Raw genomic sequence first — 57671 nt, 5'->3', positions numbered from 1 at the left:
GCTGTGGCGTTGTCGTTCAGGAAGATCACCGCGAAGAACGGCAGCATGACGGCGAGCTGCACCGGCGTCGAGACGGCGGCGATGTCCTCCTGCCGGTTGGCCAGCGCGCCGGCCGCGGCCCACATGGCGGCGAGCAGCACGAAACCGATCAGGAAGAACGGTACGAACCAGCCGATCGCCGGAGCGAGCAGGCTGAGCAGACCTCCGCTGTCGCCGATCTGCAGCCCGAGCACCGCCACCACCGCGATCAGGGCGATCTGCGCGAACGCCAGGATGGCCCCGGCCACCACCTTCCCGGCCAGCAGGGCCCGGACCGGCACGGCGGCGACCAGGATCTCCACGATCCGGGTCTGCTTCTCCTCGATGACGCTCTGCGCGATCTGCACACCGAACGTCTGCGAGGTGATGAAGAAGACGAACGCGAAGACGAACGGCACCAGGAACGCCACCACCGGATCGACCGCGTCCGGATCGAGCAGGCGGACCGTCGGCTGGGTACTCAGGGCCCTCACCACGTCGTCGGGGGCGTCGTCCATGGCCAGAACGGCCGGTCCGGTGACCACCGCGGCGTCCACGTCGTCGTCGCGGACGGCCTGCTCGGCGGCTCGGTCATCGGGGACGACCCGGACTTCCAGCCCGGCGGCGCGCAGCGGCGCGGCCAGGCTCTCGGTCACGGCCACTGTGGACGGAGCGCCGGAGAACAGCGGCGGCAGGATGGTGCCGGCCGCGGCGATCAACAGGAAGAAGAGCGTGCCGAACAGGAAGGTGCGGTCGCGCAGCTTGACCCGGATCTCGCGTTCGGCGACCAGCCGGGTGGCCTGGGTGACGTTCACTGGGTGACCTCTCGGAAGATCTCGGTGAGCGAGGGGCTGATCGGGCGGAAGGCGCGGACCGGGCCGCGCGCGAGGGCGGCCCGCAGCACGGGCTGCTCGTCGGTGCCGGCCGGCAGGTCGAAGACCACCCGCTCGCCGTCCAACTCGACCACTGTCACCCCGGGGTGGTCGCGTACCCAGCCGGCGTCGTGCTCCACGACCAGCTCGAAGCGGGGCACCGTGTACGAGTCGCGCAGCTGCTGCCGGCTGCCGGCGGCCCGGATCACCCCGTCCCCGATGATCACCAGGTCGTCGCAGAGGCGCTCCACCACGTCGAGCTGGTGACTGGAGAAGAGCACCGGCGCGCCGGCCGAGGCCCGTTCCCGCAGCACGGCCACGACGGTCTCCACTGCCAGCGGGTCGAGGCCGGAGAACGGCTCGTCGAGGACCAGCACCTCGGGGTCGTGCACCAGCGCGGCGGCGATCTGGGCGCGCTGCTGGTTGCCCAGCGACAGCGTCTCCAGCAGGTCGTCGCCGCGCTCGCCGAGCCCGACCCGGTCCAGCAGCGCGTCGGTGGAACGTCGTGCCGCGGCGGCGTCCAGCCCGTGCAGCCGGCCCAGGTAGGCCACCTGCTCGCGGGTGGTCATCTTGGGGTAGAGGCCCCGCTCCTCCGGCATGTAGCCGAAGCGCCGGCGGTCCGGCCGGGTCAGCGCGGTGCCGCCCCAGCTCACCTCGCCGGCGTCGGGGGCGAGCACACCCAGGATGATCCGCATGGTGGTGGTCTTGCCGGCGCCGTTGGCGCCCACGAAACCGGTCATCCGGCCGGCGGACACCTCGAAGGACACGTTCCTGAGCACCTGACGGTCGCCGAAGCTGCGGTCGACGCCGTCGAGGCGAAGCGTTCTGGTCACGCACTCACGCTAGATCGATTACGCCGCTGCGCCGTCCGCCCGGCGGGTGAGCGGGCGGGTCCACCTCGCGGAGGACGCCGTCACCCGCCGGGGCGGACCACCCCGTTCTCGTACGCGAACACCACGGCCTGCACCCGGTCGCGCAGGCCGAGCTTGGCCAGTACCCGACTCACGTGCGTCTTCACCGTCGCCTCGCCCAGGTGGATGGCCACGGCGATCTCCGCGTTGCTCGACCCTGCGGCGAGCAGCATCAGCACCTCCCGTTCGCGCGGGGTCAGCTCGGCCAGCGCGGCATCGGCGTCCGGGCCCCGGTGGGCGGTGCCCGCCGGGTCGCCGGGTCGGGCGAAGGTGGAGATCACCCGGCGGGTGATCTCCGGGGCGAGCAGACCGTCGCCCCTGGCCAGCACCCGGATCGCCTCGACCAGTTCCTCCGGCGTGCCGTTCTTGAGCAGAAAGCCGCTGGCCCCGGCCCGCAGCGCGGCGAACAGGTAGTCGTCGCGGTCGAAAGTGGTGAGGATCAGCACCGCGGGCGCCCCGAAGCCGTCGGCGACGATCTGCCGGGTGGCCTCCAGGCCGTCCATCCCGGGCATCTCCACATCCATGAGTACGACGTCGGGGCGGGTGGCTCGGGTCATGGTGACGGCCCGTTCGCCGTCGGCGGCCTCACCGACCACCTCGATGTCGTCCTCCACCTCGAGGATGACCCGGAAGCCGGTACGGACGAGGTGCTGGTCGTCGGCGAGCAGCACTCGCACCGTCGGCCCGCTGTCGGGTGCCTGCTGGGCTGCCGCGCTCATGCCGTCGGCTCCGCGCCGGCTGCCGCCTGCTGCCTGTCGCTCGGCTCCCGCTGTGGGCCCACCGGCCGATCCGCCGACGCCGCCAGGGGGAAGCGGGCGCGTACCCGCCAGCCGCCGCCGGCCCGCGGCCCGGCCTCCAGGTCGCCGTCGTGGGCGGTGACCCGTTCGCGCATGCCGATCAGACCCAACCCGACGGTGTTCGCCCGGCCGCCGCCCCGCCCGTCGTCGGTCACGTCGACCTCCACCTCCCGGGCCAGGTAGCGGACCCGCACGTCGAGCAGGGCCGCCTCGGCGTGCTTCAGGGTGTTGGTCACCGCCTCCTGCGTCACCCGGTAGGCCGTCTGGGAGACCGATTCGGGCAACGCGACCGGGTCGCCGTACACCCCGAGGGTTGCCGTCAGCCCGGCGGCCCGAGCCCGCTCGACCAGCTCGTCGATCCGTTCGACGCCGCCGGCCGTCGGCGGCGCGGCGTCGGTGCCGGCGGAGGTCCGCAGCACGCCGAGCATCCGACGCAGCTCGTCGACGGCGGTGCGTGCGCTCTGCTCGATGGCGGTCAGCGCCGCGCGGGCCTTACCAGGGTCGCGGTCGAACACCCGGCGGCAGGCGGACGCCTGTACGCCCATCACCGACACGTGGTGAGCGACCACGTCGTGCAGCTCGCGGGCGATCCGGACCCGTTCGCCGAGCACTGCCCGTTCCCGGGCCTCGGCCTGCGACCGGCGCAGGTCCTCGGCCTGGGCGCGCAGCTCGTGCTCGCGGCGCGCGGCCACCCACGCGGTCTCGCCGAAGAAGTACGCGAAACCGAAGACCAGCACGTTGAGCAGGACACCGTTGACCATCGCGGCGAGTACCGGGGGCACCGGCCCGACCGCGTCGGCGAAGGTGTCCGCCGGGATGTGGTCGATCATCACCGCGTAGTAGATCCCGAGCCAGGCGAACATCGTGGCGATCACGCCGATCCGCAGCCGGCGGGAAAGCTGGCGGTCCTGCCCCCAGGCGCCGACGGTGTAGAGGGCGCAGAACAGGGCCCAGGAGGAGAACTGGCTCTCCGGGGCCGAGCGCGCCTGCGCGGCGATGAACGCCACCGCGACGACCAGCACTGTCGCGGTCGGCCAGCGTCGTCGCCAGATCAGCGGGAGGGTCACCGCGACGGTCCAGAACAGCTGCTCCGGCCCGGACGGCGGTGGGCCCAGCAGGAACGCGCCGGTGCTGCGGGCCAGGGTCAGACTGACCAACGCCAGCCCGGTCATCCCCAGGCCGATCCAGAGGTCGTTCCGGCGCTGCTCCGCCGTTGGACCCGGACGACGCCATTCCTCTCGCGGTGCCACGCTCATCCGGGAACGATGCCACGCCGCCCACCAGGCCCGCCGACCGGGCGGGCGGCGGCCCGGCGCGGGGTACGCGCCGGGCCGCCGTCTCTGGTGTCGCTCACGCGGTCGTTTGCTGGCGGGTCTTCCGGGCCGTGTCGATCAGGTCCCAGACCACGATCGCGGCCGCGCCCACAGCGATGGCAAGGCCGAGGCCGTCCCGGTTGTCGGCCTCCGCCACCCAGCTCAGGCGCTCGGCCAGGGCCGGGTTGAGCAGTTGGTCGGAGAGCGCGAGCCAGGCCAGCGGCACCGCGAACGCCAGGTCGAGCAGCGCCTTCGTGCCGAACAGGGCCCAGGTCCAGCGGTCGATCCGGTACTTCACGACCTCGAAGACGACACTGAGTGCCAGCACCCCGATCAGCGCCGGCAGCCAGAACGACCACAGAGCCGGGTCGAGGATCGGAATGTTCTCGCCGTCGGTGCCGCGCACCCAGGAGTGGTAGTGCTGAAGCGGCAGGTACGCGATGGTCAGCACCAGCATGATCACCGATGCGATGGTGTCGGCGAGGGGGATGCCTCGTCGCACCGGTGCGACGGGCAGCTGGTCGACCGTCCACTCCGGGAGGTCCACGGCCGTCTGGGTGCGCTCGATGATGGCGAAGGTCAGTGTGAGCCAGAAGGCGATCTGCACTGCCACCTGTATGGCCGCGACGATGCCGGGCCCGATGGCGCCGAAACCCTCTCCCTCGGCCGCCTCGACCACTGTGACGATCGTGCCGACGAGCGCCGGGACGAAGCTGAGCAGCAGCTTCAGCAGTCGCAGCCAGAGCAGGTAGTAGGTCGGGCCGATGAGCTGCAACCTGCGGTCGGCGTACCGGGCGGCCAGCACGTCCGGGTTGCCCAGCTCGGTGAGCACCTCCCGCTCGGCCACAGTCGGGTCCGTGCCGCCGTCGGTGCGGGCGTCGATCATGTCGTCGATGGAGGCCCGCAGCTCGGTGGCGATCTCGTCGCGGCGCTGGGTGGGCACCGATCGCAGGGTGGCGGCGAGGTAGCGGTCGGTCAGGGTGTTCATCGGTCCACTCCTTGGATCAGCCCGGTGATGGAGGTCTGCACGGCGGCGAGGTCGGCGAGGAGCCGGTTCAACATCGACTCGCCCTCGTCGCTGGTCCGGTAGAACTTGCGCGGTCGGCTCTCGTCGGTGTTCCACTCGCTGGTCAGCAGCCCCTGGTCCTCCAGGCGGCGCAGCAGCGGGTAGAGGGTGTTGGCGTCGACCGGGAAACCGTGGTCGCTGAGCCGTTGCAGCAGTGCGTAGCCGTAGTCCGGTCGGCGTAGCGCGACCAGGCTGGCCACCACGACGGTGCCTCGACGCAACTCCTGTAGGTGCGTCCGTAGAACGTCCTCGCTAACCATGTGTCACACCATACTGTGTGCCACACAGTGTTGTCCACCAGACATCATCGTGTCCGCCCAACCTCCGCTTCGAGCCGATACGACGTGCGGGGAGCCCGGTCGACACCGGACGCCCCGCACCTGGGAAAACTCAGCAGGACACACCCTGGCGGAAGTTCCGCTCGACGAAGCTGGCCGGGCCGACCTGGAAGTAGCCCACCCCCGGCCGGATCGGGTGGCCGGTGAACAGCTCCACCCGCGACCCCACCCGGACCAGGTACGCCTCGGCGTCTCCCGCGTCGTTGCGGATCAGCGAACCCCGCCAGCCGTAGATCGCCTCCAGCTCGTCGAAGGACATGCCGACAGTGGCGCCGGCGGGGGACCGCGGCGGCGCGGTGGCCGTACCGACCTCCACCAGTCGCCCGTCGCGGAAGGCCAGCAGGATCACGCCCGCCCAGGAACCGGTCGCGCCGGCGTGCACAACCCCGCCGCAGGTCGGCACGGTCCAGTCGAGGTGCCCGTTGGTGGTGAGCGACGCCAGGCTGGCGCCGATGCGGTACACGCCGACGCCACGAACGCTGAGCACCTGCGGGTGGCTGTGCCCGGGGGCGACGGCGAGCGGACCGCGGGCCGAGGCGGGCGCGGTGCCGCCGGCCTGGGGCGCTGCTGCCGCCGGGCCGGCCACGGTCGCCGGGACGAGCGTGCCGAGCGCCAATGCGGCGGTGGTGAGGAGGATCGCGGGACGGTTCATCGTGACTCCTTCGGTGATGGGTCTCCTGCCCTCTTAGTCACCGCGCCAGGGCCAACGGTTCGTCGGGATTCCGACGGGCCGGGTCTACTGTGCAGAGAAACGCCGACCGACCGTGCTGGCCGGGGGTGACATGGTGACGGCTCCACTGCGGATCGGGCCCTACGCCGTCGAGCGACTGCTCGGCGTCGGTTCGTTCGCGATGGTCTGGCTGGGCTACGACCGGGCGCTCGACGCGCACGTGGCGATCAAGGTGCTGGCCGAGAACTGGAGCCACGACCTACGGGTGCGGGAACGCTTCCTCGACGAGGCCCGGCTGCTCCGCCGGCTGGAGCACGAGCGGCTGATCCGGGTGCACGCCGTCGGTGAGCTGCCCGACGGCCGCCCGTACGCGGTCCTGGCCTGGGCGGACGGGGGCAGCCTGCGGGACCGGCTGGGCGCTGGTGAGATCCCCGCGCCGACGGCGTTGCGGCTGCTCGGCGAGGTCTGCGCCGGGGTCGCCGTGCTGCACCGCCACGGCGTCGTGCACCGTGATCTCACCCCGGGCAACATCCTGTTCCGCTCCGCCGGCCCCGGCGGCGGGGAACAGGTGCTGATCGCCGACCTCGGCCTCGCCAAGGCGCTCGCCGCCGCCTCCGGACTGACCGCCCGGGCCGGCACCCCGGGCTACATGGCCCCCGAGCAGGACGATCCGGGTGCGGTGGTCGACACCCGCGCGGACGTGTACGGGCTCGGCCGGCTCGGCATCCGGCTGCTGGCCGCCGAGCCGTCGGGCGCGAACCCGACCAGACCCGACCAGCCTCGGCGCGCCCCGGAGATTCGCCTACGGGACGACGTGCCTGCGGCGGTCGCGGCGGTGCTCGCCCGGGCCACCGCCCACCGTCCGGCCGATCGCTACCCGGACGCCGCTACCCTGCACGCCGCGCTGATCCGCGCGAGCGGCCCGGCGGGTCGGCCGATCGCGGCGACCGGTGGGACCGGCCCGGCGGGTCGGCCGATCGCGGCGACCCGCGCCAGCGGCACCGCTGCGGTGAGCGGTCCGGTGCGGCGACAGCCGCCACCACGGCCGGGAGCCCGCCGCCGGTACCGGTTGCGGTTTGCCGGGGCCGCGGTCGTGGCCATCGCCGCGGCCGGTGCGGTGGGTCCCGAGCCGGGTGGCTCCGGGTCGGGTCGGCCGGTCGGCGGCACGTACACGACAGGGCCGTTGACAGTGGCGTTGCCGCCCGCCTGGTCCGCCACTGGTGCCACCTGGGCCGGTCAGTACGGTGCCGACGGCGAACCCGAACCGGCGCTGGTGATGTCGCCGCAACCCCGCCGGTGGGCCGCCGACCCTCGCCTGCCCGGCGCGTTCGTGGGTCTCTCCGCCAGCACGGCGGCCCGTGCCACGCCCGCCGGGTTCCTGGCCGAGCGCACGCACGGCGCCTGCACGCCCGCGCCGGCCCGGGTCACCCGGCAGGCGGGCGTCGAGTGGACGGTGGTGGCGTACCGCTGCGACCGGGGTCGCCCGCAAATCATCGAGTCGGCCGCCCTGCACCCCGGCCGGCCCGCCCTGGTGTACGCGCAGATCGTCCCGCCAGCGGACAGCGGGCCCGCCTTCGTGGACACCCTGCTCGCCGGCGTACGCCTGCGGTAGGTGCGGCCCAACCCGCCCTAGCGGACCACAACGGTGATGGTGTGCTCCCGGCCATCCTTGGGGATCGTCACGGCGACGGTGCCGGGGCGGACGAAGCGGATGTCCACCACGCCCGCCTCGTACTGTTGAGAGACGAGCTCCGGGCGGTCCACGGTGACCAGCCCCGGCCCGATGCCCTGGATGCGCAGCACCGCACCGGTGGCGAAGCAGAGCGATTTGAGCAGCTCGATCTCGGTCTCGGCGAGCGGCAGGTCGTAGCGCACCGCGCCCTGACAGGCCGGCGTCGCGTCGGTCGCTGGGGGAGTCGTTCGGGGCGTACCCCTTGTTCTGGTGGGTGCGGGCGGTGGCGCGGCCGGGCGCGCGCTGGTCGGCGGCGGTCGGGACGGCGACCCGGTGGGCGTGGGAATCGTGGAGATCGTGGAGGGTGTCGGCGTCGCACCGGTCGGGCCGGGCGGTTGGACGGGCAGGGGCGAGACGGCGTCGGCGCCGCAGGCGGCGACCCCCACGGTGGCCGCGAGGACGACGACGACCCGGCGGATCGACCTGCGGCTCACTCGGCGCCGAGCCGTTGCCGGACCTGCCGCCGGGCCAGGTGCAACCGGGACTTCACAGTGCCCAACGGCACGTCGAGCAGGGCGGCGATCTCCGGGTAGCTCAGCCCCAGGACGTCGCGCAGGGCGACCACCTCGGCGAGGTCGGGGTGAACCGAGTCGAAGGCGTCGAGCAAATCGAGGCGGGTGCCCGCGACCACGCTGGTCCGTCGCGGGTCGGCCTGGTCGGGCAGCGGTACGCCCTCGGCCTCCAGCCGGCAGCGGCGGCGCAGCGTGCGGTACGTGGAGCGGGCCCGGTTGGCGGTCAACCGGTGCAGCCAGGTGCGGAACGAGGAGCGCCCCTCGAACCGGGTGATGCCGCCGGCCAGCGCCAGCAGGGTGTCCTGGCAGGCCTCTTCGGCGTCCTCCCGGCTCGGCAGGAAGCGGGCGCACAGCCGCAGCACCTCCGGGCGCACCGCGACCAGCAGGGCGTTCAGCGCGGCCGGGTCGCCGTGCGCGGCGGACCGGGCCAGGGCGTCGATGTCGTCCGCGTCGGGCATGCCGGATGTCCAATGCTCGCCGGTGCCGATCCCTGAGCGTACGACCGGTGCCGCCGCGATGGCCCGTAGCGTCCGGCACCCGACGCGAAACCGGGGCGCTACTCGAAGCGGGACACGTCTCCGGCGCCCCTGCGTAGGATCTCCGGCTCGGGCCCGGACAGGTCGATCACGGTCGTCGGCTCCTTGCCGCAGTCGCCGGCGTCGAGCACCGCGTCGAGCTGGTGGTCGAGCCGTTCCTTGATCTCCCAGCCCTGGGTCATCGGCTCCTCGTCGCCGGGCAGGACCAGCGTGCTGGAGACCAGCGGCTCGCCCAGCTCGGCCAGCAGCGCCTGGGTGACGGTGTGCCGGGGCACCCGCACGCCGACGGTCCGCTTCTTCGGGTGCAGCATCCGGCGGGGCACCTCCCGGGTGGCCGGCAGGATGAACGTGTAGCTGCCCGGGGTGGACGCCTTCACCAGGCGAAAGACCGAGTTGCTGATCTGCACGAACTGACCGAGCTGGGCGAAGTCGTGGCAGACCAGCGTGAAGTGGTGCCGATCATCGAGGTGTCGGATCTGCCGGATCCGGTCCAGCCCGTCCTGGTTGCCCAGTTGGGTGCCGAGCGCGTAGCAGGAGTCCGTCGGGTAGGCGACCAGCCCACCGCCGCGGATCAGGTCGGCGACCTGCCCGATGACCCGGGGCTGTGGGTTCTCCGGGTGTACGTCGTAGTACCTCGCCATCCTCCGAGACTAGGCGCACCCGGGGGCGATCAGGAGACGAGGGCCACCCTCGGCGCGGACGGTGGAGCCGCCGAGATCACCTCGGTAGGGTAGGTCCCGGTCGGCTCCGACCAACAAGATCCACACCGCCGGGGGGCGCCACGCATGGCTGATTCGTTCGCGCATCTGCACGTGCACACCGAGTACTCGATGCTCGACGGAGCGGCCCGACTGAAGGACCTGTTCGCCGAGGCCAAGCGGCTGGGCATGCCCGCTGTGGCGATCACCGACCACGGCAACATGCACGGCGCGAACGACTTCTACAACCAGGCGATGGCCGCCGGGATCACCCCGATCCTGGGCGTCGAGGCGTACGTGGCGCCGGAGTCGCGCTATCACAAGGCGCGGGTCAAGTGGGGTCGCCCGGAGCAGAAGAGCGACGACATCTCCGGTAACGGCGCGATCACCCACAAGACCATGTGGGCGAAGAACGCGCAGGGCCTGAAGAACCTGTTCACCCTCAACTCGCGCGCCTCCATGGAGGGGCACTACGTCAAGTGGCCCCGGATGGACATGGAGCTGATCGCCGAGCACGCCGAGGGGATCATGGCGACCACCGGCTGCCCGTCCGGCGCGGTGCAGACCCGGCTGCGGCTGGGCCAGTTCGACGAGGCCCTCAAGGTCGCCGCCAGCTACCAGGACATCTTCGGCAAGGACAACTACTTCCTGGAGATCATGGATCACGGCCTCTCCATCGAGAGCCGGGTCCGCGAGGGGCTCACCGAGATCGCCCGCAAGCTGGACATCCCGCCGGTGGTCACTAACGACTCCCACTACACCCACGAGGCGCAGGCCACCGCCCACGACGTGCTGCTCTGCGTGCAGACCGGCAGCAACATCGACGATCCCAACCGGTTCCGGTTCGAGGGCGGCGGCTACTTCATCAAGAGCGCCGACCAGATGCGCGCTGTGGACTCGTCCGAGCTGTGGCAGGAGGGCTGCCGCAACACCCTGCTGGTGGCCGAGAAGGTCGACCCGAAGGGCATGTTCGAGTTCCACAACCTGATGCCGCGCTTCCCGGTGCCCGCGGGGGAGACCGAGGAATCCTGGTTCCGCAAGGAGACCTTCGCCGGCCTGGCCCGCCGCTATCCGAACGGCATCCCCGAGGGGCACGTCGTCCAGGCCGAGTACGAGCTGGGCGTCATCAACCAGATGGGTTTCCCGTCCTACTTCCTCGTGGTGGCCGACTTCATCCAGTGGGCGAAGAACCAGGGCATCGCTGTGGGTCCGGGCCGTGGTTCGGCCGCCGGGTCGCTCGTCGCGTACGCGCTGGGCATCACCGACCTGGACCCGATCCAGCACGGGCTGATCTTCGAGCGGTTCCTCAACCCTGAGCGGGTCTCGATGCCGGATGTCGACATCGACTTCGACGAGCGCCGGCGCGGCGAGGTGATCAAGTACGTCACCGACAAGTGGGGCGACGACAAGGTCGCCCAGATCGCCACCTTCGGCACGATCAAGGCGAAGGCCGCGATCAAGGACTCGGCCCGGGTCCTCGGCTTCCCGTACGCTGTCGGCGACCGGATCACCAAGGCCATGCCACCGGCGGTGATGGGCAAGGACATCCCGCTCACCGGCATCTTCGACAACAAGCACCCCCGCTACGCCGAGGCGGGCGAGATCCGCGGCCTGTACGACTCCGACCCGGACGTCCGCAAGGTGATCGACACGGCCAAGGGCATCGAGGGGCTGATCCGGCAGACCGGTGTGCACGCCGCCGGCGTCATCATGTCCGCCGAGCCGATCATCGAGCACATCCCGTTGACGCGCCGTGACGCCGACGGGGCGATCATCACGCAGTTCGACTACCCGACCTGCGAGTCGCTCGGGCTGCTGAAGATGGACTTCCTCGGCCTGCGCAACCTGACGATCATCGACGACGCGGTCAAGAACATCGAGCTGAACCACGGCCTGAAGCTCGACCTGCTGGGCCTGCCGCTGGACGACAAGGCCGCGTACGAGCTGCTGGCCCGCGGTGACACCCTGGGCGTGTTCCAGCTCGACGGTGGGCCGATGCGGTCGCTGCTGCGGTTGATGAAGCCGGACAACTTCGAGGACATCTCCGCCGTCCTGGCCCTGTACCGACCCGGCCCGATGGGCGTCGACTCGCACACCAACTACGCGCTGCGCAAGAACGGCCTCCAGGAGATCACGCCGATCCACCCGGAGCTGGAGGAGCCGCTGCGGGAGATCCTGGCGCCCACCCACGGTCTGATCGTCTACCAGGAGCAGGTGCAGCGCGCCGCGCAGATCCTCGCCGGCTACACCCTCGGTCAGGCGGACCTGCTGCGCCGGGCCATGGGTAAGAAGAAGAAGGAGATCCTCGACAAGGAGTTCATCCCGTTCCGGGACGGCTGCCGCGAGCGCGGCTACTCCGACGAGGCGATCCAGGCGGTGTGGGACGTCCTGGTGCCGTTCGCCGGGTACGCCTTCAACAAGGCGCACTCTGCCGCGTACGGCCTGGTCTCCTACTGGACCGCGTACCTGAAGGCGCACTACCCGGCCGAGTACATGGCCGGGTTGCTGACCAGCGTCGGCGACGACAAGGACAAGATGGCGCTCTACCTGGCCGAGTGTCGCCGGATGCGCATCCAGGTGCTGCCGCCGGACGTGAACACCTCGGCCGGGCCGTTCACCCCGGTCGGCAAGGACATCCGCTTCGGCCTCGCCGCCGTCCGTAACGTCGGGGCGAACGTGGTCGCGTCGATCATGCGCTGCCGGGAGGAGAAGGGCGAGTACGCCGACTTCTACGACTTCCTGTCCAAGGTGGACGCTGTGGTCTGCAACAAGAAGACCATCGAATCGCTGATCAAGGCGGGCGCTTTCGACTCCCTCGACCACCCCCGCAAGGGCCTGCTCGCGGTGCACGCCGACGCGATCGACGCGTACGCCGACGTCAAGCGCAAGGAGGCCGTCGGCCAGTACGACCTGTTCGGCGCCGGCTTCGGTGACGCCGACACCGGCAGCACCACTGTGATGCCGACCATCGGCGACAGCGAGTGGGACAAGCGCGACAAGCTGGCCTTCGAGCGGGAGATGCTCGGTCTGTACGTCTCCGACCACCCGCTGTTCGGCCTGGAGCACATCCTCAACGCGGCAGCCGACACCACCATCGCCTCCCTGGCCGAGGAGGGCGCGGTGCCCGACGGGGCCGTCGTCACCCTCGCCGGCATCCTCTCCGGGGTGCAGCGCCGGGTCACCAAGCAGGGCCGGGCCTGGGCGTCGGCCACCCTGGAGGACCTGGCCGGTGGGGTGGAGACGCTGTTCTTCCCGAACACGTACGAGGTGATCGGGCAGTACATCGCCGAGGACGCCATCGTGGTGGTCAAGGGTCGGGTGGACCGCCGCGACGACACCCCACGGATCATGGCAATGGACATGTCCATGCCGGACGTCAGCACCAGCGCCACCAACAAGCCGGTCACCCTCACCATCCCTGTGCACCGCTGCACCCCACCGCTGGTGGAGAAACTCAAGGAGACCCTGGTGCTGCACCCCGGCGACACCGAGGTGCACGTCAAACTCCAGAACGGCGGGCGCACCACCACCCTGCGGCTGGGCCCGTTCCGGGTGGCGGCGACGACCGCGCTGATGGGTGACCTCAAGAGCGTCCTCGGCCCGGCCAACGTGAGCTGAGCCGGCCTCGGTCCGGCCGGCGTGCGCCGGCCGGACCGCCGGGCTCAGACCCGCTCGGGGGCGCTGATCTCGCGCAGTTGGCCGTCGGCCAACCGCAACCAACGCTGCACGCCGATCTCGGCGAGGAACCGTTCGTCGTGGCTGACCACCACGAACGCCCCCTGGTACGCCGACAGCGCGCTCTCCAACTGACCCACGCTGACCAGGTCCAGGTTGTTTGTCGGCTCGTCGAGCAGCAGCAGTTGCGGCGCCGGCTCGGCGCAGAGCACACAGGCGAGGGTGGCGCGCAACCGTTCACCGCCGGAGAGCACCCCGACCGGCAGGTTCACCCGGGCACCCCGGAACAGGAACCGGGCGAGCAGGTTCATCCGCTTGGCGTCCGGCAGGCTCGGCGCGTACGCGGCGAAGTTCTCCGCCACCGTACGGTCGAGGTCCAGCAGGTCCAGCCGCTGCGACAGGTACGCGATCCGCCCCTCGCCGCGCTTCAGCTCACCGCCGGACGGTTGCAGGTCACCGTTGACCAGGCGCAGCAGGGTCGACTTGCCGACGCCGTTCGCCCCGGTCAGGGCGATCCGTTCCGGTCCCCGGATCACCAGGTCGGCGCCGTCGCCGCCGAACAGCTCCCGGTCGTCGAAGTGGGCCCGCATCCCGTGGCCGGAGAAGACCGTGCGCCCGCCCGGGACGGTGGTGTCGGGCAGGTCCACGACGATCCGGTCCTCGTCGCGTACCGCCCGGCCGGCCTCGTCGAGTCGGGCCTTGGCCTGACCGAGCCGGGACGAGTGTGTTTCCTGCGCCTTGCCCGCCGACTCCTGCGCGCTGCGCTTGAGCCCACCGGCGACGATCCGGGCCAGGCCGGCGTTCTTCAGGTTCTTCGAGGCGTTGCTGGCCCGCCGGTCGGCCCGCTCCCGGGCCTGCTGCATCTCCCGCTTCTCCCGCTTGACCTCCTGCTCGGCGTTGCGCAGGTTGCTCTCGGCCACCTCCCGCGCCGCCTGCACCGCCTCGGTGTACGCGGTGAAGTTGCCCCCGTACCAGCGGATCTCGCCCTGGTCCAGTTCGGCGATGCGGTCCATCCGGTCCAGCAGTTCCCGGTCGTGGCTGACCAGCAGCAGGCACCCGGACCACTCGGTGAGGACGTCGTAGAGCTTGTGCCGGGCCTCCAGGTCCAGGTTGTTGGTCGGCTCGTCGAGCAGCAGCACGTCCGGGCGGCGCAGCAGTTGCGCCGCCAGGCCGAGGGAGACCACCTGGCCGCCGCTGAGGGTGTGCAGCCGGCGGTCGAGCGACAGCTCACCCAGGCCGAGCCGGTCCAGCTCCGAGCGGGTGCGCTCCTCGATGTCCCAGTCGTCGCCGATGGTGGCGAAGTGCTCCTCGCTGGCGTCGCCGGCCTCGATGGCGTGCAGCGCCGCGATCCGCTCGGCCACGCCCAGCACCTGCGCGACGCTCAGGTCGCCGACCAGCGGCAGTGTCTGCGGGAGGTAGCCGAGCACACCGTCGACGGTGACGCTGCCGCCGCTGGGTCGCAGCTCCCCGGCGATCAGCCGCAGCAGGGTGCTCTTGCCGGCGCCGTTGGGCGCGACCAGCCCGGTGCGACCGCCGGGAACGGTGAAGGACAGCTCGGAGAAGACCGGGGTGTCGTCCGGCCAGGAGAAGGACAGGTTCGAGCAGACGATGAACGCATCAGACATGCGAGTGACCTCAAGGGGTGGGGTGGGCGCGCCGAAGCCGCCCGACGACACGGGGACCGGTGGAACGACGGCATGGCCACGGCGGCTGCGCGGACGCGCGCCGAACCGGTGGCCGAACATGTCCGGTCTCACCCGGAGATGTCGTCGTCACCCGCCATGTCTGGTCTCCCTGGTCGTACCGCTAACCCAACGCGCCGAGTCTAACAACGGATCTCCGCCCCGCCACCGAGTTCCCGGCCTGCCACCGCTTCGCAGTACCGGGCAGCCACACTCGCCCCGCTCAGCGGGGCCGGTATTCGACCTCGGGGCGGCCGGGGGTGCCGTAGCGGGGGGTGCGGGCGGCCCTGTCGATGGTCACCAGATATTCCAGGTAGCGGCGGGCGGTCACCCGGGAGATGCCGGTCAGCGCGCTCACCTCGGTCGCGGACAGCCCGACCGCCGCGCGGGTGCCGTCGGTGAGCGCGGCGCGTACCCGATCGAGGGTCTGCGCGTCGAGCCCCTTGGGCAGGCTGTGCCCGGCGGTGCCGCGCAGGGTGGCGAACATCTGGTCCACCTCGTGCTGGGCGGCGACCTCGCCGTCGGCGAGCGCCTGCGCGCGGTAGTCGGCGTACCGCTCCAACTTGTCGCGGAACGCGGCGAACGTGAACGGCTTGAGCAGGTAGTGGGTCACCCCGAGGGACACCGCTGTGCGCACCACCGCCAGGTCCCGCGCGGACGTCACCGCGAGCACGTCGACGCTGCTGCCGGCCGCGCGCAGCGCCCGGCAGACGTCCAGGCCGTGCAGGTCGGGCAGCCGAAAATCAAGGAGTACGAGGTCCACGTCGCCGCCGCCGCCCGCGCGCAGGGCCGCCATCGCCGCCCGCGCGGTGTGCGCCACCCCGACCACCACGAAACCGGGAACCCGTTCGGTGTACGCGCTGTGCGCCTCGGCCAGCAGCGGCTCGTCCTCGACGACCAGCACCCGGATGGCGGTCATGACCGCTCGATCCTGCTCGGCAGCCGGACGGTGAACAGGCTGCCGCCGTCGTCGGAGCGACAGACCTCGGCGCTGCCGCCGTGCCGGCGCACCACCTGCCCGACCAGCGCCAGGCCGAGGCCCCGGCCGGTGCTCTTGGTGGACCAGCCGCGCCGGAACGCGTCGGCGACCCGCTCCGGTGCCAGACCGGGGCCGCTGTCGGCCACCCGGACCACCAGCTCGTCGTCAATCGCGCCGACGAAGACCCGCACCCGGCGCGGCGCGGGCGTACCGGCCACCGCCTCGAGGGCGTTGTCGACCAGGTTGCCGACGACTGTGAGCAGGTCACCGGTCGGCAGCGGACTGTCGTCGAGGCGGCAGTCCGGCTCGATGACCAGATCCACCCCGCGCTCGCCGGCCTGTGCGGACTTGCCGAGCAGCAGCGCGGCCAACGCCGGCTCGGTCACCGCGCCGACCACCCGGTCGGTCAGCTGTTGGGCGAGGGCCAGGTCCCGGGTGCCGAGCCGAACGGCCTCGTCGGCGCGGCCCAGCTCCACCAGGGTCAGTACGGTGTGCAGCCGGTTGGCCGACTCGTGGGTCTGCGCCTGCAACGCCTCGGTCAACGCGCGCACCGAATCCAGCTCGCTGGCCAGGGTGCGCAGCTCGGTCTGGTCGCGCAGGGTCAGCACGGTGCCGAGCACCGCGCCCTCGAAGCGGGTGGTCCGCTGGTTGGCGACGAGCACCCGGTCACCGGCGAGGATCGGCTCGTCGCGGGCGTCACGCCCGGAGTCGAGCAGCTCGGCCGCCGCGGGCGGCAGGTCGATCCCGGCCACCGGCTGGTCGATCACCGGCGCGTCCGCGTCGAGCCCCAACAGCCGGCGGCCCTCGTCGTTCACCAGCGCCACCCGACGATCGGTGGTCAGCACGACGAGACCTTCGCGCACCGAGTGCAGAACGGCGTCGTAGTACTCGTACATCCGGGTCATCTGGGCCGGCCCCAGACCGTGCGTCTGGCGACGGAGCCGGCGGCTGAGCAGCCAGGAGCCCGTCGCGGCGAGCGCCAGAGCCGGCGCGACCACACCGAACAGCACCGGCAACTGGCCGAGCAGCTTCTTGTCGATCTCGCGGGTGGTGATGCCCACCGAGACCAGACCGACGAGGCGCCGCTGCTCGTCGTACACCGGAACGACCGCACGCACCGACTCGCCGAGCGTCCCGACGTTGGTGGTGGTGAACGCGCGGCCCGCCAGAGCAGGCCCGATCTCACCGACGAACGGCTTGCCGATCCGGTCCTGCGTCGGGTGCGAGAAACGGGTGCGGTCGGGGGCCATCACCACCACGAAGTCGGTGCCCGTGGCCTTCCGGGTCGACTCGGCGTACGGCTGGAGGACCCTGGCGGGGTCTGCGGTCGTGAGGGCCGCCCGGACGTCGGGGGAGCCGGCCACGGTCTGCGCCACCGCCAGCACCTCCTCCTGCGCGGCCTGGCGGGAGTCGCTGCGGGCCAGCCAGACGGCGCCCGCCGCTCCGGCCAGCACGAGCAGCGTCACCACCATCGCCTGGAGGGCGAAGAGTTGCCCCGCGATGCTCCACTGGCGTCGGGCCACCTCCACCACCTCCCTCGTCGCGCCACCGTTTCTGCCATCGCGGTGAACAGAATGACCGCAAGGCTGTCAACTGGTGAGACGCGCTTCACATTGTCGACATGGACACCACCGCATCCGCCACCACCCCGGCGCCGGCGGTCCGCCGGGACCGTACCCGTTACCTGTATCTGGCCGTCATCGTGGCCGTGGTCGCCGGCATCGTGGTCGGCCTGGTCGCCCCCGATTTCGGCAAGGAACTCAAGCCGATCGGCACCGGCTTCGTCAACCTGATCAAGATGATGATCAGCCCGGTCATCTTCTGCACCATCGTGCTCGGCGTCGGCTCCGTCCGGCAGGCCGCGAAGGTCGGGAAGGTCGGCGGCCTGGCCCTCGGCTACTTCCTGACCATGTCGACCGTCGCGCTCGCCATCGGCCTGGTCGTCGGCAACCTCATCCACCCCGGCTCGGGCCTGAACCTCGGCCCGGACCTCGTCGGCTCCGGCAAGGCCGCCGCCGGTGACGAGGCCGCCGGTACGGCCGACTTCCTGCTCGGGATCATCCCGACGACGTTGCTCTCCTCGCTCACCGAGGGCAAGGTGCTCCAGACGCTGCTGGTCGCCCTGCTGGTCGGCTTCGCCGTTCAGGCCATGGGCCGGCGGGGTGAGCCGGTGCTCAGCGCCATCACCGTCATCCAGCGGGTCGTCTTCAAGGTCCTCGCCATGATCATGTGGCTGGCGCCGATCGGGGCGTTCGGCGCGATGGCCGCCGTGGTCGGCGCGACCGGCGTGGACGCACTCAAGAGCCTCGCCCAGATCATGGTGGGCTTCTACGCCACCTGTCTGATCTTCGTGCTGGTGTTCCTTGGCGCGCTGCTGTGGTTCGTGGCCCGGATCTCGATCTTCTCGTTGCTGCGTTACCTGGGCCGGGAGTTCCTGCTGATCCTGTCGACCTCGTCGTCGGAGTCGGCGCTGCCGCGGCTGATCGCCAAGATGGAGCACTTCGGTGTGAGCAAGCCGGTAGTCGGCATCACGGTGCCGACCGGCTACTCGTTCAACCTCGACGGTACGGCGATCTACCTGACCATGGCGTCGCTCTTCATCGCCGACGCGCTGGGCAAGCCGCTGGCCATCGGCGAGCAGATCTCGCTGCTGCTGTTCATGATCATCGCGTCGAAGGGTGCCGCCGGGGTCACCGGTGCCGGGCTGGCCACGCTGGCGGGCGGCCTCCAGTCGCACCGGCCGGACCTCGTCGACGGGGTCGGGCTGATCGTCGGCATCGACCGGTTCATGTCGGAGGCTCGGGCGCTGACCAACTTCGCCGGCAACGCGGTGGCGACCGTACTGGTGGGAACCTGGACCGGCGAGTTCGACCGGGAGCGGGCGGCCGGTGTGCTGAGCGGCAACGACCCGTTCGACGAGGCCACCATGGTCGACGAGCACGACGACGAGGCGACGTCCCGCCCCGCCGAGAAGGAGGCCACGCCGGCCGGAGCCCCGGCCGGAGCCCCGGCCTGAGTCACGGCGTGGACCCGGGGTCGCGGCGGCCGAGTGCCGCCGCGACCCCGGTCCGGCAGCGCCGCGCCGCCGCGACCCCCTCCGGCCGTGATCCACTCGGCTTGCTGAAATTCGGGGGATCCGAGCCGCCCGGACACCGCGATCTCCTGAAAGTCGAGTTGATCAGTGGGCGGACCCGTGCGGGCGGAGGGCTAGGGCGTGGTGGTCTTGTCGCAGGGGACGCCGATGCCGAGGTGGACGCGGTCGTTGTGGCCGTTCGACGTCACGATGAGCGGCACGCAGGCGGCCTGCGCGACCCAGGTGCCGCCGACGAAGACCATCCACTGAGCCTGCCCACCCTCCGGCGCGCAGGCGTGCACAGTGACGGTCGCCGCGGGCGTGCCGGTGCCGCCCCAGCCGAGCCGGGCCTTGTCCTGCCAGCCCTGTGCCACCCGCAAGTCGACGACCGTGCCGGCGCGGACGACGAGCCCCCACTTGGCGAACAGCCGTGCCGCCGGCTCGGCCTCCCCGGAATCTTCCGCCGACATCACGGGGGCGGTGGGCACAGCCACGTCTTCGCCCACCAACCGGTAGCCCGCCGGCGGTGCTGGCAGCGTGTCGACCGATGTCGTGCAGGGCGGCCCACCACCACTGGCGTCCGTCGACGGCGCCCCGCCGTTGGCCGGCGGGGTGGCGTGCTGGCGCGAGTCACCCGCCGGCGTGCAGGCGGCCAGAGCCACCGCCAGGCTCAGGAAGCCCCACCGGGTGATCGGCCTGGTCCGGCTGTCCGGCCCGGGATCCGGAAGGGCCGGGGCACGCGGGGGCCGGGTCCCACCGGCACGGGCACTCATCAGACATTCATAGCTGGTGGCCGGACCTTGCGCGTCCTGGCCGGTGGGGCTTGCCGCCAATCTGACCACCGCATCCGGGGTGTCAACTCGAAGTGGTGGGCCAACTCAGCGCTGACGGCGGGGGCTTCGATGGTTACGGTCGTGGATGCCGAGGTATCCCGACCGTCCGAGGAGTGATCGCATGCCCCCCTCTCCGTCCCGGCTCTTCGCCGAGATAGCGACGGCCGAACCACCCGCCGAGACCAGAGTGGTCATGCGACGGGCGGTGGTGCTCGGTGGCAGCATGGCTGGGTTGCTGGCGGCCCGGGTGTTGAGCGACCACGCCGAGGAAGTGCTGATCATCGAACGGGATCCGTCCGATGTCGACGCCGGCCCACGGCCGGGTGTGCCCCAGGGCAGTCAGGTGCACGCGCTGCTGCCCGCCGGTCAGGTCCAGTTGGAGCGCTGGTTTCCCGGCATCGCCGACGAGGCGCTCGCGCTCGGCGCCCCGCCGCCACCGCGCGACCCGGGCTCGGCGAAGGTCTTCGTGAACGGCATGTTGGGTCTGCCGCCCGCGGCGACCGGCACCGGGCCGGCGCTGATCACCACGCGTCCGTTCCTGGAGGCGCTGGTCCGCCGACGCACCCTCGCCATCGACAACATTCGCATGGTGTACGGCCGGGCGGAGGGTCTGCTCTTCGACGAGCGGCGGGTCACCGGCGCCCGGTACCTGCCCGAGGGTGGCACCGGGCCCATCGTCGAAGCGGCGGACCTGGTGGTCGACGCGATGGGGCGGTCCAGCCGGTTGAGCGACTGGCTGGCCGAGCACGGGTGGCCGCGCCCGCCGCTGCACCGCATGCCGATCAAGCTGAACTACGCCACGGCGCTCTTCAAGCGCGACGAGTTGGTCAGCGACGCCTGGGTGGCGGTCTTCCACACCATGGCGGGCAAGGGGCGTACCGCCCGGATCGGTGGAATCAACTCGGTCGAGGGGGACCGCTGGATCATGCTGGTGGCCGGCTACGACGGGGATCGGCCCAGCCGCGACGTCGCCGACTTCACGGCCCGTTGCCGGGAGCACTACCCGCAGATGTTCGGTGACATCGCCGAACACGGGGAGATGCTCGGCGGGGTGGTCACGTACCACCAGGCGGACAGCCGACGCCGCGACTTCCACAAGCTCGACCGGCTGCCCGCCGGGTTGGTCGCCGCCGGCGACGCGGTCGCGTCCTTCAACCCGGTGTACGGCCAGGGCATGACCTCCGCGACACTGCACGCCTCCTGTCTGTCGAAGTACCTGCGCTCCGGTCCGAAGCCGCACGACGAGCCCGCGCACGCGTACTTCGACCAGGTCCGCGTGGTGGTCGACGCCGCCTGGCAGATCTCCACCACCGCCGACATCGAGCTGCCGCACGTCGACGGGCCGTACCCACCCGGCTACAAGGTCACCAAGTGGTTCGGGGACCTGCTCTTCCGGGCGTCGCTGACCGACCCGGTGCTCAACGCCCGGCTGGGTCGGGTCACCACCATGCTCGACCACCCGGCCGCCCTGAGCCGCCCCGGCACCCTGTTCCGGGCCCTCCGGCTCGGCCTGCTCGGCGGCTCCCGGCGGTGATTCGTCGCCAAAGCCGCCGCCGGTCGCGGGGCGCGGTGGAGAATGGTGGGCCGGGGAGGGGTGCTGCGACGAACCGGGGGAGCGGTCGTGCTCGGAACCAGCCTCCTTGGCCGGCTTCGCCGCCGTGACCCAGGCGATGCCATCCTGCGACGCGCGGCCCGGCTGACGCTCGTCGCGTCCGTCGTCTTCTACGGCTGCCGGTACGGCGCGGGCAGCTCGACCCTCGCCACGTACGGGCTGTTCGGCACGATCGCCACCGGGTCGTTCGCGCAGCTACCTGGTCCGGCGTCGCAACGGGCGCGGATCCTCGTGCTGTCGCTCCCGGCGGTGTGGGCGCTGATCGCGGCGGGCTCGCTGCTGGCGTGGAGCACCTGGGCGGCCGCCGGTGGCATGCTGGTCGTCGGGTTCGTGGTGGCGTTCGCCGGGGTCGGCAACCCGCGCCTGGTGGGTTTGGCGAGCGCGTTCCAGCTCTTCTACATCCTGGCGTCGTTCCCGCCGTACCAGCCGGGCACCCTGCCGGTGCGACTCGGTGGGGTGACCCTCGCCGTCGTGCTGCTCGCCGTGGCCGAGGTGTTCCTCTGGCCCGACCCGGTGCCGGTCTCCTACCGGCAGCGCCTCGCCGAGGCGGCGGACGGCGTCGCCGCCTTCCTCGACGCCGCTGCCGAGAAGTTGACCGACCCGCACGCCGCTGCGGGCGACCCGGGCAGGCGGCGCGAGCGGGCGCACGACGCGGTGGCGGCGATCGAGCTGAACCGCAGCCCTCCGGCGTGGGCGCCCACCGCGGCGGGCGCTCAGGATCGGGCGTTGCGGATCTGCGCGGCCGCCTTGCGGAAGGTGCTCACCGAGGCGGACCGGTTGGCGGCGGACGCCCCGCCGGAACCGATCCCGGACCTGGCGGCGGCGCGCCTACTGCGCTCGTGCGCGGACACCACCCGCGCGGCCGGCCGGAGCCTGTCGCCGGGTGCCCCGGCGGTGACCCCGGCCGACCTGGATGTGGCGGTCGAACGAGCCGAGGCGGCGTACCCGGTGGGAGAAGGCCAGGTCCGCGACGCGCCGGACGTACCCCGGTTGTGCCGGGACGCGACAGCGCTGGCCCTCGCGGACCAGGTGCGGGTCTTCGTCGTCGGTTCCCGGGTGGCTACCGGGGCGCGGCTCGGCGGCGACGACGCCTCCTCGGCGCTGTTCGAGTACGCCCGACGCAGCCCGTGGACGCTGTACTGGTGGCAGTTCCGCTCCCACCTGGCGCCGCGCTCGGTCCACCTGCACAGCTCGCTGCGGCTGGCCGTGGCGCTCGCCATCGCCCGGGTGGCCGCCGGGGTGTTGCAGCTGACCCACGGCTTCTGGGTGCTGCTGGCCACCCTCACGGTCCTGCGCACGTCGGCGGCCGACACCCGCACCGCCCTGCGGCCGGCCGTGCTGGGCACGATCGTCGGTGCGGTCGTCAGCGGCGGGGTGATGCTCGTCGTCGACGAGCCGATCGTGTACGCCGTCGTCCTGCCGGTCACCCTGCTGCTGGCCTTCGGCGTCGGCCGCCTGCTCGGCCCGGTGTGGCAGCAGGCGCTGTTCACAGTGCTGCTGACTGTCGTCTTCGCCCAGCTCAGCCCGGAAGGGTGGCGGCTCGCCGAGGCGCGCCTCGTCGACGTGCTGCTCGGCGCGGTGATCGGTGTGCTCGCCGGGGTGGCGATCTGGCCGCGCGGCGCGGACCACGACCTGCGGCACAACGCCACCCGGTACCTGGCGGCCAGCGCGGACGCTGTCGAACAGACGGTCCAGTCGATTCTCGGCGATGCTCCGCCACCCGCGGGTGCCCTCGACCGGGTCCGTCGCCGGATGGTCCTGATCGACTCGTCGTACTGCCAGTACCACTCGGAGCGGCACGATCCGCACCGTCAACAGGCGAACTGGGACGCCGTGCTGAGCGCCGGGCGCCACGTCGTGCCCGGCGCGGAGTCGCTGCTGCGCCGCAACCCGCCCGGCTGCCTCGCCGGCTGGCCCGGGGCGGCGGCGCTGCTGCGGGACTCCGCCGCGCGCCTGCGGTCGGCGTACGACGCCCTCGCCGACGAGGTCGCCCACGGCCGGACGTCGGACCGGGCGCCGGTCTCGACCAGCTGCGTCGACCAGCTGGACCGGATCCGTCCGCTCCTCGGCGAGGCCGACCACCAGTCGGTCCGGCACCTGGTGGAGGTCGACCGGTGGCTCGCCGGCCTCGCCGACAGCCTCGCCCGGATCCCCCTGCCCGTTGTCGGCGGGCCGACCGGCCACCGCGACTAGCCCTGACGAGCAATCACCACGGCACCCCAAGCTCGCCTTCGCCGACGCGCTCAACCGCACCAGCGACAGCTTCCAGGCCTGCCGTCGGGCGATGACCGCGTCCTCGGGCTGACCATCGACGGACTGCGAGCTGCCTCTGCTCACTGAGCAACCGCATCCGGCCCGGCAGGGTGCTCGTGAGCGTGATGACTGTGAGTCATACCGATGCCTCACAGTCATCACGCTCTTCAGGGACTGATGCTCTGCTGACGCGGCCTCGGAGCCCTGGGAGCGCCACAGGTCACGGATTGGCCGTGCCCGTCGCGCGCCGCTCGGCCTAGCGTCGACGGCATGGAGATCGAGCAGGCGCAGAAGCTGTGGCAGCCGGAGCCCGGCTGGTTGAACACCGCCAGCTACGGGTTGCCGCCGGAGCCGGCGTGGGCGGCGTTGCAGGAGGCTCTCGCCCTCTGGCGGGTTGGTCGTACGTCGTGGGAGGGCTGGGGCGAGTCGACGCACCGGGCTCGCGTCACCTTCGCCGACCTCATCGGGGTGCCGGTCGGTGACGTGGCGGTCGGCGCGGCGGTGTCCCAGCTTTTCGCGCCGGTCGCGGCGGCGCTGCCGGCCGGTGCCACGGTGGTGGTCCCCGAGGTCGAGTTCACCTCGAATCTCTTCCCCTGGCTGGTTCAGGAGGAGCGTGGCGTCAGGGTCCGCACGGTGCCGCTGGAGTCCCTGGTCGACGCCATCGACGCCGACACCGACCTGGTGGCGTTCAGCCTGGTGCAGTCGGCTGACGGGGCGGTCGCGGCGTACGACGAGATCGTGGCCGCGGCCCGCGCCCACGACGCGCTGGTGGCGGTGGACGCGACCCAGGCGTGCGGCTGGCTGCCGTTCGACGGCAGTCGGGCCGACGCGGTGGCGGTGGGCGGCTACAAGTGGCTGATGAATCCGCGCGGGACCGCGTACGCCTATCTGGCCCCCGGGTTGCGTGAGCGGCTGCGCCCCGACGCAGCCGGCTGGTACGCGGGCCGCGACCCGCACGCCTCCTACTACGGTCCGCCGCTTCGACTGGCCGACGACGCCCGCCGGTTCGACATCTCACCGGCCTGGTTCAGCTGGGTCGGTGCGGCGCCCGCCCTGGAGGTGGTCGCCGAGATCGGCGTGTCGGCGATCGGGGCGCACAACGTGGCGCTGGCCAACCGGTTCCTGACCGGGCTGGGCCGGGCGCCGGGGGAGAGCGCCATCGTCAGCGTGGACGTGCCGGACGCGGAGCAGCGCCTCGCGGCGGCCGGCATCCGGGCGGCGGTGCGCGCCGGACGGGTCCGGGCCTCGTTCCACATCTACTCCACCGAGGCCGACGTGGACGCCGCGCTCACGGCGTTGACCGGCTGAACCTGGCGCCGAGGACGGCCGGGCGCGCAGCCGGCCGTCCTCAGCGGCATCGGACATCCGGCTCAGGCCAGGTGGCCACCGATCTTCGTGTAGCCGCGCAGCAGGTCCCGCGAGATGATCAGCCGCTGCATCTCGTCGGTGCCCTCGAAGATCCGGTAGAGCCGGACCTGCCGGTACCAGCGCTCGATCGGCAGCTCTCGGGTGTAGCCCATTCCGCCGTGGATCTGGAGCACCCGGTCGACCACCCGGTTGACCATGCCGGCGCCGTAGAGCTTGCCCATCGACGAGGCGTGCCGGGGGTCCAGGCCCGCGTCGACCGTCCACGCCGAGCGCAGCACCAGCCAGCGCGCCGCCTCCAGCTCCGTCTCGGAGTCGGCGATCATCCACTGGATGGCCTGGTTGGTGCCGATCTTCGTGCCGAAGGTCTCCCGGGTGTTGGCGTACTCGATGGCCATCTGCAACACCCGCTCGGCGATGCCGATGGCGTGCGACGGGATGGTGTAGCGCCCCTTGCCGATCCACTCCATGCCGAGCGTGAAGCCCTGCCCGATCTCACCGAGGATGTTGCGGTGCGGCACGCGTACGCCGTCGAAGATGAGCGACGCGGGCCCGCCCTCGCCCATCGTCTGGATGAACTCCGAGCGCCAGCCCATCGACCGGTCCACCAGGAACGCGGTGGCGCCGCCGTTGCGGGCGCCCTTATCCCGGTCGGTCACCGCGACCACGATGGCGAAGTCGGCGTCGTGACCGCCGGTGATGAAGGTCTTCTCGCCGTCGAGGATCCAGTCGTCGCCGTCACGGCGGGCGGACAGCCGGATGTTGGCCGCGTCGGACCCGGCGCCCGGCTCGGTGATCGCGAAGCAGGAGCGTCGCTCGCCCTCGATGGTCGGGATGAGGAACTCCCGCTTCTGCTCCTCGGTGGCGTGGAACAGGATGTTGTCCGCCTCGCCGCCGAAGCGGAACGGCACGAACGTGCGGCCCAGCTCGGTCCAGATCAATGACTGGAGTACGGCCGGCAGGTTCATCCCGCCGTACTCCTCCGGGGTGGCCAGGCCCCAGAAGCCGAACTTGCGCGCCTTGAGTTGCAGTTCGCGCACCTCGGAGTGGTCGAGGCCCGGCTGGTGCGCGCGTTCCCGGCGGAGCACCTCCGCTTCCAGGGGCATCACCTCGCGGGTGATGAACGCGCGCACGGTGTCCCGGACGGCGCGTTCCTCGTCGGACAGTGCGAAGTCCACGGTTCCCCCTCGGTCGGCGTGGTGGTGCGCCGCCACGGGCCGCAGCGGTCCCTCATAAACTAGCGGTGTAAGTTTTCATTCGTCCAGACCCCTTCTCCGGCCGACGTGGTGACGCCTGCCCGCAGGCGGTCCCCGATAGGGTGCGTGAACAGGTGGTTCCCACGGGGAGGGACACCGCAGACCGAGGAGTTCTGACGTGCCCCGACCTCGACGGCCTCTGCTCACCCGCGACCGGATCGTCGAGACGGCGCTCGCGCTGATCGACGCCGACGGGCTCGGCGCGCTCTCCACCCGCCGACTCGCCGCCGCGCTCGGCGTACAGGGCCCCTCGCTCTACAACCACTTCGCCACCAAGGACGAGATCCTCGACGCGGTCGCCGACACGGTCACCGGTGCCGTCGACACCAGCGGCTTCGCCAGCCGGGACTGGCTCGCGGCGCTGCGGGACTGGGCGTGGTCTTACCGGCGGGCGCTCACCGCGCACCCGAACATCGTGCCGTACCTGGCGCAGGGGCCGGGTCGCCGACCGGCCGCCCTCGCCATGGCCGACGCGGTCTACGGCGGGCTGGTCCGGGCCGGTTGGCCACCGGCCCGCGCCACCCACATCGGCGCGGCGCTGCGTTACTTCGTGGCCGGGTCCGCGCTCGGCTCGTTCGCCCGCGGTTTCGTCGAGGACCCGGAGCTGTACGCGGCGCACTACCCGCACCTGCGCCAGGCCCACCGGCTCGCCGAACACCAGCAGAGCGTGGACGAGGGCGCCTTCGCCCTCGGCCTGGACGCCCTGCTGCACGGTCTGGCCGCCGAGTACACCCGCACCGTCGACACGGTGGAGTCCGCCCGGCCCAGCGGGTAGCGTCCAAACTTCCAGCGCTAGTTTCATCGCCGGTCGCGACCCCCGTCGCCATCGCCCACCTCCGAAGGGACGACATGGACCTCGCCGCGCCGCCGTCGCTGTTACCCGACTCCCTGCGCCTCCGGCGCCACCTGCACGTCGGCGGGGAGTGGACGCCTCCCGCCGAGGCCGGTTTCATCGACGTGGAGAACCCGAGCACCGGAGAGCTGATCGGGCAGGTGCCGGCCGGCACCCCGGCCGACGTGGATCGCGCCGTGGCCGCGGCCCGGGCCGCGTTTCCCGGCTGGTCGGCCGCCACCCCCGCCGAGCGCTCCGCCCACCTCGACCGGCTGCACGCGGCGCTCACCGCCCGCGCCGACGACCTCGCCCGCACCATCGCCGTGGAGCTGGGTTCGCCGCTCAAGCTCGCCACCCGGGTGCAGGTCGGGCTCCCACTGACCGTGCTGCGCGACCACGTCGCGCTCGCCGCCCGCGCGCCGGTCGAGGAGAGCATCGGCAACTCCCTCGTCGTCCGCGAGCCGATCGGCGTGGTCGGCGCTATCACCCCGTGGAACTACCCACTGCACCAGGTGATGGCGAAGCTCGCACCCGCCCTGGCCGCCGGCTGCACTGTGGTGCTCAAACCCAGCGAGCTGACCCCGTTGACCGCGTACCTGCTCTTCGACGCGGTCACCGAAGCCGGCCTGCCGCCGGGCGTGCTCAACCTGGTCCCCGGCACCGGGCCGGTGGCCGGTGAGGCGCTCGCCCGGCATCCCGACGTCGACCTGGTCTCCTTCACCGGCTCCACCGCCACCGGCGCGCGAATCATGCGGCTCGCCGCCGACCGGATCGCCCGGGTCGCGCTGGAGCTGGGCGGCAAGTCCGCCAACGTGATCCTCCCCGACGCCGACCTGGCCACCGCCGTCAAGGTGGGCGTCGGCAACGCCCTGCTCAACTCCGGGCAGACCTGTACCGCCTGGACCCGGATGCTCGTGCACCGCGACCGGTACGACGAGGCCCTCCACCTGATCGCCACGGCGGTGGCCGGCTACTGCCTCGGCGACCCGTTCGACCCGGCGACCCGGCTCGGCCCGCTGGTCTCCGCCGCCCAGGCCGAGCGGGTGCGTGGCCACATCGACCGGGCCCTCGCCGACGGCGCCCGGCTGGTCGCCGGCGGGCCCGACGCCCCGGTGCCGGCCCGGGGGCACTTCGTCGCCCCGACCGTCTTCGCCGACGTGCACCCCGACAGCGCGCTCGCCCAGGAGGAGGTCTTCGGCCCGGTGCTCGCCGTCATCCCGTTCGCCGACACCGACGAGGCGGTCGCCATCGCCAACAACTCGAGGTACGGGCTGGCCGGCGCGGTCTGGTCCGCCGACACCGACGCGGCGCTCGCCGTCGCCCGGCGGCTGCGCACCGGCGCTGTCGACATCAACGGTGCGCCGTTCAACCCGCTCGCCCCGTTCGGCGGCTACAAGCAGTCCGGCCTGGGCCGGGAGTTGGGTGTGCACGGGCTGGCCGAGTTCTGCGAGCTGAAGGCGATCCAGCGATGACCGACTCCGAGCTGTCCCCGACTGCGGCCACAGGCGGCACCGGACTGTCCCCGGCCGTGCCGGGTGGCGGCACCGAGCCGGCGTCCGCGCCGGTCATTGTTCGCGCGCTGGTCGCGCGCGGGTCCGGCGCCGAGCTGCGGGTCGAGCGGGTACGCCTTCCCGCGCCCGGCCCCGGCGAGGTGCGGGTGACGATCAGGGCGGCCGGTGTCTGCCATTCCGACCTGTCCATGGTCAACGGCACCCTCGCCGCGAGGTTCCCGCTGGTGCTCGGGCACGAGGCGACCGGCGTGGTGGCCGAGGTCGGGCCGGGCAGTCAGCTGAGCGTCGGCACGCCGGTAGTGCTCAACTGGGCACCGGCCTGCCGGGCCTGCTGGTGGTGTCGGCGCGGCGAGCCGTGGCTCTGCGCCGACACCACGGCCCCGACCGTGGCGCGCGGCGAGACCGACGACGGGGTCCCGCTGCACCTGACCCTCGGTCTCGGCGCGCTCGCCGAGGCGGTCGTGGTACCGGAGCGTGCCGTCATCCCGATCCCCGCCGGGCTGCCACCCGAGCAGGCCGCACTGCTCGGCTGTGCGGTGCTCACCGGCGTCGGCGCGGTCCGGAACACCGCCCGGGTGACGCCCGGCGAGTCGGTCGCGGTCGTCGGGCTCGGTGGGGTCGGGCTCGCCGTGCTCAGCGCGGCCCGCCGGGCCGGTGCCACGACGATCCTGGCCATCGACGTCGCCGAGGCGAAGCGGGACCTGGCGCTCGCCGCCGGGGCGACCGACTTCCTGCTCTCCGACGACCGGCTCTCCAAGGAGGTACGGGCGCGCACCGAGAGCCGCGGCGTCGACCACGCCTTCGAGTGCGTCGGTCGGGCGGCCACCATCCGCGCCGCCTGGCGGCTGACCCGGCGTGGGGGAGCGGTGACAGTGGTCGGCATGGGCGCCAAGGACGACATGGTCAGCCTCGGTGCGCTGGACATCTTTCACTCCGCGCGCACGCTGCGCTCCTCGGTGTACGGCTCGTCCGATCCGGACCGGGAGGTGCCGGTGCTGGCCGCCGAACTAGCCGACGGCACACTGGATCTGGGGGTGCTGGTCAGCGGGACGGTTCCGTTGGACGAGGCGCCCGCGGCGTTCGACCGGCTGGCCCGGGGCGAGGGCGCCCGCTGGGTGGTCACCCTGGACTGACGCTGGTCACAGCCGGGAGCTCGGAGCGTGGTGCGGCTTCGCAGCGGTGGCGTGGTTGGCCAGGTGCCCTGGGTCGACCCGGGAAGGGCCAACCCTGGGCACCCGGGCAACGAGGCCGGGGCGACTGGTCAGAAGGGTGGGGCGTCCTCGCCCATCAGCGCCAGCACGACACCGCCTTTGCCGCTCTTGAGGCCCTGGACCACGACCTTGCCGGTGCTGCCGTCGGGCAGCTCCAAGGTGAATGTCTTTCCGACCGCGTTCTTGGGGCCGTTGCCGGCGCTGTTGGCGGGTCGGAAGTCGCCTGCCCAGGGCGGAATTCCGCCCCTACGGGCCGGCTCGGCGAAGAGCGCGGCGGTGCCGGGGGTCCTGGTGCCGTCTGAGGAAAGGAGCACTGAGGCGCTGCGAAAGGTAGCCATATGCGCCAAGGCTAACCCGGACCATGCCGTTCGCGGCACCACAGCTGCCCGGAACGGCGATTCGGCTGACCTCTCGTCCCGGGACCTTGCGCCGGGAGCTATACCTAGCGGTACTATGCATCGTACCTCTAGGTTTGGAAGCGGGGGGTTTCATGAAGGTCGCCAAAGATCTGGTCGCCGCCTCGGCGACGCCGATGGTGCTCGGCATCCTGGCCGAGGGTGAGAGCTACGGCTACGCCATCCTCAGGCGGATCAACGAGCTGTCCGGGGGTGAGCTGGACTGGACCGAAGGGCTGCTCTACCCGTTACTGCACCGGCTCGAGCGCCTCGGTCACCTGGAGTCGAGCTGGCAGGCGGTCGCCGGCGAGCGGAAGCGCAAGTACTACCGCATCACCGACCGGGGTCTGGCCGAGCTGGCCGAGCAGCGCCGGCAGTGGGACACCGTGGTGGGCGCGCTCAAGGAGATCTGGCACGACCGCGCGCCGCTGACGGTGCACCCGTTGGAGGGCCTGGCATGACGGCGCACGACGGGCCCCAGGGATTGGAAGCGCAGTTCGAGCAGTGGCGGCAGTACGTGCTGCGCCGCCGGGAGCTGCAAGCGGTGGACGCCGACGAACTGGAAGACCACCTTCGCGGCTCCGTCGACGAGCTCGTCGCCGCCGGCCTGAGCCCGGACGAGGCGTTCCTGGTGGCGGTGAAACGAATGGGCAGCCTCGACGACCTCTCCCGCGAGTTCGCCCGGGAACACTCCGAACGGTTATGGAAGCAGTTGGTGCTGACCGGCGACTCCGGCAGCCCGGTCGGCGGCACGCGCTCGCGCCGGGACCTGTGGGTCATGCTCGGCTGTGCGGCGGGTGCTGTGGTGTCCGTCAAGGTGCCGGCGCTGTTCGGGCTGAGCTTCGCCGACGACGGCTCGTTCTACGCGCGGAACTTCACACTGTTCGCGCTGCCCTGGCTGGCGGCGTACCTGGCCTGGCGCCGGAGAGCCCGACGGACGGTCATCGCGGCACTGGCGGTGCTCTTCGTCCTCGGCGCCGTGGCGGCCAACGCCTACCCCCTGGCGGACGATTCGCAGTCCGTTGTCGTCACCAGCATCCACCTGCCCATCGCCCTGTGGCTGGTGGTCGGCCTGGCCTATGTCGCCGACGACTGGCGCTCCTCCCGTCGACGCATGGACTTCATCAGATTCACCGGCGAGTGGTTCATCTACCTGGTGCTGATGGCCCTCGGTGGCGGCGTGCTCTCCGCGTTCCTGTTCAACACCTTCGCGGCCATCGGGATCGTCCCGGAGGCGTTCATCTCGCAGTGGCTGCTGCCCGGAGGCGCCGCGGCCGCGGTCGTGGTGGCCGGGTGGCTCGTCGAGGCCAAGCAGAGCGTTGTCGAGAACATCGCGCCGGTCCTCACCCGGCTGTTCACCCCGCTCTTCACCGCCGCACTGCTCGCCTTCCTCATCGCTGTCGTCTGGACCAGCCACGGCATCGACGTCGAGCGGGAGGCGCTGCTCCTCTTCGACCTCCTGCTGGTCGTGGTGCTGGGGTTGCTGCTCTACTCACTCTCGGCCCGTGACCCGCTGGCCCCGCCCGGCCCGTTCGACAAACTCCAACTCGCTCTGGTGGTCAGCGCGTTGGCCATCGACGTGCTGGTGCTGGCGGAGATCACCGGGCGCATCACCGACGAGTACGGCGGCACGCCCAACCGGGCGGCCGCGCTCGGCGAGAACGTGATCCTGCTGGTCAACCTCGCGTGGTCGGCGTGGCTGCTGCTGTCCTTCATCCGTCGGCGCACGCCGTTCGCGACGCTCGAACGGTGGCAGACCGGCTACCTGCCGGTGTACGCCGCCTGGGCCTGGATCGTGGTCCTCGTCTTCCCGCCGCTGTTCAGCTTCGCCTAGGCGGGGCCTTGACCCACGAGCCGGCCCACCCGTAGCGGGTGGGCCGGCTCGTGGTCACTTGCCGGTGACGATGCCCGGGTTGATGCAGAGCCCCGGGTTCGCGCCGTTCTTCTCCGCGATCTCCAGACAACGGGTCACCTTGTCGACAGTCGCGTTGGTCTCGGTGATCTGCTTGGAGATCTCGGCGTTCTTGCGGTCCTGCTCCAGGTTGCGGGTCTGCGCCAGCTTGTCCTGGAACGCCTTGATGTTGCCCTCGGTCTTGTCGTCGTGGTTCACCCGGGTGATGGTCACCGAGAGGATGTCCACGTCGGTGGCGAGGCGGCTCTCCGCGCTGGTCTTGATGTTCGCGGCGAACGGCTTCAGGTCGACGTTGAGGTCGCCGGTCTGGGCGTCGATCTTCTCCAGCGGGTTGTACGCGGCGAAGGCATCGTTGACCGCGCTGTCGAGCTGCACACCCACCCGCTGACCCCGGAAGCTGCCGAACTCGCCCTTGTAGTCCATGAACTGCTTCGGCGCGTTCTCCGGCTTGACCTGCCACTCGACGAGCACCTCGACGCAGGCGTCGGCGAGGGTGCCGGTGCGCACACGTACGCAGTTGTTGCCGCCGATGTGGTCGTACTTCTGCCGGCCCGCGTCCCACTCACCGACCTTCTGCCATGGCGCCACCCACTTCAGGCCCGAGCCGGTCACCTCACCGGTGGGCTTGCCGAAGCTGGTGACGATGCCGACCGAGCGGATGGGCACCGAGTGGGCGCTGGAGGCGACGCCGACCACCAGCGTGAGGGCGAGAAAGCCGAGCGCCGCGAGGGCGGCCATCCGCTTGAGCGACCGTGCGGGAGCGACGAGAGCGACGACGGCGCTGACCGCCAGGGCGACGGCGAAGACGATCGCCATGGTGAAGCCGACGGGCATGGGGTGTGGACCTTCCGGTGGGCTGTGTGGATCATCAACCTAGGGGGTCTGGTCAAGTCGACGGCGTTGGGGAGTGGAGTTCGCGCACGCCAAACGTGTGTCGAATATGGAGCCCATCGACATGGTTCGACTCCGGCGGCCCGCCGTAGGTTTCGTCCACGCGACGGGCCTGTGACCACGGTCACCGAACCGACCGTCGCCGCGACGTGCGGAGGATGAGGCGATGGCCGGGCAAGGGCTCCTGTCGGCCCGTGGGCTGACCCGCGACTTCCGGGGCTTCCGGGCGGTCGACGACGTCGACCTCGACGTTGCGTCGGACAGCGTGCACGCGCTGGTCGGCCCGAACGGCGCGGGCAAGACCACCCTGTTCAACCTGCTCACCGGCTTCCTGCGACCCAGTGGTGGACGGATCGAACTGGCCGGGCGGGACGTCACCGGGCTGCCCCCCGAGCGGGTGGCCCGGCTTGGTGTGGCCCGTTCGTTCCAGATCACCAGCCTCTTTCCCCAACTGTCCGCGCGCGAACACGTCGCGCTGGCGCTGCAGTCGCCCAGCGGGCTGGGCTGGCGGTTCTGGCGGTCGGCCAAGCTGATGGGCCGCTACACCGAGCGGGCCGACGAACTGCTGGCCATGGTGGGGCTGGCCGAGCTGGCGCACGCCCCCTCGGCGTCCCTGGCGTACGGCCGCAAACGCGCCCTGGAGCTGGCCATCGCCCTGGCGCTGGACCCGAAGGTGCTGCTGCTCGACGAGCCGACCGCGGGCATGGGCCTGGAGGACGTCGACCGCACCGTGGAGCTGATCGGTCGGGTCCGCCAGGGCCGGACCGTGGTGATGGTCGAGCACAACATGAGCGTGGTCGGCCGGCTCGCCGACACCGTCACCGTGCTCCAGGCCGGCAAGGTCCTCGTGGAGGGCCCGTACGAGCAGGTCCGCGCCGACGAGCGTGTGATCACCGCCTACCTGGGAGTCGCCGATGCTGCGCATTGAGAACCTGTCCGCCTTCTACGGCGAGGCGCAGGTGCTGCGCGACGTCAGCCTCGAGGTCTCCGCCGGCGAGGTGGTCACCCTGGTCGGCCGCAACGGTGCCGGCAAGTCCACCCTGCTGCGCTGCGTGATGGGACTGCATTCCGGTCAGCGCGGCACTGTGGAGCTGGACGGGCGGGACATCACCAGGCTGCCGGCGCACAAACGGGCCCGACTGGGGCTGGGATGGGTGCCGGACGACCGGGGCAGCTACGCCACGTTGACCGTCACCGAGAACCTCACGCTCCCACCCACTGTCGGCCCCGACCCGTGGTCGCTGGAGCGGGTGTACGAGGCGTTCCCGGCCCTGCACACCCGACGGGACTCGGCGGCCACCATGCTCTCCGGCGGCGAGCAGCAGATGCTCGCGCTGGCCCGGGTGCTGCGGATGGGCGCCCGACTGCTGCTCTGCGACGAGCCCACCGAAGGGCTGTCGCCACTGCTGGTGCAGCAGGTCGGCGACCTGCTGCGCGAGGCCAAGCGGCACGGGGTGACAGTGCTGCTGGTCGAACAGAACCTGCACTTCGCCACCGGTGTCGCCGACCGGCACTACCTGCTGGCCGAGGGCCGGGTCGCCGAGGCGATGGACAACTCCGAGGTGCGTTCACGCGAACGCGAACTGCTCGCGTACCTCGGCATCTGAATTTTCTCAACGACGACCCGCGCGACGACGCGTGGGATGGATGGAGTGGGCATGCGCAGGACGATGGGTGTGGCCGCGGCGTCGGCCGTGGTGGTGCTGGTCGCCGGATGCGGCGGCGGCGGCCCCCAGTCGAGTGGCGACCAGAAGCTGACCGGCGACAAGATCGTGCTGGGCGTGCTCAACGACCAGTCCGGGGCGTACTCGGAGTTGTCCGGAAAGAACTCGGTGGCGGCGGTGGAGATGGCCATCGCCGACTTCACAGCGAAGTACGGCGACAGGGCGGTGACCACCGACATCACAGTGGAGACCGCCGACCACCAGAACAAGCCGGACGTGGCCAACTCCAAGGCCCAGGAGATGTACGACCGCAAGGGCGTCGACCTGATCCTGGACGTGCCCACCTCGTCGGCCGCACTGAAGGTCGCCGACGTGGCGAAGGAGAAGAAGAAGCTCTACTTCAACATCGGGGCGGCGACCACCGACCTGACCGGCAAGAGCTGCAACAGGTACACCTTCCACTACGCATACGACACGTACATGCTGGCCAACGGCACCGGGAAGACCACCACCGAGCAGATCGGCAAGAACTGGTACATCCTCTACCCGAACTACGCCTTCGGTCAGGACATGGAGAAGAGCTTCTCCACCGCGATCACGGCGGCCGGCGGCACTGTCGTCGGCAAGGACGGGGCGCCGTTCCCGAACACCAGCGGTGACTTCTCCACCTTCCTGCTCAAGGCACCGAACCTGAACCCGAAGCCGGACGTGCTGGGCACCATGCAGGCCGGCGCGGAGCTGGTCAACGTGGTAAAGCAGTACAACGAGTTCAAGCTGCGGGACAAGGGCGTCGGCCTGGCGGTGGGGCTGATGTTCCTCACCGACATCCACTCGCTCACCCCGGCCGCGCTGGCCGGCACCACGTACACCGACGCCTGGTACTGGAACTTCGACGCGAAGAACCGGGAGTTCGCCGACCGCTTCCAGCAGAAGGCCGGCACCCGGCCGACCTTCGCGCACGCCGCCAACTACTCCGCGGCGTTGCAGTACCTGGAGGCGGTGCAGGCCGCCGGCACCGATGACGCGGACGCGGTGGTCAAGGGCCTGGAGGGCAAGACGGTCGAGGACGTCTTCCTGCGCAACGGGAAGATCCGCGCCGAGGACCACCGGGTGGTGCACGACGCGTACCTGGCCCAGGTGAAGCCGCAGTCCGAGGTCGCCGAGCCGTGGGACTACGTGAAGGTGCTCAAGACGATCCCCGCCGCGGAGGCGTTCCGCGCGCCCTCGGCGGACTGCAAGCTGTGAGCGCGAGGGCGCTGTGAGCGGATTCGCGCAGAACACGTTCAACGGGTTGGTGAGTGGGGCGTTCTACGCCCTGCTCGCCCTCGGGCTCGCTGTCATCTTCGGCATGCTGCGGGTGGTCAACTTCGCCCACGGCGCGTTCTACATGCTCGGCGCGTTCGGGGCGTACGTGCTGCTCAGCGAGGCGGGCGTGCCGTTCTGGGCCGCCCTGGTGATCATGCCGGTGGGGTTGGGTCTGCTCGGCATGGCGCTGGAACGCGCGGTGATCCACCGGCTGACCAAACTGGACCCGCTCTACAACTTCCTGCTCACCTTCGGTCTGACGCTGATCCTTCAGGACCTGGTGAAACTGCGCTACGGCGTGCAGTCCAGCCCGTACGAGACGCCGTCGCTGCTGAGCGGGTCGGTCGACTTCGGGCTGTTCGACTTCCCGACGTACCGGGTCTTCATCCTCGGCTTCGCGGTGCTGCTCTGCGTCGCGGTGTGGTGGGTGCTGACCCGGACCCGGATCGGCATGGTGGTCCGCGCGTCCACCGAGCGGCCGGATCTGACCCGCGCGTTCGGCATCGACGTCGGACGGTGGGTGACCCCGGTCTTCGGCTTCGGCATCGGGCTGGCCGGCCTGGCCGGTGTGCTGGCCGCGCCCATGCGCGCGGTCAACCCGTTGATGGGCGCGGACCTGATCATCGTGGTGTTCGCGGTGGTGGTGATCGGCGGGCTGGGCTCGATCTTCGGGTCGGTCGCCGCCGGCTTCGGCATCGGGCTGGTGCAGGCGTGGGGTGAGGCGTACCTCTCCAACTTCCCGCTCGTCTCGCAGACGATCGTCTTCGTGGTGATGGCCGGCGTGCTGCTCTGGCGCCCGGCCGGCCTGTTCGGTCGGGAGGAGGCCCCCGCATGACCAACACCGTGGACACCCCCACCGACGCGTCCCGCTCGACACCACCGTCCGGGCTGATCGCCGTGGCCCGGGCCCCCGGCTGGGTCCGGTACGCGCTGCTCGCCGTCGGCCTGGCCGTCGCGGCGTGGCTGCCCAACGGCCTCTACCCGGCGGTCGCGGTGGACATCCTCTGCTGGGCGCTGTTCGCCGTGGCGGTGGATCTGCTGCTCGGCTTCACCGGGCTGATGTCCTTCGGTCACGCCGCGTTCTGGGGCACCTCCGCGTACGTCACCGGGCTGGTGGCCATCCACGCCGGTCTGCCGTTTCCCCTCGCGGTGCTTGCCGGGGCCCTCGCCGCGGCCGTGCTGGCGGTGCCGATCGGGTACCTGGCGGTCAAGCGGACCGGCATCTACTTCGCCATGGTGACCCTCGCCTTCGCGCAGATGGTCTACTACGTCGCCAACGAGTGGCGCTCGGTGACACAGGGCGAGAACGGCCTCCAGGGCGTGCCCCGTTCGTTCTTCGGCCTGGATCTGACCGACGACTACTTCTTCTACTACGCGATCCTGCCGATCGTGCTGCTCGGGCTCGCCGCCGCCTGGCGGATCGTGCACTCACCGTTCGGTCGGGTGCTGGTCGGCATCCGGGACAACCCGGCGCGGGCGCGGGCGCTGGGCTACCCGGTGCACCGCTACAAGCTCACCGCGTTCGTGCTCTCCGGGTTCATCGCCGGCCTCGGTGGCGGGTTGTTCGCGGTCGGCCACCGGTTCGTCTCGCTGGACGTGCTGCACTGGACCACCTCCGGCAAGGCGGTCATCGTGGTGGTGCTCGGCGGGATCGGCACCCTCTGGGGTGGGGTGCTCGGCGCTGCCCTCGTGGTCCGGCTGGAGGACTGGCTGTCGTTCTCCGGGTTCGAGGCGATCGGCCTGGTTACCGGCGGCATCTTCGTCCTGGTCGTGGTGCTGTTCCGGCGCGGCATCTGGGGCAGCGTCGCCGCGTTGGCCCACCGGCTGGTGGCCCGCCGCCGCTGAAATCCCGCGACGGCGCATCCGCCAGGTGCCCGCCGAGCGAACCCCCGGGTAGAGAACGTCTACCCGGGGGTACGTCTGGTGCTGACCGATCCGATGCCGGCCGCAGCCGTGGAGATCGCGCACAAGCAGGTGTCACTGGCTGCCGAGGACCTGGACGGTAACGCCGTCGCGACGCTGGTGTCGGAGTTGGCCGAGGCCTGGGGCGTGCCGGCGCTCTGGGAGCAGGTCTGTCGCCCGTTGCTGGCCCGGCTGTCGGGGCGGAGCGCCGCCAAGGTCGTCGTCGAGCACGCTCTCTGCGAGGGCGTGCGGGTCGGGTTGGACGCGTACCACCGGGAGCCGGGCCGGTCACTGCCCACCGGCGGGGTGCTGCTGGCCGGCGCCGAGAAGGAGGCGCACAGCCTGGGTCTGCTGGCGCTGGCCGCCGCGCTGCGCGAGCAGGGCCGCGGCAGTCTGAATCTCGGCCCCGCGCTGCCCTGGACCGCGCTCACCAGCGCGGTGTACCGGGCCCACCCGCGCACCGTCGTGCTCTGGTCGCAGACGCCGCTCACCGGCCGCGCGTACCGCCTGGTGCGCTTCGCCCGGGACTTTCCGCTCCTTCGGGTGTACGGCGCGGGACCGGGCTGGATCGAGCCGCTCGGCGCTCCGGCGGTCCGTCTCGGCACGTTGACGGACGCCGTCGACGCCTGCCTGGCGGTCCTGCCGGGGCGTGATGCCCACCACATACGATACGGATCGGTGCCGTATCGTTAATACGCGTCGTAGGCTGACCCGCGTTACGAGTCTGACCCGTATCGTATTTCGTCGCGGGTGATCAGCGTGGGGGGAAAGCCAGGCATGGAGCTGCACAACAACACCGGACACCCGAGGCGGTGGGCGATCCTGGGGGTGCTGGTGATCAGCCTCCTCGTGGTCGTCCTCGACAACACGATCCTCAACGTCGCCCTGCGCACCCTGGCCGACCCGGTGCACGGTCTCGGCGCCAGCCAGGGTGAGCTGGAGTGGTCCATCAACTCCTACACCCTCGTCTTCGCCGGGCTGCTGTTCACCTTCGGGGTGCTCGGCGACCGCGCCGGCCGCAAGCGGTTCCTGATGATCGGACTGGTGCTGTTCGGCCTGGCGTCGCTGCTCTCCGCGTACGCCCAGAGCCCCGGACAGCTCATCGCGGCCCGCGCCCTGATGGGGGTCGGCGGCGCGGCCATCATGCCGGTGACTTTGTCGATCATCTCCAACGTCTTCGACCCGCGCGAGCGCGGTCGGGCCATCGGGGTCTGGGCCGGCGCGGTCGGTCTCGCCGTGGCGATCGGCCCGATCCTCGGCGGCGCGCTGCTGGAGCACTTCTGGTGGGGCTCGGTCTTCCTGATCAACGTGCCGGTGGTCGTTGCCGGCGTGGTTCTGGTGGCGCTGCTGGTCCCCGAGTCGCGTGACCCGCGGCCCGGCCGGATCGACGTGCTCGGCGTGCTGCTCTCCGTGGTCGGCCTGGTCGCCCTCTCCTACGGCATCATCGACGGCGGCGAGCACGGCTTCGGCCGGCCGGTGGCCTGGGGCTCGATCCTGGTCGGCGTCGCGGTGCTGGCCTGGTTCGTGCAGCACGAGCGGCGCAGCGACCACCCGTCGCTGGACGTCCGGCTGTTCAAGGTGCCCCGGTTCGCCGCGCCGGTCGCGATCGTCGGCCTGGTGTTCTTCGCAGCGATGGGCTCGATGTTCTTCGGCTCGTTCTACCTGCAACTCGTGCGCGACTACAGCCCGTTGCAGACCGGTCTGCTCTTCCTGCCCTTCGCCGGCGCCCAGCTGGTCTTCGCGCCGCGCAGCGCCGCCATGGTCCGCCGCTACGGCGGTAAGGCCGTCGCCACCGTCGGGTTGGCGCTGACCGTGGTGTCACTCGGCGCGTTCGTCTTCATCGGCGCCTCCACCCCGATCTGGATCGTGCTGCTCGTCTTCCTCATCCAGGGCGCCGGGATGGCCAACATCATGCCGCCGGCCACCGAGTCGATCATGTCGGCGCTGCCCCGGGAGAAGGCCGGGGTGGGCTCCGCGGTCAGCAACACCATCCGCCAGGTGGCCGGCGCGCTCGGCGTGGCCGTCCTCGGCTCGGTGCTCTCCGCGGTCTACCGCAGCGACATCGGCGACGCGCTGACCGGTCTGCCCACGCAGGCCCAGGACGCGGCCAACGAGTCGATCTCCGGGGCGTACGCGGCGGCGGGCCAGCTCGGCCCGGCGGCGCCGGCGCTGATCTCGGCGGCCAACGACGCCTTCGTCACCGCCATGCACTGGGCGGCCGGGCTCTCCGCGGTGATCGCCGCACTCGGGATCATCGTGGTGCTGCGCTGGATGCCGGGCAAGGAGGACACGAGTGTCGCCCCGGCGGCCCCGGTCGCCGAGCCTGAGCTGGCCGGCACGGCATAGGTTCGGGGAGAATGGCGGACATGACGTCCACTGCCGATGCTCCGCGGTCGCCCGGGCGACCGCGGAGCATCCGCGCCGACGAGGCGATCATCGAGGCCACCCTCGACCTGCTCGCCGAGGGCAGCACCATCGAGGCGCTCTCGATCGAGGCGATCGCCACCCGCGCCGGGGTCGGCAAGGCCACCATCTACCGCCGCTGGGCCGGCAAGGACGCGTTGCTGCTGGACGCGTTGCGGCGACTCAAGGGCGTCCTGGCGCAGCCGGCGGGCCACTCCGTCCGCGACGACCTGGTGCTGCTGGTCGGCGCGATCGGCAAGAACGTCGACCCGCGAGCAGCCAAGATCATGCCCTGCCTGGCCCCCGCCGTGAACCGCAGCGCCGACCAGTTCCAGCTCTACCAGAACATCATCTCGCCCCGGCGGCAGCTGATGCGCGAGGTGCTGCGGCGCGGCATCGACGAGGGCGTGCTGCGCGCCGACATCGACGTCGAGGTGACGATGGCGCTGCTCACCGGGCCGATGCTGATCCAGCGGGTGCTCCAGTGGAACCCGGACCTGGACGAGCAGTCCCTGCCCGAACGGGTCGTCGACGCCGTGCTGGAGGGCATCCGGGCCCGCTGACGTCGGGCGCTCGGTCGGCGGCGTTCGTGCCGCCGGCCGGCGTCGGTCAGCCGGCCGGAGCGCGCAGTCGGTGCAGACGCAGCGCGAGCTGCACCTCCAGGGCCCGCTCGGGCCGCTGCCAGTCGACGCCGAGCAACTGCCCGACCCGCTCCAACCGCTGGGTAACCGTGTTGACGTGCACGTGCAGTTGCTCGGCGGCCCGGGCCAGGCTGCCACCCACCCCGAAGTACGCCTCCAGCGTCTTCACCAGAGCCGTGCCGCGCCGGGCGTCGTAGTCGAGCACCGGCCCGACGGTGGCGCTGAGGAACTCGGTCACGTCCTTCTCGCCCCGGTCACCGACCGTGCCCAGCAACAACCCGACGAAGCCCAACTCCACAGTGCTCGCGCCCTGCCCGGCGCGGCCCAGCGCGCCCAGGGCCGTCAGGCACCGGTCCGCCTCCTGGAACGTCCCGGCCAGAGCCGCCGGCGTGTTCGACGGGCCACTCGCCCCGGCGGTCACCGGTCGACCGGTCACCCTGGACAGGTCCCGGGCCACCGCGCGGGCGCTGCCGCCCGCGTCCAATCCCGGCAGCATCAGCACCACCCGGCCGTCGCGCGCTGCGGCCAGCCCGCCGCGCGCCGAGGCGTACGTGGTGGCCCAGGAGAGCACCCGCTGCCGAGCCGAGCCGGTCGCGGCGATCGCGTCGTCGCCCACCGCCACCAGCACGTGCGGGGCGTCCAGGTCCACTCCGAGCCGACGAGCCCGACTACGCAGCGCGTCGGTGTCGCGCAGCGGGCGGGCGATCAGGTCGTCCAGCAACTCGCCACGCACCCGCCCCTCCGCCTCCGCGACCGTCCGGCGGAACAGCAGCAGCAGCGCGGTCACCAACGCCGCCCGCTCCAGGATGCGCTGGTCGGCGTCGACCAACTCGTCGTCCGGGCGCAGCACCAGGGCGCCCAGGTTCTCCGCGCCGGCCACCACCGCCGCGTACCAGAGCGGACCCCGGCGTACGCTGCGCCCCTCGGTCCGGGACGCGGCCACCGCCTCGACGATGTCCGCGCGGTCCGGCTCCTCGATCTCACCCACCCGGGCCAGCAGGCGACCCTCGGCGTCCAGCGCCAGGAGTGCGCCGCCCAGCACCTCGGTCACCGCAGCCGCCACGTCCTCCACACCCCCGCCCCGCAGCACCAGCGCGGTCATCCGGTCGTGTGCCGCCGCGGCCCGCTCCACCGAGCTGCTGTGCGCCCGGATGGTGGTGTTCGCCGCCGACAACTCGGCCAACGCCGAACGGGTCTCGGTCAGCAGCCGGGCGGTGTCGATCGCCACCGCGGCGTGCGCGGCCAGCGACACCAGCAGCGCCACCTCCTCCCGGACGAACGGCCGGGCCGAGCGGTTGGCCGCGTAGAGCACCCCGATCGAGGTCGAACCGAGCCGCAGCGGCACCCCCAGGATCGCCACCAGACCCTCCTCGCCCACCCCGGCGTCGATCTCGCCGGTGTGGTGGAAGCGCGCGTCCTCGCCGTAGTTGGCGGTGACGTAGGGGGCACCGGACTGAGCCACCAGACCACCGAGACCAGCGCCCATCGGCAGGCGCAGCCGCTGGAAGCGGGCCGAGACCGACCCGTCGGTCACCCGCATGTAGGTGTCGCCACGCTCGTCGTCGTTGAGCGTCATGTACGCCACGTCCGCGCCCAACAGGTGACGGGCCCGGTGCACGATCGCTCGCAACACGTCGTCCAGATCGCGCAGCCCGGCCAGGTCGCTGACCGTGTCGTACAGGCCGGACAGCTCGCTCTCCCGGCGGCGGCGACGCTCCAGCAGCGCGCGGACCCGCAACGCCACCGACTTGGCCTGCTCCAGCTCGGCCAGCCGGTCCGGTGGCAGCCCGGCGGCCCGCGCGGCCACCAGCGGTCCCTCGAACTCGACCGCCGCGGCCTCTCGGGCGAGCAGCTCCAGGAACTCCACCGGAGAAGACATGGTCGACATTGTGCTCAGCCCCACTAGTTGGCCGTCCAGCCCCCGTCGAGGGCGATCGACGTCCCGGTGATGAACGCCGCCGGCGGCGAGCAGAGGTACGCCAGCAGCTCGGCCACCTCCTCCGGCTCGATCAACCGTTTGATCGCGGCCCGGGCCAGCATGATCTTCTCGATCACCTCGGCCTCGTCGATGCCGTGACTGGCCGCCTGGTCGGCGATCTGGCTCTCCACCAGCGCGGTACGCACGTACGCCGGGTTGATGCAGTTGGCGGTGACCCCGTGCGCGGCGCCCTCCAACGCGACCACCTTCGACAGCCCCTCCAGAGCGTGCTTGGCCGAGACGTAGGCCGCCTTGTACGGCGAGGCACGCAACCCGTGCACCGAAGAAATGTTGACGATCCGCCCCCAGCCCCGCGCGTACATGTGCGGCAGCGCCCGGCGGATCAGCAGGAACGGCGCCTCCACCATCACCCGCTGGATGTACTCGAAACGCTCGACGGGAAAGTCCTGCAACGGCGCGACGTGCTGGAGCCCGGCGTTGTTCACCACGATGTCCACGTCCACGTCGAGTGAATCCACCGCCGCGGCGTCGGACAGGTCCACGCCCTCGGCCCGGCCACCGGCCTCGGCAGCCACCGCCTTGGCCGCCTCCAGGTTGCGGTCCACCACGATCACCTTGGCGCCGGCCGCGCCCAGCCGCAGGGCACACGCCCGCCCGATTCCGCCGCCGCCGCCGGTGACCAGGGCGGTCCGACCGGAGAGGTCGACCTGTACGACGTGGGGGACCACCACGGGTTCTGCCGTCATGGCGCAAGAAGTTACGAGCTGTGTGCTCCCCGGCACATGGGCCAGCGACACATACTCCGCACCAAAGCTGTGTGGTCCCGCCGGCCCCAGCCGCACGCGGCCATCCGCCCTCCGACCCGCCCGCCGCGTCGCGGTCCGCCCGCTGCCTGCCGCGTGGTTGTCCGGTTTCTGCTGTCGTCGCCGGCTGTCCGTCGCCTGTCGCGCTTGTCCGCCACAGTCCTGGTCGATCAGTGAGTGGCGGTGCCCGGTTGCTGGTGATTCGCCCGCTCTATCCACCGCACAACTCCACGATCGACAAATGCTCGCGCCGGGCAGAGCCACGAACGCTGGCAATCTTGGACAGTTTCCGTTAGCACTAACGGAAACTGTCCAAGATCTCGTCACGCGCAGCACTGAGAGTCGGGCGAGGCGCGTCGAAAGCCGCAACAAGCGCAGATCTCCGCGACGCGCGTCGACCTCGGCCAGCCTGGGTCGCGTCCGGAGGCCCCGGCCTCGTTTGCCCCGGCGCGGGCGCGGCCCTCGCCCCCGTTGTCCTCGGCCCGGCCCTCAGGCCGTCCGGGCCGGCCCTCACCCCCTGGTGTCCTCGGCCTCGCTCGCCCCGGCCCGGGCGCGGCCCTCGCCCCCGTTGTCCTCGGCCAGCCCCGGGCCGCCCGGGCCCGGCCCCTCACCCTGGTGTCCTCGGCCTGGTCCTCACCCCGCCGACCAGGGCGGCCCGCGCCCGGTGACTGGCATGGGGGTCGGCCTGCGGCCCCTGAATTGTCCTGCCTCCTGCGGACGCGCCGCACTGGAGGTGAGGGCGTGTCCCCTGGGGCTGCTGGGAGGGCGGGCAGTAGGGTGTCGAACACACGTACTGCTGACGGCTGGGGAGGGGGCGGCGTGCGCGTGCTCGGTGTGGACCCGGGGTTGACCCGGTGTGGGGTGGGCGTTGTCGAGGGTGTGCCCGGCCGGCCCTGCACCCTGGTCGCCTACTACGTGGTCTACACCGACCCGGCCGATGACCTGGCGTTGCGCCTGTTGCACCTGGACCGGTCGCTGAACAAGCTGGTCGCCGAGCATCAACCGGAGAGCGTTGCCGTCGAGCGGGTGTTCAGCCAGCACAACGTGCGCACGGTGATGGGCACCGCGCAGGCCAGTGGCATCGCCGTGCTGGCCGGGGCGCGTGCCGGGCTGCCGGTGCAGACGTACACCCCGAGCGAGGTGAAGGCCGCTGTGACCGGGTCCGGTCAGGCCGACAAGGCGCAGATGACCGCCATGGTGACGCGGCTGTTGCGGCTGGCCGAGCCGCCGAAGCCGGCGGATGCCGCCGACGCGCTGGCCCTGGCCATCTGCCACGTGTGGCGCGGCGGGACCCGCTCCAAACTGGCTGCCGCAGCCGATCGGGCACGACGAGGAGGAGCGCGATGATCGCCAGCGTGCGCGGCACGGTGACCGCGACGGGTCCGGACCAGGCCGTGATCGAGGTCGGCGGGGTCGGGCTCGCCGTGCACTGCGCCCCGGGGACCCTTGCGGAGCTGCGGGTCGGCCAGGTCGCCCGGCTCGCCACCAGCTTGATCGTGCGGGAAGACTCGCTGACCCTCTACGGCTTCGCCGACGACGACGCCAAGTCGCTGTTCGAGCTGCTCCAGACCGCCAGTGGGGTCGGCCCGCGGCTGGCCCAGGCGGTGCTGGCGGTGCACACCCCGGACGCGGTACGCAAGGCGATCGCCAACGCCGACACGGCCGCCCTGACCCGCGTACCCGGGATCGGCAAGAAGGGCGCGGAACGTCTGGTGCTGGAGCTACGTGACCGGATCGGTCCGGTGCCGATCGGCGCCGACGGGGTGGCCGGGGTGACCCGCGGCAGCTGGCCCGACCAGGTCCGCCAGGCGCTGGTGGGGCTGGGCTGGACGGCCGGTCAGGCCGATCAGGCGGTGGCCGCGGTGGCGGAGTCGATCGAGGGTGAGACCCCGCCGGTGCCGGTCCTGCTCAAGCAGGCCATCCGACTGCTCGGTCGTACCCGATGACCGCGCGGGCCGCGCGATGAGCGAGACCGAGGGGCTCGTCTCGGCGTACGTCAGCGACGCCGACCGGGACGCGGAGGCCACGGTACGGCCGAGGCGGCTGGCCGAGTTCATCGCCCAGGACCGGGTACGCGACCAGCTCGACCTGCTGTTGCAGGGCGCCATGCGGCGGGGATCGCCGCCGGATCACATCCTGCTCTCCGGCCCACCCGGGTTGGGCAAGACGAGTCTGGCCAACATCGTCGCCGCCGAGCTGGGCGCGGGCATCCGGGTGACCAGCGGCCCGGCGATCGAGCGTTCCGGTGATCTGGCGGCGATCCTGACCAGCCTCGCCGAGGGCGACGTGCTCTTCATCGACGAGATCCATCGGATCGCGCGGCCGGCCGAGGAGCTGCTCTACAGCGCGATGGAGGACTTCCGGGTCGACGTGGTGGTGGGCAAGGGGCCGGGGGCGACGGCGATCCCGTTGGACGTCGAGCCGTTCACCCTGGTTGGCGCGACGACCCGCTCGGGCCTGTTGACCGGGCCGATGCGGGACCGGTTCGGCTTCGTGGCGCACCTCGACTTCTACGCCCCGGCGGATCTGGAGACGCTGCTGCACCGTTCGGCGCGGATCCTGGGGGTGCCGATCACGCCGGAGGGCGCTACCGAGATCGCCGGCCGGTCTCGGGGCACGCCGCGGATCGCCAACCGGCTGCTGCGCCGGGTCCGCGACTACGCCGAGGTCCGGGCGGACGGGGTGGTCGATCTCGACACCGCCCGTGCGGCCCTGATCGTGTACGACGTGGACGCGCTCGGCCTGGACCGGCTGGACCGCGCGGTGTTGACCGCGTTGGTCGACTCGTTCCGGGGCGGCCCGGTCGGGTTGTCCACCCTCGCCGTTGCGGTGGGGGAGCAGCCGGACACGGTCGAGGAGGTCTGTGAGCCGTTCCTGGTGCGGGCTGGGCTGTTGGCCCGTACGCCCAGGGGGCGGGTGGCGACCGAGGCCGCCTGGCGGCATCTGGGGCGGACACCGCCGAATGGTACATTTGGTGCGGATAGTCCACCTGTGCCCGACTTGTTCTCCTTGGATGTCGATCAGCCGTGATGTGAACGTGATCTGTGCCGCATTCGGCGTTCCCAGGTGCAGGGTTTAGACTTCGCCGCGGTCTGTACAGGACGTGAGAATCCGCCTCCGCTCCGGCACCCACGGTGCCGGGGAGGTGGCCAATGGGAAGGTCAGTAACCGTGCATTTGGCAGCACCGGGTGGCGGGGCCGGCAGTTTCACGCCGATCCTGATGATCGCCCTGCTCTTTGGCGTCATGTACTTCATGATGATCCGGCCCCAGCAGAAGCGCCGCAGAGAGGCGGAGGCGATGCAGTCCAACCTCGGCCCCGGCGACGAGGTCGTGACGATCGGTGGGCTCTACGGCACGGTCACCGGCATCGAGGACGACACCGTCCTGATCGAGGTCGCACCGGGCGTGCAGACCCGCTACGCCCGCCCGGCCATCGCGCGGGTGGTCACTCGCGCGGAGCTGCCGAGCGAGCCGGTCACCGAGGACGCGGACACCGCCAAGGACTGACCCCTCCCCCCGGGAGCGGCGAGTCCGGCGTACGGCCGGTCAGCCGGCTTCCGGGTCGTCGCGCCCGAACGGGGCAGCGGGCGAGACGCGAAAACTGGATAGTTGGGTCGACGCCGGGCGTCGGCACGTTCCCGTGACCGTCGGCGTTCCGCGCCGGGGTGCCCGGTCCTCGTGTCGGCATTCCGTCGGCTCAAGGCAGACCCCGTCGGGCGGGACCCCCGGCCCGACACCGCCGCCGCTGCGACAGCGGCGCGACCGTACAGGGAGACAGGACAGCCGTGGCACCACCTCAGGGACAGATGCGCCCCGGGCGGCAGCTCGCCGTGCTCGGGTTCATCTTCGTGGTCCTCTATCTTCTGGTGTTCTTCGCTGGCGCCAGCGGCAGCTGGAAGGACCGGCTCGAGCCCAAGCTCGGCCTGGACCTCATCGGCGGCACGCGGGTGACACTGGAGGCGACCAACAGCGTCGACGGCAAGCCCCCGACGGCGGAGAACCTCGAGGAGGCCCGCGAGATCATCGAGAGCCGGGTCAACGCGTTCGGCGTGGCCGAGGCCGAGGTGGTCACCGAGGGCAACCGCAACATCGTCATCTCCCTGCCCGGTGAGAACCGGAACCTCGACGACGTGGGCGAAGCGGCTGAGCTGCGCTTCCGCAAGGTGCTCAAGGCCGCTTCCGGCAGCGGGGTGGCCGAGGCGCCACCCGCCGCCACGCCGGCCCCGTCCGGAAGCGCCGCCCCGACCGGCAGCGCGACCCCGTCCGGCGCCGCGACCCCGACCCCGACGGGCAGCGCCTCGCCGAAGGTGACCTCGTCGCCCAGCGGCGGTCAGGGCGGAATGGCCCCGGCGTCGCCCAGCGCCACGCCCTCCGCGTCCGCCACGGCCTCGCCGAGCGCCGCCTCGCCCAGCGCGAGCGCAGAGCCGGTGCCGGCCAGCGTCGAGGAACAGCGCAAGGTCGTCGAGCAGAAGGTCGGCGCCGCCGCGTGGCAGGCCGCCAACGGGTTGCAGGCCCCGGCCGACCTGACCGCCGACCCCTCGCTGGCCGAGAAGCTCAAGCCGTTCGGCACGCTGTCACCGCAGGAGGTCGCGGTGCTGCCGGCGCAGATGCAGTTCAACGTGCCGACGATCGGCTGCGCGCAGCTCGACCAGCGCCCCCCGGCGTCGATCTCCGACCCGAAGCAGCAGGTGGTCTCCTGCGAGGACGGCGCGTCCAAGTACCTGCTCGACCAGGCCAAGGTGCTGGGCACGGACGTCTCCGACGCCGACGCGGTGCTCGACCAGACCAACGCCTGGGTGGTCAGCCTGGACTTCACCGGCGACGGCCAGGGCAAGTGGACCTCGCTGACCCGTGAGGCGTTCAACAACGAGGGCCAGGCCTGCGACGCGACCGCGCTGGGCCAGGACGGCAAGTGCCGGGTGGCCGTCGTGCTGGACAACAAGATCGTCTCCTCCCCGGAGATCCAGGGCGTGTTGACCGGCAACTCCCAGATCACCGGCACCTTCACCCAGAAGGACGCCAGCACCCTCGCCGGTCAGCTCCGCTACGGCGCGCTGCCGGTGACCTTCGAGCAGCAGGAGGCGCAGAACGTCACCGCCACGCTGGGCGCCAGCCACCTGCGCGCCGGTCTGCTCGCGGCGGGCATCGGCATGCTGCTGGTCATCATCTACGCGTTCTTCTACTACCGGCTGCTCGGCTCGGTGATCTTCCTGAGCCTCATCCTCTCCGCGCTGCTGGTCTTCGGCGCGCTGGTGGTGCTCGGCCGGCAGATCGGTTTCACGCTCACCCTCGCCGGCATCGCCGGAATGATCGTCTCGCTCGGTGTGGCGGCGGACTCGTTCGTCATCTACTTCGAACGACTGAAAGACGAGATCCGGGAGGGGCGCAGCCCGCGTAGCGCGGTGCCCCGCGCCTGGATCCGGGCCCGCCGGACGATCATCTCGGCCAACGCGATCACCCTGCTCTCCGCTGTGGTGCTCTACGTGGTCTCGGTCGGCACGGTCAAGGGCTTCGCGTTCGCGCTCGGCCTGGCCACCGTGCTGGACCTGGTGGTGGTCTTCCTCTTCCGGCACCCGATCATGACGATGTTCGCCCGGACCCGGGCGTTCCTGTCCCCGCGGGTCAGCGGTCTGGGCCGGGCACTGCCGGCCCGCAACCAGCCGACTCAGCCCCGCAACCCGCGCGCCAAGGAGGCCTGAGATGGCTGAAAACGGTCTGGCGAGCCGCCTCTACAACGGCGAGGCCGGTCTCAACATCGTCGGCCGGCGCAAGCTCTGGTTCGGCGTCGCCGGGGTCCTGGTCCTGATCGCGATCCTCAGCTTCTCGATCCGTGGGTTCAGCCTGGGCATCGAGTTCGCCGGCGGTAACTCGTTCCAGGTGCCGGCCAGTGTCGGCACCCTGGACGACGCCGAGCGGGAGGTCAACTCGGCCCTCGCCGCCGAGAACACCGGCGTCACGGTGGCCACCACGCAGAAGGTCGGCGGCCCGGGCGGCGACTCCTACGAGCTGCGCACGCCGCAGCTCACCGCCGAGCAGGCCACCGCGGTCAAGGCCCAGATCGCCGAGGACCTCGGCATCAGCGCCGACCAGATCAGCGACAACCAGGTCAGTGAGGCCTGGGGCAGCCAGGTGACCGAGCGGGCCGTGCTGGGTCTGGTCATCTTCATCGCGCTGGTGATGGTCTACCTGATCCTGCGCTTCGAGTGGCGGATGGCCGTGGCCGCGGTGGCCTCGCTGATCACCAACCTGATCCTCACCGCCGGTATCTACTCGCTTGTCGGCTTCGAGGTCACCCCGTCGACGATCATCGGCTTCCTCACCATCCTGGGCTTCGCGCTCTACGACGTGGTGGTGGTTTTCGACAAGGTCCAGGAGAACACCCGGGGCATCACTGCCAACAACAACCAGACGTACGGCGAGGCGGCCAACCTGGCCATCAACCAGAGCCTGATGCGGTCGTTGAACACCTCGGTGGTCGCCCTGCTGCCGGTCGGCGGTCTGCTCTTCATCGGTGCCGGCCTGCTCGGCGCCGGCACGCTGAAGGACCTCGGTCTGGTGCTGTTCGTCGGTATGGCGGTGGCGTTCCTGACCTCCATCCTGGTGGCCACCCCGCTGCTGGCGCTGCTGAAGAACTACGACCCGCGGATCCAGGCGCACAACAAGCGCGTCCTGACCCGGCGGGGCGCAGTCGGCCGCGGCGAGGTCACCGGTAAGGGTGCTGCCGCGAGCCCGGTGACCCAGGCCGACGCGACCGACGAGCCGGTCGACCAGGACGCCGCCGCGCTGGCCGGTGCCGCCCCCAAGGTGGGCGCTCGGCCGGCGGGCAAGCGGCCCACCGGTGCCCGGGGCGGTCGCCCGGGTGGCGGCGGCAACCGGCCGGGTGGCGCCAAGCGGCGCTGACCCGACAGGAAACACCCGAACGGCGTCCGGCATGCTGTTGCCCGGACGCCGTTCGTCGTTGAAGGAGAGCGAAACAGCCGTGACGGAGACCCACAGCGCCGCAGCGCACGGGGACAGTGGCCCGGAGGTCGCCCGACTGGTCGCCAGTCGGGTGCTGGACGTGCCCGACTTCCCCAAACCCGGCGTCATGTTCAAGGACCTGATGCCACTGTTCGCCGACGGCAAGGTCTTCCGTGAGGTGATCGACGGGATCGTCGCCCACCACGGGCGGGACACCTTCGACGTGGTGGTCGGCATAGAGGCGCGCGGGTTCGTCGTCGCGGCGGCCATCGCGTACGCGACCGGGGTGGGCGTGGTGCCGGTGCGCAAGGCCGGCAAGCTGCCCCGCCCGGCGCACTCGGTCTCCTACGCGCTCGAGTACGGCGAGGCCACCCTCGAAGTGCACGAGGACGCCTTCACCGCCGGGCACCGGGTGCTGGTGGTCGACGACGTGCTGGCCACCGGTGGCACCGCCGAGGCGACGCTGGACCTGGTCGAGCGGGCCGGCGGCACCGTCACCGGCTTCACCGTGCTGCTGGAGCTCGGCTTCCTGGGTGGGCGTGAGCGACTGACGCCGCGTCCCGTCCACGCCCTGTTGACTGTTTGAACCGTTCCGTACTCCGCTGACCGTTTGATCCCGGACCCGTCGGATGGACCCGGCGCCGACCGTCCGGCGGAGCGGCAGGGGGCCGTCCGTGCGGGTAGCATTGCCCTTTGCTGACGTCGGCGATATCCCGTCCGGCGAGCGAGACCAGGTCGGCCGATCTTCGGCCGGCGTGTTTCCGGCGAGCGGTGAGGAGGCCGGTGTCCCACGATGTCGTCCCTCCGGCGGAGGGCACGGTGCACCCGACAGGCGACGCTGACGGCTCGGTGACCGACCGGACAGGCGACGCGCCGGCCCGGGTGACGGGCACCGGCAACGGCTCCGGCCGGGCTCCCGGCGAGAGCGCGGTGCGTCCGACCAGCGGCCCGCCGAGCGTCGAGGCATCCCCCGGCGCCGATGGCGTCGTGGTGCCGTTCCCGACCGACGCCAGCGTCGAACCGTCGCCCAGCGCTGGCTTCGGGCTGTCCAACGCGCCCACCGGCCGGCGGGTCCGGGCCCGGCTGGCCCGGTTCAACGCGCCCTGGCAGACCTCCCAGGTCAGCGAGGTGCTGGAGCCGCTCATCGCCAGCCACCGGGACAACCACCCCAAGGCGGACGCCCGGCTGCTCCAGCGCGCCTTCGACACGGCCGCGCGGTGGCACTCCGGGCAGTACCGCAAGTCCGGTGACCCCTACATCACCCACCCGCTCGCGGTGGCGACGATCCTCGGCAACCTGGGGATGGACACCACCACGCTGGTCGCCGCGCTGCTGCACGACACCATCGAGGACACCGAGTACACCCTCGACCAGATGCGCGCCGACTTCGGTGGCGAGGTCGCCCTGCTGGTCGACGGCGTCACCAAGCTCGACAAGGTCAAGCTGGGTGACGCGGCCAAGGCCGAGACGATCCGCAAGATGGTCGTGGCCATGGCCAAGGACCCGCGGGTGCTGGTGATCAAGCTGGCCGACCGGCTGCACAACATGCGCACCCTGACCTTCCTGCCCCGCCCCAAGCAGGAGCAGAAGGCCAAGGAGACGCTGGAGATCCTGGCGCCGCTGGCGCACCGGCTCGGTATGAACACGATCAAGTGGGAGCTGGAGGATCTGTCCTTCGGCACTCTCTTCCCGAAGCGCTACGAGGAGATCAACCGGCTGATCGGGGAGCACCAGCCGCAGCGCGAGGCGCTGCTGCGGCAGGTGACGCAGAAGGTGCAGACCGACCTGAAGGCCGCCAAGATCAAGGCGGAGACCACCGGGCGGCCGAAGCACCTCTACTCGATCTACCAGAAGATGATCGTGCGGGGTCGCGACTTCAACGACATCTACGACCTGGTCGGTGTGCGCATCCTGGTCGACACGGTGCGCGACTGCTACGCGGCGTTGGGCGTGATCCACGCCAACTGGCAGCCGGTGCCGGGCCGGTTCAAGGACTACATCGCCATGCCCAAGTTCAACATGTACCAGTCGTTGCACACGACGGTCATCGGGCCCACCGGCAAGCCGGTGGAGATGCAGATCCGCACGTACGCGATGCACCGCACCGCGGAGTTCGGCATCGCCGCGCACTGGAAGTACAAGGAGCACAAGGGCACTCAGATCGTCGGCCCGCCCGCGCACATCGACGAGATGACCTGGCTGCGGCAGTTGCTCGACTGGCAGCGTGAGGCGGCCGACCCGAGCGAGTTCCTGGACGCACTGCGCTTCGACCTGTCCAGCCAGGAGGTGTACGTCTTCACCCCGAAGGGTGACGTCATCCCGCTGCCGACCGGGTCGACACCTGTGGACTTCGCGTACGCGGTGCACACCGAGGTGGGACACAAGTGCATCGGGGCGCGGGTCAACGGCAAGCTGGTGCCGCTGGAATCGACGCTGTCCAACGGCGACGTGATCGAGATCTTCACGTCGAAGTCCGAGACAGCCGGCCCGACGCAGGACTGGCTGGGCTTCGTCAAGAGCCCGCGCGCCCGGACGAAGATCCGGCAGTACTTCAACAAGGAGCGGCGCGAGGAGGCGATCGAGGCCGGCAAGGACGCGATCGTCAAGGCGATGCGCAAGCAGGGCATGCCCCTGCAGCGGATGCTCACCTCCGACGCGCTCATGTCGATCGCCCGGGACCTGCACCTGGCCGACGTGGCCTCGCTCTACGCGGCGGTCGGCGACAGCCAGGTCTCCGCGCAGTCGGTGGTGCAGAAGCTGATGGCCGCGTACGGCGGCGAGGAGGGCGCGGCGGAGGACATCGCCGAGACCGCCGTCGCCACCCGGCCGCCGCGCAGCCGGCAGAGCAGCAGCGACCCGGGCGTGGTGGTCCGGGGCGTCAGCGACGTCTGGATCAAGCTGGCCCGCTGCTGCACACCGGTCCCACCGGACTCGGTGTTCGGCTTCGTCACCCGCTCCGGCGGGGTGAGCGTGCACCGCGACGACTGCGCCAACGCGGAGGACCTGCGCGCGCAGAGCGAGCGGGTCGTCGAGGTGAGCTGGAAGCTCACCTCCGCGTCGACGTTCCTGGTCGCCATACAGGTCGAGGCTCTGGATCGGCACAAGCTGCTGGCCGACGTCACCAGGGTGCTCTCCGACGAGCGGGTGAACATCCTCTCCGCCACCGTCACCACCACCCGCGACCGGGTGGCGGTGAGCCGCTTCAGCTTCGAGATGGCCGACCCGAAGCACCTGGGCCACCTGCTGGCCACGGTCCGCAAGGTCGACGGCGTCTTCGACGCCTACCGGGTCACCTCCGGGGCCTGACGCCCACCGGATCGGTTCCGCGGCTCGACGCGTACCCCGAGAACACGACAGCGCCCGCCGGCTCAGCCGGCGGGCGCTGTGTCGTGCGCGCGGGTGTCAGCCCTGCGGGTTGCTCATCGTGAGGTCCTTGATGATGACCTCCTTCTTCGGGTGCCCACCACCGGGCTGCGGTGCGAAGGCACCGTCGTCGCCGGCCTTGGCCACGTCCTTGACGATGTCCAGACCGCCGGTGATGGTGCCGAGCACCGTGTACGTCGCGTCCAGCGGCGAGTCGCCGTAGACGATGAAGAACTGGCTGCCGGTGCTGCCCGGCTGGCCGGAGTTGGCCATCGCGATGACACCCTCCGGGTACGGCGGGCGCTTGTCGGTGGGCAGGTTCTCCTCGGGCAGGCGGTAGCTCGGGCCGCCCTGGCCGTCGGTGGGGCGCCAGCCGTTGCCGGTGGCGCTGGGGTCACCGCACTGCAACACCTTGATGCCCTCGGTCACCATCCGGTGGCACTTGGTGTTGTCGAAGAAGTTCTTCTCCGCGAGGTGGGTGAAGCTGCCCGCCGTGCACGGCACCAGCGACCGGTCGACCTTGGCGGTGATCGGGCCGAGGTTGGTGTCGAGCGTCATGGTCTGGACGCCCTTGGCGGACTGCTGGTTGCTCGGCACCCCCACGTCCTTGATCTGCGGGGGCCGCTGCTCGGTGGGCAGCGCGGTGTACGCGCACTCGGCCGCGCCCGCCGCCGGCGCGGCGGTGTCGCTCTTGTTGTCGTCGTCGCCGCCGAGGCTCACCGCCAGCCAGACGGTGCCGGCGACCACGAGCACCAGCGCGGCAGCCGCGCTGACGATCGCCGTCGTCTGCCGGCGCTTGCGGGCCTTGGCCGCGCGCTCGGCCATCTCCTTCTCGAGCCGGGCGCGTGCCGCCGCGCGCTGCCGCTCTCTGGTGGACGTCACGCCTGGATCCTCCTGGCTGTCTGCTGCTGGGTGCCGCTTGGGTGGGTGGTGGCGCCCGGTCAGCCGGCGCTCGGGCTGCTGGCCGGGGTGCCGGAGGCCGAGGGAGCCGGTGCCGCACCGGTGACCGGCTCACCGACCGTGAGGCTCTGGATCGTCACATCGGTGCTGGGCTTGACCTTCGCCCCGGTCCCATTGTCCACGGTCGGGAGGGCGCCGATCTTCTCCACCACGTCCAGCCCGCCGGTCACCCGGCCGATGACCGGGTACTTCGGGTCGGCGGTGGTGAAGTCCTTGAAGAAGATCAGGAACTGGCTGCCGTTGCTGCCCGGCGGGTTGGAGACCATGGTCACCGTGCCCTTCGGGTACGTCGGCGGCTGGCCGGGGGCCGGACTGGCCGACGGCGACGCCGACGGCACGGTCGGCAACTCCTCGTCGTAGAACGAGTAGGTCGGCCCACCAAGACCCGTGCCGCTGGGGTCGCCGCAGCGCAGCGCGCCCTCGGCGGTGATCTCGTGGCACTTGGTGTTGTCGTAGAACGACCGGCTCGCCAGGTGGGCGATGCTCGCCGCCGCGCACGGGGAGTTGGTCAGATTCAGCTCCGCGGTGATCGGCGCGCCCTGGTTGGTGGTCACGGTCATCGCCCGGGTGCCGTCGGTGGGCAGATCCTTGGTGGCCGGCGTGCCGACGTCCTTGAGGTTGGTGTTGGCCGTCGCGTCCTGCGGCGTCCAGAGGCAGGTTTCCTCCGCGGCCGTGTTCTGCTTCGGATCGGAGTCGAACGCACCGAGCGCCCAGGCTGAGCCGGCCACGACCAACACGAGGATCAGAGCGGCGCCAACTCCGGCCTGGATCTGCCGTCGGCGCCGCGTAGCGGCGGCCCGGCGAGCCAACTGCCGGTCGAGCTTGGCCCGCGCCAGTTTGCGCTGCCGGTCCCTGCTGGAAGCCACAGGTGCTCCCCTTTCCTCTACCTGGTCGTCGCCGGCGGCCGGTCGCCCCGGCCCGTCCGGGCGTCACGTGTGCCGCGCCACACGCCCGCCAGAGTGTACGGCTAGTGACTGGGAATGTGGTGTACGAGGTCCACCCCGTCCCGAGCAGCGCTTATCGGAGGTTGTCACTGTGCCCTACGGGACCCCTGGGACGGACGCGGCAAACTCGCTCAGCCCGCCCGATAGGCTGCTGTGCAGGACGACAGCTGCTCGACGGAAAGGACAGTGCCCGTGCTCGTGGCCGGCTTTCCCGCGGACGCCTTCGGCACCAACTGCTATGTGGTTGCCACCGCGCCGGGGGAGCAGTGCGTGGTGGTCGACCCCGGCATCGGGGTGCTCGACCAGCTCGACGCGCTGCTCGCCGAGCACCGCCTGCATCCGGCCGCTGTGCTGCTCACCCACGGCCACCTCGACCACACCTTCTCGGTCGCGCCGGTCTGCGGCGCGCGCGGCATCACCGCGTACGTGCACCCCGGTGACCGGGAGATGCTGGCCGACCCGTCCAAGGGCCTCTCGACCGACCTGACGTCGCTCTTCGGCGGCCGGCTGAGCTACACCGAGCCGGAGGACGTGGCGGAGTTGACCGACGGCGCCACCCTCACGCTCGCCGGCCTGGAGATCGCCGTCGACCATGCCCCGGGCCATACCGGCGGGTCGGTGCTGTTCCGGCTGCCGGGCGCCGGGTCGAGCTGGGAGGCTGACGAGCTGTGCCTCTCCGGTGACGTCCTCTTCGCCGGGTCGATCGGCCGCACCGACCTGCCGGGCGGGAGCATGCCGGCCATGCTCACCAGCCTGCGCGACAAGATCCTCCCGCTGGCCGACGACACCGTCGTGCTGCCCGGCCACGGCCCCAGCACCACCATCGGCCGCGAGCGCGCCAGCAACCCGTACCTCATCGAGGTGGCTGGCACGTCGCCGGCCGCTCCCACCCGGGGCCTCTAGATCTTCTGTCCGCGCCGCGCGCGGACCCACGACACCACCGCGCCACCGGCGCGGAACCGCAAGGAGTACGCCGATGAGCAAGCCCACGCCCATCTCCGGCTTCCCGGAGTGGACCCCCGGCCAGCGGATGATCGAGCAGTTCGTGCTCGACAAGATCCGGGCCACCTTCGAGCTGTACGGCTTCGCGCCGCTGGAGACCCGCGCCGTGGAGCCGCTGGACCAGCTGCTGCGCAAGGGCGAGACCTCGAAGGAGGTCTACGTGATCCGGCGGCTGCACGCCGACGCCGAGGGTGCCGGTGGTGACGACCAGCTCGGCCTGCACTTCGACCTGACCGTGCCGTTCGCCCGGTACGTGTTGGAGAACGCCGGCAAGCTGAGCTTCCCGTTCCGCCGCTACCAGATCCAGAAGGTGTGGCGGGGTGAGCGGCCGCAGGAGGGCCGCTACCGGGAGTTCGTCCAGGCCGACATCGACATCGTCGACCGGGACACCCTGGCCGCGCACCACGAGGCGGAGATGCCGCTGGTCATCGGGGACGCGCTGCGCTCGTTGCCGATCCCACCGGTGACGATCCAGGTCAACAACCGCAAGATCTGCGAGGGTTTCTACCGGGGCATCGGGCTGACCGACCCGGAGGCGGCGCTGCGCGCCGTGGACAAGCTCGACAAGATCGGCCCGGCGAAGGTGGCCGAGCTGCTGGCCCAGACCGCCGGGGCGAGCGAGGCGCAGGCCAAGGCGTGCCTGGCGTTGGCCGAGATCTCCGCCCCGGACGCCTCGTTCGCCGACGCCGTCCGGGCGCTCGGGGTGAGTGACCCGCTGCTCGACGAGGGCATCGAGGAGCTGGTCCGGGTGGTGGACACCGCCGCCGAGCACTCGCCCGGCCTCTGCGTGGCGGACCTGCGCATCGCCCGTGGGCTGGATTACTACACGGGCACCGTCTA

At 71.4% G+C, this 57671-nt stretch carries 50 protein-coding genes (2 of these 50 cut by a window edge); 29 read left to right on the top strand and 21 right to left on the bottom strand.

What is annotated here, in order from left to right:
• The 7 genes from ACIA47_RS20915 to ACIA47_RS20885 all read right to left on the bottom strand — a co-directional run.
• Positions 1-833, bottom strand: the 5' portion of a protein-coding gene (locus ACIA47_RS20915) for an ABC transporter permease (RefSeq protein WP_396709966.1). It extends 229 nt beyond the left edge of the window; only the first 833 of its 1062 coding nucleotides appear in the window; its start codon is at positions 831-833; its stop codon lies beyond the left edge, outside the window.
• Complete coding sequence (locus ACIA47_RS20910; RefSeq protein WP_203119139.1) at positions 830-1723, bottom strand: ATP-binding cassette domain-containing protein; 894 nt, start codon at positions 1721-1723, stop codon at positions 830-832. Before ACIA47_RS20910 ends, ACIA47_RS20915 begins: the two co-directional genes overlap by 4 nt.
• 80 nt (positions 1724-1803) lie before the next feature.
• The gene (locus ACIA47_RS20905; RefSeq protein WP_203119134.1) at positions 1804-2520 is read right to left on the bottom strand and encodes a response regulator transcription factor; all 717 of its coding nucleotides are present in this window, start codon (positions 2518-2520) and stop codon (positions 1804-1806) included.
• The gene (locus ACIA47_RS20900; RefSeq protein ID WP_396709963.1) at positions 2517-3854 is read right to left on the bottom strand and encodes a sensor histidine kinase; all 1338 of its coding nucleotides are present in this window, start codon (positions 3852-3854) and stop codon (positions 2517-2519) included. Before ACIA47_RS20900 ends, ACIA47_RS20905 begins: the two co-directional genes overlap by 4 nt.
• A 94-nt stretch (positions 3855-3948) precedes the next feature.
• A complete protein-coding gene (locus ACIA47_RS20895; RefSeq protein ID WP_203119130.1) occupies positions 3949-4899 on the bottom strand; it encodes a permease prefix domain 1-containing protein in 951 nt (316 codons plus the stop codon).
• Positions 4896-5237 (bottom strand): PadR family transcriptional regulator, encoded by a 342-nt coding sequence (locus ACIA47_RS20890; RefSeq protein ID WP_203119128.1) that lies wholly within the window; start codon positions 5235-5237, stop codon positions 4896-4898. Before ACIA47_RS20890 ends, ACIA47_RS20895 begins: the two co-directional genes overlap by 4 nt.
• 130 nt (positions 5238-5367) lie before the next feature.
• A complete protein-coding gene (locus tag ACIA47_RS20885) occupies positions 5368-5967 on the bottom strand; it encodes a hypothetical protein (RefSeq protein WP_203119126.1) in 600 nt (199 codons plus the stop codon).
• Between the two features lie 133 nt (positions 5968-6100).
• On the opposite strand from ACIA47_RS20885, the gene ACIA47_RS20880 reads away from it, so the two are divergent.
• Positions 6101-7597 (top strand): serine/threonine-protein kinase, encoded by a 1497-nt coding sequence (locus ACIA47_RS20880; RefSeq protein ID WP_396709960.1) that lies wholly within the window; start codon positions 6101-6103, stop codon positions 7595-7597.
• Positions 7598-7614: 17 nt separating this feature from the next.
• Here the strand turns inward: ACIA47_RS20880 and ACIA47_RS20875 are convergent, their stop codons facing one another.
• The 3 genes from ACIA47_RS20875 to ACIA47_RS20865 all read right to left on the bottom strand — a co-directional run bounded on the left by ACIA47_RS20875 (position 7615) and on the right by ACIA47_RS20865 (position 9406).
• Positions 7615-8151 carry a hypothetical protein gene (locus ACIA47_RS20875; RefSeq protein WP_396709958.1) on the bottom strand — a complete coding sequence of 179 codons (537 nt, stop codon included), beginning with the start codon at positions 8149-8151 and terminating at the stop codon, positions 7615-7617.
• Entirely contained in the window at positions 8148-8687 is a 540-nt protein-coding gene (locus tag ACIA47_RS20870) for an RNA polymerase sigma factor (RefSeq protein ID WP_328655128.1), read from the bottom strand. Before ACIA47_RS20870 ends, ACIA47_RS20875 begins: the two co-directional genes overlap by 4 nt.
• Positions 8688-8785: 98 nt before the next feature.
• Positions 8786-9406, bottom strand: coding sequence for an L-threonylcarbamoyladenylate synthase (locus ACIA47_RS20865; RefSeq protein ID WP_203119122.1), 621 nt, complete (start codon positions 9404-9406; stop codon positions 8786-8788).
• A gap of 144 nt (positions 9407-9550) precedes the next feature.
• Here ACIA47_RS20865 and dnaE point away from each other — a divergent pair, with 144 nt between their 5' ends.
• The gene (dnaE, locus tag ACIA47_RS20860; RefSeq protein ID WP_396709956.1) at positions 9551-13081 is read left to right on the top strand and encodes a DNA polymerase III subunit alpha; all 3531 of its coding nucleotides are present in this window, start codon (positions 9551-9553) and stop codon (positions 13079-13081) included.
• A gap of 44 nt (positions 13082-13125) precedes the next feature.
• Here dnaE and abc-f read toward each other — a convergent pair whose 3' ends face one another.
• The 3 genes from abc-f to ACIA47_RS20845 all read right to left on the bottom strand — a co-directional run bounded on the left by abc-f (position 13126) and on the right by ACIA47_RS20845 (position 17322).
• Positions 13126-14763 carry a ribosomal protection-like ABC-F family protein gene (abc-f, locus tag ACIA47_RS20855; protein WP_112621119.1) on the bottom strand — a complete coding sequence of 546 codons (1638 nt, stop codon included), beginning with the start codon at positions 14761-14763 and terminating at the stop codon, positions 13126-13128.
• A 280-nt stretch (positions 14764-15043) separates the two neighbouring features.
• Positions 15044-15739 carry a response regulator gene (locus ACIA47_RS20850; RefSeq protein WP_396709953.1) on the bottom strand — a complete coding sequence of 232 codons (696 nt, stop codon included), beginning with the start codon at positions 15737-15739 and terminating at the stop codon, positions 15044-15046.
• The gene (locus ACIA47_RS20845; RefSeq protein WP_203119114.1) at positions 15736-17322 is read right to left on the bottom strand and encodes a sensor histidine kinase; all 1587 of its coding nucleotides are present in this window, start codon (positions 17320-17322) and stop codon (positions 15736-15738) included. Before ACIA47_RS20845 ends, ACIA47_RS20850 begins: the two co-directional genes overlap by 4 nt.
• A gap of 98 nt (positions 17323-17420) precedes the next feature.
• Between ACIA47_RS20845 and ACIA47_RS20840 the strand changes: the two genes are divergently transcribed.
• Positions 17421-18815: a cation:dicarboxylate symporter family transporter gene (locus tag ACIA47_RS20840; RefSeq protein WP_396709951.1), complete on the top strand. Its 1395-nt coding sequence runs from the start codon at positions 17421-17423 to the stop codon at positions 18813-18815.
• Between the two features lie 191 nt (positions 18816-19006).
• Here the strand turns inward: ACIA47_RS20840 and ACIA47_RS20835 are convergent, their stop codons facing one another.
• Complete coding sequence (locus tag ACIA47_RS20835; protein ID WP_396709949.1) at positions 19007-19645, bottom strand: hypothetical protein; 639 nt, start codon at positions 19643-19645, stop codon at positions 19007-19009.
• Between the two features lie 181 nt (positions 19646-19826).
• On the opposite strand from ACIA47_RS20835, the gene ACIA47_RS20830 reads away from it, so the two are divergent.
• The 3 genes from ACIA47_RS20830 (at position 19827) to ACIA47_RS20820 (ending at position 24878) form a co-directional block, all read left to right on the top strand.
• Positions 19827-21239: an FAD-dependent oxidoreductase gene (locus tag ACIA47_RS20830; RefSeq protein WP_396709947.1), complete on the top strand. Its 1413-nt coding sequence runs from the start codon at positions 19827-19829 to the stop codon at positions 21237-21239.
• A gap of 87 nt (positions 21240-21326) precedes the next feature.
• A complete protein-coding gene (locus ACIA47_RS20825; protein ID WP_396709945.1) occupies positions 21327-23510 on the top strand; it encodes an FUSC family protein in 2184 nt (727 codons plus the stop codon).
• A gap of 330 nt (positions 23511-23840) precedes the next feature.
• On the top strand, positions 23841-24878 hold the full coding sequence (locus tag ACIA47_RS20820) for an aminotransferase class V-fold PLP-dependent enzyme (RefSeq protein WP_396709942.1): 1038 nt from the start codon (positions 23841-23843) through the stop codon (positions 24876-24878).
• Positions 24879-24940: 62 nt separating this feature from the next.
• On the opposite strand, the gene ACIA47_RS20815 is transcribed toward ACIA47_RS20820, so the two are convergent.
• A complete protein-coding gene (locus ACIA47_RS20815) occupies positions 24941-26113 on the bottom strand; it encodes an acyl-CoA dehydrogenase family protein (RefSeq protein WP_145791617.1) in 1173 nt (390 codons plus the stop codon).
• Between the two features lie 196 nt (positions 26114-26309).
• Here ACIA47_RS20815 and ACIA47_RS20810 point away from each other — a divergent pair, with 196 nt between their 5' ends.
• The 3 genes from ACIA47_RS20810 (at position 26310) to ACIA47_RS20800 (ending at position 29667) form a co-directional block, all read left to right on the top strand.
• Complete coding sequence (locus ACIA47_RS20810; RefSeq protein ID WP_203119106.1) at positions 26310-26966, top strand: TetR/AcrR family transcriptional regulator C-terminal domain-containing protein; 657 nt, start codon at positions 26310-26312, stop codon at positions 26964-26966.
• A gap of 74 nt (positions 26967-27040) precedes the next feature.
• Entirely contained in the window at positions 27041-28495 is a 1455-nt protein-coding gene (locus ACIA47_RS20805) for an aldehyde dehydrogenase family protein (protein WP_396709939.1), read from the top strand.
• Entirely contained in the window at positions 28492-29667 is a 1176-nt protein-coding gene (locus ACIA47_RS20800) for an alcohol dehydrogenase catalytic domain-containing protein (protein WP_396709937.1), read from the top strand. The genes ACIA47_RS20805 and ACIA47_RS20800 overlap by 4 nt, the downstream gene beginning before the upstream one ends.
• Positions 29668-29795: 128 nt before the next feature.
• Here ACIA47_RS20800 and ACIA47_RS20795 read toward each other — a convergent pair whose 3' ends face one another.
• Positions 29796-30083, bottom strand: a complete 288-nt coding sequence (locus ACIA47_RS20795; RefSeq protein ID WP_030488337.1) for a hypothetical protein — start codon at positions 30081-30083, stop codon at positions 29796-29798.
• Between the two features lie 152 nt (positions 30084-30235).
• Between ACIA47_RS20795 and ACIA47_RS20790 the strand changes: the two genes are divergently transcribed.
• The gene (locus tag ACIA47_RS20790; RefSeq protein WP_091401794.1) at positions 30236-30601 is read left to right on the top strand and encodes a PadR family transcriptional regulator; all 366 of its coding nucleotides are present in this window, start codon (positions 30236-30238) and stop codon (positions 30599-30601) included.
• On the top strand, positions 30598-31974 hold the full coding sequence (locus tag ACIA47_RS20785; RefSeq protein ID WP_396709934.1) for a permease prefix domain 1-containing protein: 1377 nt from the start codon (positions 30598-30600) through the stop codon (positions 31972-31974). Before ACIA47_RS20790 ends, ACIA47_RS20785 begins: the two co-directional genes overlap by 4 nt.
• A gap of 54 nt (positions 31975-32028) precedes the next feature.
• Here the strand turns inward: ACIA47_RS20785 and ACIA47_RS20780 are convergent, their stop codons facing one another.
• Positions 32029-32886, bottom strand: coding sequence for an SPFH domain-containing protein (locus ACIA47_RS20780; RefSeq protein WP_396709932.1), 858 nt, complete (start codon positions 32884-32886; stop codon positions 32029-32031).
• Positions 32887-33109: 223 nt separating this feature from the next.
• Between ACIA47_RS20780 and ACIA47_RS20775 the strand changes: the two genes are divergently transcribed.
• The 8 genes from ACIA47_RS20775 to ACIA47_RS20740 all read left to right on the top strand — a co-directional run bounded on the left by ACIA47_RS20775 (position 33110) and on the right by ACIA47_RS20740 (position 40780).
• On the top strand, positions 33110-33871 hold the full coding sequence (locus ACIA47_RS20775; RefSeq protein ID WP_396709930.1) for an ABC transporter ATP-binding protein: 762 nt from the start codon (positions 33110-33112) through the stop codon (positions 33869-33871).
• Positions 33858-34550: an ABC transporter ATP-binding protein gene (locus ACIA47_RS20770; RefSeq protein ID WP_396709928.1), complete on the top strand. Its 693-nt coding sequence runs from the start codon at positions 33858-33860 to the stop codon at positions 34548-34550. The genes ACIA47_RS20775 and ACIA47_RS20770 overlap by 14 nt, the downstream gene beginning before the upstream one ends.
• Before the next feature lie 51 nt (positions 34551-34601).
• Positions 34602-35852, top strand: coding sequence for an ABC transporter substrate-binding protein (locus ACIA47_RS20765; RefSeq protein ID WP_396709926.1), 1251 nt, complete (start codon positions 34602-34604; stop codon positions 35850-35852).
• A gap of 13 nt (positions 35853-35865) precedes the next feature.
• Positions 35866-36747, top strand: a complete 882-nt coding sequence (locus tag ACIA47_RS20760; protein WP_396709924.1) for a branched-chain amino acid ABC transporter permease — start codon at positions 35866-35868, stop codon at positions 36745-36747.
• The gene (locus ACIA47_RS20755) at positions 36744-37757 is read left to right on the top strand and encodes a branched-chain amino acid ABC transporter permease (RefSeq protein ID WP_396709922.1); all 1014 of its coding nucleotides are present in this window, start codon (positions 36744-36746) and stop codon (positions 37755-37757) included. The genes ACIA47_RS20760 and ACIA47_RS20755 overlap by 4 nt, the downstream gene beginning before the upstream one ends.
• A gap of 78 nt (positions 37758-37835) precedes the next feature.
• Positions 37836-38507, top strand: coding sequence for a transcriptional regulator (locus ACIA47_RS20750; protein WP_396709920.1), 672 nt, complete (start codon positions 37836-37838; stop codon positions 38505-38507).
• 84 nt (positions 38508-38591) lie between these two features.
• Positions 38592-40160 (top strand): MFS transporter, encoded by a 1569-nt coding sequence (locus ACIA47_RS20745; protein WP_203119093.1) that lies wholly within the window; start codon positions 38592-38594, stop codon positions 40158-40160.
• Positions 40161-40171: 11 nt separating this feature from the next.
• Positions 40172-40780 (top strand): TetR/AcrR family transcriptional regulator, encoded by a 609-nt coding sequence (locus tag ACIA47_RS20740; protein WP_196922278.1) that lies wholly within the window; start codon positions 40172-40174, stop codon positions 40778-40780.
• 46 nt (positions 40781-40826) lie between these two features.
• On the opposite strand, the gene ACIA47_RS20735 is transcribed toward ACIA47_RS20740, so the two are convergent.
• Positions 40827-42746 (bottom strand): helix-turn-helix domain-containing protein, encoded by a 1920-nt coding sequence (locus ACIA47_RS20735; protein WP_145795539.1) that lies wholly within the window; start codon positions 42744-42746, stop codon positions 40827-40829.
• 14 nt (positions 42747-42760) lie between these two features.
• Positions 42761-43543, bottom strand: a complete 783-nt coding sequence (locus ACIA47_RS20730; protein WP_203119091.1) for a 3-hydroxybutyrate dehydrogenase — start codon at positions 43541-43543, stop codon at positions 42761-42763.
• A gap of 876 nt (positions 43544-44419) precedes the next feature.
• Here ACIA47_RS20730 and ruvC point away from each other — a divergent pair.
• The 8 genes from ruvC (at position 44420) to ACIA47_RS20690 (ending at position 53868) form a co-directional block, all read left to right on the top strand.
• A complete protein-coding gene (gene ruvC / locus ACIA47_RS20725; protein WP_112584546.1) occupies positions 44420-44947 on the top strand; it encodes a crossover junction endodeoxyribonuclease RuvC in 528 nt (175 codons plus the stop codon).
• Entirely contained in the window at positions 44944-45546 is a 603-nt protein-coding gene (gene ruvA / locus ACIA47_RS20720) for a Holliday junction branch migration protein RuvA (protein WP_091401818.1), read from the top strand. Before ruvC ends, ruvA begins: the two co-directional genes overlap by 4 nt.
• Before the next feature lie 16 nt (positions 45547-45562).
• A complete protein-coding gene (gene ruvB / locus ACIA47_RS20715) occupies positions 45563-46630 on the top strand; it encodes a Holliday junction branch migration DNA helicase RuvB (RefSeq protein WP_112677965.1) in 1068 nt (355 codons plus the stop codon).
• A gap of 122 nt (positions 46631-46752) precedes the next feature.
• Complete coding sequence (gene yajC / locus ACIA47_RS20710; protein WP_396709915.1) at positions 46753-47109, top strand: preprotein translocase subunit YajC; 357 nt, start codon at positions 46753-46755, stop codon at positions 47107-47109.
• Positions 47110-47387: 278 nt separating this feature from the next.
• Positions 47388-49301 carry a protein translocase subunit SecD gene (secD, locus tag ACIA47_RS20705; RefSeq protein WP_396709913.1) on the top strand — a complete coding sequence of 638 codons (1914 nt, stop codon included), beginning with the start codon at positions 47388-47390 and terminating at the stop codon, positions 49299-49301.
• Position 49302: 1 nt separating this feature from the next.
• The gene (secF, locus tag ACIA47_RS20700; RefSeq protein ID WP_396709911.1) at positions 49303-50502 is read left to right on the top strand and encodes a protein translocase subunit SecF; all 1200 of its coding nucleotides are present in this window, start codon (positions 49303-49305) and stop codon (positions 50500-50502) included.
• Positions 50503-50581: 79 nt separating this feature from the next.
• Entirely contained in the window at positions 50582-51148 is a 567-nt protein-coding gene (locus ACIA47_RS20695) for an adenine phosphoribosyltransferase (protein WP_396709910.1), read from the top strand.
• Positions 51149-51345: 197 nt separating this feature from the next.
• The gene (locus ACIA47_RS20690; RefSeq protein ID WP_396709908.1) at positions 51346-53868 is read left to right on the top strand and encodes a RelA/SpoT family protein; all 2523 of its coding nucleotides are present in this window, start codon (positions 51346-51348) and stop codon (positions 53866-53868) included.
• 96 nt (positions 53869-53964) lie between these two features.
• Here ACIA47_RS20690 and ACIA47_RS20685 read toward each other — a convergent pair whose 3' ends face one another.
• Together ACIA47_RS20685 and ACIA47_RS20680 are read right to left on the bottom strand one after the other, a co-directional pair.
• Entirely contained in the window at positions 53965-54807 is an 843-nt protein-coding gene (locus ACIA47_RS20685) for a peptidylprolyl isomerase (RefSeq protein WP_396709906.1), read from the bottom strand.
• Between the two features lie 59 nt (positions 54808-54866).
• Entirely contained in the window at positions 54867-55751 is an 885-nt protein-coding gene (locus ACIA47_RS20680) for a peptidylprolyl isomerase (RefSeq protein ID WP_203126196.1), read from the bottom strand.
• A gap of 270 nt (positions 55752-56021) precedes the next feature.
• Here ACIA47_RS20680 and ACIA47_RS20675 point away from each other — a divergent pair, with 270 nt between their 5' ends.
• Both ACIA47_RS20675 and hisS read left to right on the top strand, forming a co-directional pair.
• Positions 56022-56732: an MBL fold metallo-hydrolase gene (locus tag ACIA47_RS20675; protein WP_030488361.1), complete on the top strand. Its 711-nt coding sequence runs from the start codon at positions 56022-56024 to the stop codon at positions 56730-56732.
• A 73-nt stretch (positions 56733-56805) separates the two neighbouring features.
• Positions 56806-57671, top strand: the 5' portion of a protein-coding gene (gene hisS, locus ACIA47_RS20670; protein WP_396709903.1) for a histidine--tRNA ligase. It continues 463 nt past the right edge of the window; only the first 866 of its 1329 coding nucleotides appear in the window; the start codon lies at positions 56806-56808; its stop codon lies off the right edge, out of view.

Origin of the sequence: Micromonospora sp. NPDC051227, assembly GCF_044455385.1 — a bacterium.
GTDB lineage: Bacteria > Actinomycetota > Actinomycetes > Mycobacteriales > Micromonosporaceae > Micromonospora.
The sequence above is the reverse complement of the archived record's forward strand: the minus strand, read 5'-3'. Positions and strand labels throughout refer to the sequence as shown.

Excerpts from the sequence above, each read along its gene's own strand:
- ACIA47_RS20905 (WP_203119134.1), bottom strand. The coding sequence starts at position 2,520 with ATGAGCGCGGCAGCCCAGCAGGCACCCGACAGCGGGCCGACGGTGCGA.
- ACIA47_RS20900 (WP_396709963.1), bottom strand. The coding sequence starts at position 3,854 with ATGAGCGTGGCACCGCGAGAGGAATGGCGTCGTCCGGGTCCAACGGCG.
- ACIA47_RS20895 (WP_203119130.1), bottom strand. The coding sequence starts at position 4,899 with ATGAACACCCTGACCGACCGCTACCTCGCCGCCACCCTGCGATCGGTG.
- ACIA47_RS20890 (WP_203119128.1), bottom strand. The coding sequence starts at position 5,237 with ATGGTTAGCGAGGACGTTCTACGGACGCACCTACAGGAGTTGCGTCGA.
- ACIA47_RS20885 (WP_203119126.1), bottom strand. The coding sequence starts at position 5,967 with ATGAACCGTCCCGCGATCCTCCTCACCACCGCCGCATTGGCGCTCGGC.
- ACIA47_RS20870 (WP_328655128.1), bottom strand. The coding sequence starts at position 8,687 with ATGCCCGACGCGGACGACATCGACGCCCTGGCCCGGTCCGCCGCGCAC.
- ACIA47_RS20865 (WP_203119122.1), bottom strand. The coding sequence starts at position 9,406 with ATGGCGAGGTACTACGACGTACACCCGGAGAACCCACAGCCCCGGGTC.
- dnaE (WP_396709956.1), top strand. The coding sequence starts at position 9,551 with ATGGCTGATTCGTTCGCGCATCTGCACGTGCACACCGAGTACTCGATG.
- abc-f (WP_112621119.1), bottom strand. The coding sequence starts at position 14,763 with ATGTCTGATGCGTTCATCGTCTGCTCGAACCTGTCCTTCTCCTGGCCG.
- ACIA47_RS20850 (WP_396709953.1), bottom strand. The coding sequence starts at position 15,739 with ATGACCGCCATCCGGGTGCTGGTCGTCGAGGACGAGCCGCTGCTGGCC.
- ACIA47_RS20840 (WP_396709951.1), top strand. The coding sequence starts at position 17,421 with ATGGACACCACCGCATCCGCCACCACCCCGGCGCCGGCGGTCCGCCGG.
- ACIA47_RS20835 (WP_396709949.1), bottom strand. The coding sequence starts at position 19,645 with ATGAGTGCCCGTGCCGGTGGGACCCGGCCCCCGCGTGCCCCGGCCCTT.
- ACIA47_RS20830 (WP_396709947.1), top strand. The coding sequence starts at position 19,827 with ATGCCCCCCTCTCCGTCCCGGCTCTTCGCCGAGATAGCGACGGCCGAA.
- ACIA47_RS20820 (WP_396709942.1), top strand. The coding sequence starts at position 23,841 with ATGGAGATCGAGCAGGCGCAGAAGCTGTGGCAGCCGGAGCCCGGCTGG.
- ACIA47_RS20805 (WP_396709939.1), top strand. The coding sequence starts at position 27,041 with ATGGACCTCGCCGCGCCGCCGTCGCTGTTACCCGACTCCCTGCGCCTC.
- ACIA47_RS20800 (WP_396709937.1), top strand. The coding sequence starts at position 28,492 with ATGACCGACTCCGAGCTGTCCCCGACTGCGGCCACAGGCGGCACCGGA.
- ACIA47_RS20795 (WP_030488337.1), bottom strand. The coding sequence starts at position 30,083 with ATGGCTACCTTTCGCAGCGCCTCAGTGCTCCTTTCCTCAGACGGCACC.
- ACIA47_RS20790 (WP_091401794.1), top strand. The coding sequence starts at position 30,236 with ATGAAGGTCGCCAAAGATCTGGTCGCCGCCTCGGCGACGCCGATGGTG.
- ACIA47_RS20785 (WP_396709934.1), top strand. The coding sequence starts at position 30,598 with ATGACGGCGCACGACGGGCCCCAGGGATTGGAAGCGCAGTTCGAGCAG.
- ACIA47_RS20780 (WP_396709932.1), bottom strand. The coding sequence starts at position 32,886 with ATGCCCGTCGGCTTCACCATGGCGATCGTCTTCGCCGTCGCCCTGGCG.
- ACIA47_RS20775 (WP_396709930.1), top strand. The coding sequence starts at position 33,110 with ATGGCCGGGCAAGGGCTCCTGTCGGCCCGTGGGCTGACCCGCGACTTC.
- ACIA47_RS20770 (WP_396709928.1), top strand. The coding sequence starts at position 33,858 with ATGCTGCGCATTGAGAACCTGTCCGCCTTCTACGGCGAGGCGCAGGTG.
- ACIA47_RS20765 (WP_396709926.1), top strand. The coding sequence starts at position 34,602 with ATGCGCAGGACGATGGGTGTGGCCGCGGCGTCGGCCGTGGTGGTGCTG.
- ACIA47_RS20755 (WP_396709922.1), top strand. The coding sequence starts at position 36,744 with ATGACCAACACCGTGGACACCCCCACCGACGCGTCCCGCTCGACACCA.
- ACIA47_RS20745 (WP_203119093.1), top strand. The coding sequence starts at position 38,592 with ATGGAGCTGCACAACAACACCGGACACCCGAGGCGGTGGGCGATCCTG.
- ACIA47_RS20740 (WP_196922278.1), top strand. The coding sequence starts at position 40,172 with ATGGCGGACATGACGTCCACTGCCGATGCTCCGCGGTCGCCCGGGCGA.
- ACIA47_RS20735 (WP_145795539.1), bottom strand. The coding sequence starts at position 42,746 with ATGTCGACCATGTCTTCTCCGGTGGAGTTCCTGGAGCTGCTCGCCCGA.
- ACIA47_RS20730 (WP_203119091.1), bottom strand. The coding sequence starts at position 43,543 with ATGACGGCAGAACCCGTGGTGGTCCCCCACGTCGTACAGGTCGACCTC.
- ruvA (WP_091401818.1), top strand. The coding sequence starts at position 44,944 with ATGATCGCCAGCGTGCGCGGCACGGTGACCGCGACGGGTCCGGACCAG.
- ruvB (WP_112677965.1), top strand. The coding sequence starts at position 45,563 with ATGAGCGAGACCGAGGGGCTCGTCTCGGCGTACGTCAGCGACGCCGAC.
- yajC (WP_396709915.1), top strand. The coding sequence starts at position 46,753 with ATGGGAAGGTCAGTAACCGTGCATTTGGCAGCACCGGGTGGCGGGGCC.
- secF (WP_396709911.1), top strand. The coding sequence starts at position 49,303 with ATGGCTGAAAACGGTCTGGCGAGCCGCCTCTACAACGGCGAGGCCGGT.